Source organism: Muribaculum sp. An289, assembly GCF_002159555.1.
GTDB classification, from domain to species: Bacteria; Bacteroidota; Bacteroidia; order Bacteroidales; family UBA932; genus Merdivivens; species Merdivivens faecigallinarum.
Window position 1 is genome coordinate 57,672 of record NZ_NFIV01000008.1, and the last position, 55,505, is coordinate 113,176.

At 50.9% G+C, this 55,505-nt stretch carries 51 protein-coding genes, 2 tRNA genes, 1 rRNA gene and 2 pseudogenes (1 of these 56 only partly in view); 13 read left to right on the top strand and 43 right to left on the bottom strand.

All coding sequences use genetic code 11. From position 1 onward, the window contains the following. The 4 genes in view from B5F83_RS07630 to B5F83_RS07645 are tightly spaced (at most 40 nt apart) and all read right to left on the bottom strand, a layout consistent with a single transcriptional unit that may run on beyond the window. Positions 1–456 carry the start of an ABC transporter permease gene (locus B5F83_RS07630; RefSeq protein WP_087279152.1) on the bottom strand. Its footprint begins 1,911 nt before the window's first position, so the window shows 456 of its 2,367 coding nt (coding positions 1–456); its start codon is at positions 454–456; its stop codon lies beyond the left edge, outside the window. A 30-nt stretch (positions 457–486) separates the two neighbouring features. Then, positions 487–2,838, bottom strand: a complete 2,352-nt coding sequence (locus B5F83_RS07635) for an ABC transporter permease (protein ID WP_087279148.1) — start codon at positions 2,836–2,838, stop codon at positions 487–489. A 40-nt stretch (positions 2,839–2,878) separates the two neighbouring features. Beyond that, entirely contained in the window at positions 2,879–4,135 is a 1,257-nt protein-coding gene (locus B5F83_RS07640; RefSeq protein ID WP_087279145.1) for an HlyD family efflux transporter periplasmic adaptor subunit, read from the bottom strand. 19 nt (positions 4,136–4,154) lie between these two features. Then, a complete protein-coding gene (locus tag B5F83_RS07645; protein ID WP_087279142.1) occupies positions 4,155–5,552 on the bottom strand; it encodes a TolC family protein in 1,398 nt (465 codons plus the stop codon). A 197-nt stretch (positions 5,553–5,749) separates the two neighbouring features. Here B5F83_RS07645 and B5F83_RS07650 point away from each other — a divergent pair, with 197 nt between their 5' ends. Further along, complete coding sequence (locus B5F83_RS07650) at positions 5,750–5,992, top strand: hypothetical protein (RefSeq protein ID WP_143822499.1); 243 nt, start codon at positions 5,750–5,752, stop codon at positions 5,990–5,992. Between the two features lie 25 nt (positions 5,993–6,017). Here B5F83_RS07650 and B5F83_RS07655 read toward each other — a convergent pair whose 3' ends face one another. The 8 genes from B5F83_RS07655 to B5F83_RS07690 all read right to left on the bottom strand — a co-directional run bounded on the left by B5F83_RS07655 (position 6,018) and on the right by B5F83_RS07690 (position 13,259). Then, entirely contained in the window at positions 6,018–6,878 is an 861-nt protein-coding gene (locus B5F83_RS07655) for a hypothetical protein (protein ID WP_087279135.1), read from the bottom strand. A 114-nt stretch (positions 6,879–6,992) separates the two neighbouring features. Beyond that, on the bottom strand, positions 6,993–8,321 hold the full coding sequence (locus tag B5F83_RS07660) for an ATP-binding protein (RefSeq protein ID WP_087279132.1): 1,329 nt from the start codon (positions 8,319–8,321) through the stop codon (positions 6,993–6,995). A gap of 5 nt (positions 8,322–8,326) precedes the next feature. Continuing rightward, positions 8,327–9,694 (bottom strand): sigma-54 dependent transcriptional regulator, encoded by a 1,368-nt coding sequence (locus B5F83_RS07665; protein WP_087279128.1) that lies wholly within the window; start codon positions 9,692–9,694, stop codon positions 8,327–8,329. Continuing rightward, on the bottom strand, positions 9,694–10,485 hold the full coding sequence (locus B5F83_RS07670) for a DUF2807 domain-containing protein (RefSeq protein ID WP_143822500.1): 792 nt from the start codon (positions 10,483–10,485) through the stop codon (positions 9,694–9,696). The genes B5F83_RS07665 and B5F83_RS07670 overlap by 1 nt, the downstream gene beginning before the upstream one ends. A 68-nt stretch (positions 10,486–10,553) precedes the next feature. Further along, complete coding sequence (locus B5F83_RS07675; protein WP_087325293.1) at positions 10,554–11,153, bottom strand: hypothetical protein; 600 nt, start codon at positions 11,151–11,153, stop codon at positions 10,554–10,556. A 1-nt stretch (position 11,154) separates the two neighbouring features. Further along, positions 11,155–11,547 (bottom strand): GntR family transcriptional regulator, encoded by a 393-nt coding sequence (locus B5F83_RS07680; RefSeq protein ID WP_087279119.1) that lies wholly within the window; start codon positions 11,545–11,547, stop codon positions 11,155–11,157. 12 nt (positions 11,548–11,559) lie between these two features. After that, positions 11,560–12,417 (bottom strand): hypothetical protein, encoded by an 858-nt coding sequence (locus B5F83_RS07685; RefSeq protein ID WP_143822501.1) that lies wholly within the window; start codon positions 12,415–12,417, stop codon positions 11,560–11,562. Positions 12,418–12,422: 5 nt separating this feature from the next. Further along, entirely contained in the window at positions 12,423–13,259 is an 837-nt protein-coding gene (locus B5F83_RS07690; protein ID WP_087279113.1) for an ABC transporter ATP-binding protein, read from the bottom strand. Positions 13,260–13,700: 441 nt separating this feature from the next. Here B5F83_RS07690 and B5F83_RS07695 point away from each other — a divergent pair, with 441 nt between their 5' ends. Then, a complete protein-coding gene (locus B5F83_RS07695) occupies positions 13,701–14,552 on the top strand; it encodes a hypothetical protein (protein WP_087325295.1) in 852 nt (283 codons plus the stop codon). A 290-nt stretch (positions 14,553–14,842) separates the two neighbouring features. On the opposite strand, the gene B5F83_RS07700 is transcribed toward B5F83_RS07695, so the two are convergent. Genes B5F83_RS07700 through B5F83_RS07765 form a run of 14 tightly spaced genes read right to left on the bottom strand, consistent with a single transcriptional unit; the run spans position 14,843 to position 26,689 of the window. Next, complete coding sequence (locus tag B5F83_RS07700; protein ID WP_087279107.1) at positions 14,843–15,445, bottom strand: RnfABCDGE type electron transport complex subunit A; 603 nt, start codon at positions 15,443–15,445, stop codon at positions 14,843–14,845. Between the two features lie 11 nt (positions 15,446–15,456). Continuing rightward, complete coding sequence (locus B5F83_RS07705) at positions 15,457–16,047, bottom strand: electron transport complex subunit E (protein ID WP_087279103.1); 591 nt, start codon at positions 16,045–16,047, stop codon at positions 15,457–15,459. Between the two features lie 2 nt (positions 16,048–16,049). Continuing rightward, positions 16,050–16,595 (bottom strand): RnfABCDGE type electron transport complex subunit G, encoded by a 546-nt coding sequence (locus B5F83_RS07710; protein WP_158094188.1) that lies wholly within the window; start codon positions 16,593–16,595, stop codon positions 16,050–16,052. A 31-nt stretch (positions 16,596–16,626) separates the two neighbouring features. Beyond that, on the bottom strand, positions 16,627–17,622 hold the full coding sequence (locus B5F83_RS07715; RefSeq protein WP_087279096.1) for an RnfABCDGE type electron transport complex subunit D: 996 nt from the start codon (positions 17,620–17,622) through the stop codon (positions 16,627–16,629). A gap of 22 nt (positions 17,623–17,644) precedes the next feature. After that, positions 17,645–18,988 carry an electron transport complex subunit RsxC gene (rsxC, locus tag B5F83_RS07720; protein ID WP_204207359.1) on the bottom strand — a complete coding sequence of 448 codons (1,344 nt, stop codon included), beginning with the start codon at positions 18,986–18,988 and terminating at the stop codon, positions 17,645–17,647. A gap of 6 nt (positions 18,989–18,994) precedes the next feature. Next, the gene (locus B5F83_RS07725; protein ID WP_087279093.1) at positions 18,995–19,903 is read right to left on the bottom strand and encodes an RnfABCDGE type electron transport complex subunit B; all 909 of its coding nucleotides are present in this window, start codon (positions 19,901–19,903) and stop codon (positions 18,995–18,997) included. 45 nt (positions 19,904–19,948) lie between these two features. Further along, complete coding sequence (locus B5F83_RS07730) at positions 19,949–20,371, bottom strand: SoxR reducing system RseC family protein (RefSeq protein ID WP_087279090.1); 423 nt, start codon at positions 20,369–20,371, stop codon at positions 19,949–19,951. A 5-nt stretch (positions 20,372–20,376) separates the two neighbouring features. Further along, positions 20,377–21,351: a DUF3108 domain-containing protein gene (locus B5F83_RS07735; protein ID WP_087279087.1), complete on the bottom strand. Its 975-nt coding sequence runs from the start codon at positions 21,349–21,351 to the stop codon at positions 20,377–20,379. Then, on the bottom strand, positions 21,302–22,807 hold the full coding sequence (dnaB, locus tag B5F83_RS07740; protein ID WP_087279085.1) for a replicative DNA helicase: 1,506 nt from the start codon (positions 22,805–22,807) through the stop codon (positions 21,302–21,304). The genes B5F83_RS07735 and dnaB overlap by 50 nt, the downstream gene beginning before the upstream one ends. A gap of 15 nt (positions 22,808–22,822) precedes the next feature. Then, on the bottom strand, positions 22,823–23,644 hold the full coding sequence (locus B5F83_RS07745; RefSeq protein WP_239383844.1) for a C4-type zinc ribbon domain-containing protein: 822 nt from the start codon (positions 23,642–23,644) through the stop codon (positions 22,823–22,825). A gap of 4 nt (positions 23,645–23,648) precedes the next feature. Continuing rightward, positions 23,649–24,431: a Nif3-like dinuclear metal center hexameric protein gene (locus B5F83_RS07750; RefSeq protein ID WP_087279082.1), complete on the bottom strand. Its 783-nt coding sequence runs from the start codon at positions 24,429–24,431 to the stop codon at positions 23,649–23,651. Continuing rightward, complete coding sequence (locus tag B5F83_RS07755; protein ID WP_087279079.1) at positions 24,428–24,751, bottom strand: MerR family transcriptional regulator; 324 nt, start codon at positions 24,749–24,751, stop codon at positions 24,428–24,430. The genes B5F83_RS07750 and B5F83_RS07755 overlap by 4 nt, the downstream gene beginning before the upstream one ends. A gap of 21 nt (positions 24,752–24,772) precedes the next feature. After that, the gene (locus B5F83_RS07760) at positions 24,773–25,729 is read right to left on the bottom strand and encodes a M23 family metallopeptidase (RefSeq protein WP_087279075.1); all 957 of its coding nucleotides are present in this window, start codon (positions 25,727–25,729) and stop codon (positions 24,773–24,775) included. Between the two features lie 3 nt (positions 25,730–25,732). Continuing rightward, a complete protein-coding gene (locus B5F83_RS07765; RefSeq protein ID WP_087279072.1) occupies positions 25,733–26,689 on the bottom strand; it encodes a M23 family metallopeptidase in 957 nt (318 codons plus the stop codon). 79 nt (positions 26,690–26,768) lie between these two features. On the opposite strand from B5F83_RS07765, the gene alaS reads away from it, so the two are divergent. The 3 genes from alaS to B5F83_RS07780 all read left to right on the top strand — a co-directional run bounded on the left by alaS (position 26,769) and on the right by B5F83_RS07780 (position 32,737). After that, positions 26,769–29,387, top strand: a complete 2,619-nt coding sequence (alaS, locus tag B5F83_RS07770) for an alanine--tRNA ligase (RefSeq protein ID WP_087279069.1) — start codon at positions 26,769–26,771, stop codon at positions 29,385–29,387. 15 nt (positions 29,388–29,402) lie between these two features. Next, the gene (gene fmt, locus B5F83_RS07775) at positions 29,403–31,811 is read left to right on the top strand and encodes a methionyl-tRNA formyltransferase (RefSeq protein ID WP_087279066.1); all 2,409 of its coding nucleotides are present in this window, start codon (positions 29,403–29,405) and stop codon (positions 31,809–31,811) included. Positions 31,812–31,897: 86 nt separating this feature from the next. Next, a complete protein-coding gene (locus B5F83_RS07780; protein ID WP_087279063.1) occupies positions 31,898–32,737 on the top strand; it encodes a hypothetical protein in 840 nt (279 codons plus the stop codon). Here B5F83_RS07780 and B5F83_RS07785 read toward each other — a convergent pair. Further along, positions 32,726–34,192: an MFS transporter gene (locus B5F83_RS07785; RefSeq protein ID WP_343234017.1), complete on the bottom strand. Its 1,467-nt coding sequence runs from the start codon at positions 34,190–34,192 to the stop codon at positions 32,726–32,728. The two genes, B5F83_RS07780 and B5F83_RS07785, sit on opposite strands and share 12 nt — an antisense overlap. A 131-nt stretch (positions 34,193–34,323) precedes the next feature. Here B5F83_RS07785 and tgt point away from each other — a divergent pair, with 131 nt between their 5' ends. Continuing rightward, positions 34,324–35,454 carry a tRNA guanosine(34) transglycosylase Tgt gene (gene tgt, locus B5F83_RS07790; RefSeq protein WP_087279060.1) on the top strand — a complete coding sequence of 377 codons (1,131 nt, stop codon included), beginning with the start codon at positions 34,324–34,326 and terminating at the stop codon, positions 35,452–35,454. Between the two features lie 4 nt (positions 35,455–35,458). Then, entirely contained in the window at positions 35,459–36,556 is a 1,098-nt protein-coding gene (locus B5F83_RS07795) for an LptF/LptG family permease (RefSeq protein WP_087279057.1), read from the top strand. Between the two features lie 54 nt (positions 36,557–36,610). On the opposite strand, the gene B5F83_RS07800 is transcribed toward B5F83_RS07795, so the two are convergent. The 7 genes and pseudogenes from B5F83_RS07800 to B5F83_RS07830 form a co-directional block, all read right to left on the bottom strand. Further along, on the bottom strand, positions 36,611–37,744 hold the full coding sequence (locus B5F83_RS07800; RefSeq protein WP_087279054.1) for an ABC transporter permease: 1,134 nt from the start codon (positions 37,742–37,744) through the stop codon (positions 36,611–36,613). After that, positions 37,744–38,853, bottom strand: coding sequence for an ABC transporter permease (locus B5F83_RS07805; protein WP_087279290.1), 1,110 nt, complete (start codon positions 38,851–38,853; stop codon positions 37,744–37,746). Before B5F83_RS07805 ends, B5F83_RS07800 begins: the two co-directional genes overlap by 1 nt. Before the next feature lie 2 nt (positions 38,854–38,855). Next, positions 38,856–39,584 (bottom strand): annotated as a pseudogene (locus B5F83_RS07810) (ABC transporter ATP-binding protein); the annotation flags it as partial. Positions 39,585–39,839: 255 nt separating this feature from the next. After that, positions 39,840–40,517, bottom strand: a pseudogene (locus B5F83_RS07815) (ABC transporter ATP-binding protein); the annotation flags it as partial. 9 nt (positions 40,518–40,526) lie between these two features. Next, a complete protein-coding gene (locus tag B5F83_RS07820; RefSeq protein WP_087279286.1) occupies positions 40,527–41,435 on the bottom strand; it encodes an HlyD family efflux transporter periplasmic adaptor subunit in 909 nt (302 codons plus the stop codon). A gap of 11 nt (positions 41,436–41,446) precedes the next feature. Continuing rightward, positions 41,447–42,784, bottom strand: a complete 1,338-nt coding sequence (locus B5F83_RS07825) for a TolC family protein (RefSeq protein ID WP_087279045.1) — start codon at positions 42,782–42,784, stop codon at positions 41,447–41,449. 119 nt (positions 42,785–42,903) lie between these two features. After that, complete coding sequence (locus B5F83_RS07830) at positions 42,904–44,280, bottom strand: MATE family efflux transporter (protein ID WP_087279042.1); 1,377 nt, start codon at positions 44,278–44,280, stop codon at positions 42,904–42,906. A 164-nt stretch (positions 44,281–44,444) separates the two neighbouring features. Here B5F83_RS07830 and B5F83_RS07835 point away from each other — a divergent pair, with 164 nt between their 5' ends. Together B5F83_RS07835 and B5F83_RS07840 are read left to right on the top strand one after the other, a co-directional pair. Beyond that, positions 44,445–45,362 carry a helix-turn-helix transcriptional regulator gene (locus B5F83_RS07835; protein WP_087279039.1) on the top strand — a complete coding sequence of 306 codons (918 nt, stop codon included), beginning with the start codon at positions 44,445–44,447 and terminating at the stop codon, positions 45,360–45,362. Beyond that, positions 45,331–46,224 carry a helix-turn-helix domain-containing protein gene (locus B5F83_RS07840; RefSeq protein WP_087279036.1) on the top strand — a complete coding sequence of 298 codons (894 nt, stop codon included), beginning with the start codon at positions 45,331–45,333 and terminating at the stop codon, positions 46,222–46,224. The genes B5F83_RS07835 and B5F83_RS07840 overlap by 32 nt, the downstream gene beginning before the upstream one ends. Before the next feature lie 18 nt (positions 46,225–46,242). Here B5F83_RS07840 and B5F83_RS07845 read toward each other — a convergent pair whose 3' ends face one another. Beyond that, positions 46,243–47,493: a GTP-binding protein gene (locus tag B5F83_RS07845; protein ID WP_087279033.1), complete on the bottom strand. Its 1,251-nt coding sequence runs from the start codon at positions 47,491–47,493 to the stop codon at positions 46,243–46,245. Between the two features lie 39 nt (positions 47,494–47,532). Continuing rightward, positions 47,533–47,958, bottom strand: a complete 426-nt coding sequence (locus B5F83_RS07850) for a GNAT family N-acetyltransferase (protein WP_087279030.1) — start codon at positions 47,956–47,958, stop codon at positions 47,533–47,535. A gap of 32 nt (positions 47,959–47,990) precedes the next feature. Here B5F83_RS07850 and B5F83_RS07855 point away from each other — a divergent pair, with 32 nt between their 5' ends. The 3 genes from B5F83_RS07855 to B5F83_RS07865 all read left to right on the top strand — a co-directional run bounded on the left by B5F83_RS07855 (position 47,991) and on the right by B5F83_RS07865 (position 49,385). Continuing rightward, the gene (locus B5F83_RS07855; protein ID WP_143822566.1) at positions 47,991–48,341 is read left to right on the top strand and encodes a hypothetical protein; all 351 of its coding nucleotides are present in this window, start codon (positions 47,991–47,993) and stop codon (positions 48,339–48,341) included. 151 nt (positions 48,342–48,492) lie between these two features. Further along, entirely contained in the window at positions 48,493–49,095 is a 603-nt protein-coding gene (locus B5F83_RS07860) for a hypothetical protein (RefSeq protein ID WP_087279024.1), read from the top strand. A gap of 2 nt (positions 49,096–49,097) precedes the next feature. Continuing rightward, positions 49,098–49,385: a transcriptional regulator gene (locus B5F83_RS07865; RefSeq protein ID WP_087279021.1), complete on the top strand. Its 288-nt coding sequence runs from the start codon at positions 49,098–49,100 to the stop codon at positions 49,383–49,385. 118 nt (positions 49,386–49,503) lie between these two features. Here B5F83_RS07865 and lgt read toward each other — a convergent pair whose 3' ends face one another. Genes lgt through B5F83_RS07885 form a run of 4 tightly spaced genes read right to left on the bottom strand, consistent with a single transcriptional unit; the run spans position 49,504 to position 52,948 of the window. After that, on the bottom strand, positions 49,504–50,382 hold the full coding sequence (gene lgt / locus B5F83_RS07870) for a prolipoprotein diacylglyceryl transferase (protein WP_087279018.1): 879 nt from the start codon (positions 50,380–50,382) through the stop codon (positions 49,504–49,506). Positions 50,383–50,412: 30 nt separating this feature from the next. Continuing rightward, positions 50,413–51,351 (bottom strand): RsmD family RNA methyltransferase, encoded by a 939-nt coding sequence (locus B5F83_RS07875; RefSeq protein WP_087279016.1) that lies wholly within the window; start codon positions 51,349–51,351, stop codon positions 50,413–50,415. A 57-nt stretch (positions 51,352–51,408) separates the two neighbouring features. After that, positions 51,409–51,837 (bottom strand): radical SAM-associated putative lipoprotein, encoded by a 429-nt coding sequence (locus B5F83_RS07880; protein ID WP_087279013.1) that lies wholly within the window; start codon positions 51,835–51,837, stop codon positions 51,409–51,411. A 43-nt stretch (positions 51,838–51,880) separates the two neighbouring features. Further along, positions 51,881–52,948, bottom strand: a complete 1,068-nt coding sequence (locus B5F83_RS07885; RefSeq protein WP_087279010.1) for a TIGR04133 family radical SAM/SPASM protein — start codon at positions 52,946–52,948, stop codon at positions 51,881–51,883. A 155-nt stretch (positions 52,949–53,103) separates the two neighbouring features. On the opposite strand from B5F83_RS07885, the gene B5F83_RS07890 reads away from it, so the two are divergent. Beyond that, positions 53,104–53,634 carry a GAF domain-containing protein gene (locus B5F83_RS07890; protein ID WP_087279007.1) on the top strand — a complete coding sequence of 177 codons (531 nt, stop codon included), beginning with the start codon at positions 53,104–53,106 and terminating at the stop codon, positions 53,632–53,634. 739 nt (positions 53,635–54,373) lie between these two features. Here the strand turns inward: B5F83_RS07890 and B5F83_RS07895 are convergent. From B5F83_RS07895 to B5F83_RS10705, 3 genes are all read right to left on the bottom strand, one after another. After that, positions 54,374–54,447, bottom strand: a tRNA-Ala gene (locus B5F83_RS07895). Positions 54,448–54,468: 21 nt separating this feature from the next. Continuing rightward, positions 54,469–54,542, bottom strand: a tRNA-Ile gene (locus B5F83_RS07900). A gap of 72 nt (positions 54,543–54,614) precedes the next feature. Beyond that, a 16S ribosomal RNA gene (locus B5F83_RS10705) occupies positions 54,615–55,505 on the bottom strand; the annotation flags it as partial.

Below are 55,505 nucleotides of genomic sequence, written 5' to 3' on the forward strand. Positions count from 1 at the left end.
GAACAACAATTTTGCCGTGGACTCGGATATTATGACCGTAAACGGCTCGAATTTCGAGGTATCTCCAACGACGAAATCGAAAGGGAAAACATTCAACAGGGATTTTTCAATTATCCCGTATCCGACCTTGTATTCGCTTTGCCTCCCGTCATCCTCAAGGGCCACCGCCACATTCCATCCTTTTGTGTAATTGTAACAGCCCCCGGCCTCTATCTCCGGCGAAGCCGACTTCATTGCTTCTATCATCGGGCGGGACAACACAGTAGAGTAACCGACTCTGCTCATGAACTTGTTTTCCACCCTGAAAATCCGCTCCGCATCCTCATAATTCCTGTCGTAGCCATAATCATACACGACCTGCACCATGATTACAAGGAAGGCCGAAAAAGCCAGCGCAAGGCCGACAAAATTCAGTATCGCCGAAAACAGCCTGTGATTGAAAAACCTGAAATTCATATCCTTATTATATTTTTATTTTCCTTAAAACTATTCTTTCCTCAGGGCATCCACCGGATTGGCGGTCACCGCCCTGTAAGTCTGCAACCAGCAGACGGCAGCGACAATCAGCAAGACGGCAATCATCGGATATATCACGTGCTGCACACCGAGCCTTATAGGGTTCATCACCATGGTTAGCAACATCTTTTCCAACGGGAACACCACACAGGCCCCCACAAGCACCGCCGGCCCTGCGAGTTTCATGATTTTCACGATGAACAGCGATTGCAGGCTGCCTTCCGAAGCCCCATAAACCTTGCGTATTGCCAGTTCCCCACGGCGGCGGTTGCTCTCATCGCTCACATAGCCTATAAGCCCGGCAAGGGTTATCAGAAGCAGTATCAGCACACCGGCCAAAGCGGTATTGCGATACCTCAACACCGGCATATAAGAGTCCCGGACCGCCATCGGAAGCACATGGACGGCATTGTCCTTGTCCGGATATACCCCGTCGACAACATCCTTGATTGCGGCAAGGTTTTCAGGCGTGATTTCCGTAACCTTGATATTGATGATTTCCGTAGGGTTGGGATAATAAGTCACAATCTGCCCGCGTCTGTCCTGCCAGAGTCCGTTGCCCACGGTGATGTGCCTGAAGACCCCGGTTATCCTGCAAGTCCCGTGTTCCGAAATATTTACGGTACGGCCGAGTATGTCCTCCCATCCGGTAATCCGCCTTATCTGTTCCGCAAGGTTTTCATCCACCATCACATCTTCCGGGACGGATGCCGATGCGGAAAAATCCTCACCCTCCAATATGTCCACGCCCATTATCCCGAACCAGCCGGAAGTGGCATAATACAAATCCGAAATGTTGATTATAGCATCCTCATGTCCCGGTATGGTTATATTGTTCCCGTAGCCCATGTTCAAAGGTACAGGCCCTCCGGCTACAGCCTCCACACAGGTAAGACTGCCGAGTTCCGACATCAGGACGGCCGAACGCCCCTGTCCGTAACTGTCCCCGAAAGGCATCTGCACATATACTATGTCCTCGGTATCGTAACCTAAATCCTCTTTGTTGAGATGCCTGTATTGCAAGGTTATAACTATCAGCAGCGACATCACGGCAGCCATCAGCACGAACTCGAAGAAAAGTATCGCCTGCTTCCACACCGCCTTCTGCTCCTTCACCATGCGGAAAGCCATGTTGAGCGGCACATTGGCATACATCATCCCCGGTATCACGCTGCAAAGCAGTATCACCCCCAACACTACCGCCACCAGGACCGCGATGGTCGAAGGCTCCGCCATGGAGCTTACCGGCAGCGACATCAGTGCCTCTATCTGCGGCATGAAGGAAAACACGAGCAGGGCGCCGAGCAGCAGGGACACGATTATGTCCGCCGACACCTCTTTCATCATCAGCGATACTATGTTGCCTTTCCCGGCACCGAAACATTTGCGCATCGCCATGCCCTTGGAACGGTCTATATAGGAGGAAATCATCACGAGGATGTAGTTCAGAGTACCGACAAGCACCAAAACTATCCCCAAAAGCAATATCACGAGCCTTGTGGAACGAAGCGAACTGTCTGAAAGGTGCAGGTCCTTCAAAGGGGTCACGGCGTATGTAAAGTCGATGCCTGCATCAAGCAGTTCCTGATATTCCGGAATCCTTTTCTCCAAAGACAATATCAACTCGTTCAGCTCATCGGGAGAAGCCCCGTCACGGAGCTTCACGACACCCATGTAACGGTCATTGCCAAGAAGGTTCATGGAGCCGTCCCACATTATCAATGAAATTGACGGCAGGGAAATCATGATATCGAAACGCGCCGAAGTGGTAAGAGGAAAATCCTCATATATTCCCTTGACAGTAAATTTCAAGTCGGGCATTTCGTCCCACCAGATCTGTTTTCCCACCAAATCTCCTCCCGCCCTTTCGTTGAAGGAGCGACTGACCATCGCGCTGCCGATCTCGGTCAGAATCTGCTTCGGGTCGCCGGCCAATATGTCCGTATCGAAAACATCGAACCAGTATTCATCCGACAAGGCCGCCTCGGAAACCTCTATCGGCTCTTCCCGCCCTTCCGCAAAGACCTTGATGCCGCTTCCCCAGCCTGTCAGGGTCAGGCGCGAAGCCACCTCCACATCGGGAGAATAGGACTTGAGCATCGGGGCGACACCTCCGGACACATTTGAGACAAGGCTCGGTTCCTCGCCCTCGCCTTCCGTGTATTTGGATACGATGGCATATACCCTGTCCGAATCGGTCATCCATCTGTCGTACCGACCGTCCAGCCAGAACTTTGCAAGCAGTACCAGCCCGGCAGTGAGCCCGATTGTCAGGGATACGATTTTGACGGTCTTTTTGAATATTTTATTGCCTGTAATCATAGGTTTTCAGTCAATTTTTCAATTTGGAAAATTTTCATTCTTAAAAAATCAGCCTCTCGGCATCGCCGAAGGAGTCATAACCCGAAACCACCACCTTTTCACCAGGTTCAAGCCCTTCGAGCACCTCATAATACTGAGGGTTCTGACGGCCTATCCTGATTTCGCGGCGTACCGCCTGGGTGCCGTCCTCGGTCAGGACATAAATCCACGCACCGCCGGTTTTCTGGAAAAACGTGCCTTTGGAAATGATTATGGCCTCCTCGGGCTGGCCGAGTTCGAGATTGAGATAATAGGTCTGGCCTGTACGGATGTTGTCGGGCCGCTCGCCAACCAATTTGAAGTCCGCCTGGAATTTTCCTTCACGTACCTCGGGATATACCTTGCGCACCTGCGCGTTATAAGTCACTCCCTGACGCTCGAATGTAGCGCTCAGGCCGTTTATCACGCGGTCGATATAGTGTTCGTCTATCTGGGCGACTATCTTGTAATTCGAAAGGTCGTTTATCTGGCCTATCTTCTCGCCCGTGCCCACTGACTGGCCGAGCACAAGGTCGAGAAGCCCGAGTTCGCCGTCGATGTTGGCCTTGATGTTGAGGTTGTCTATCCTCTGGCGGATGAGTTCCATGTTACGCCGCATGCTTTCAAGGGAGTTTTCCAACTGTTCTATTTCGACAGAACGGTAAAGCGAATCCTGCACCTGCCTTTCCTCTATAAGGGTCTTCTGTGAAAGCGAGAGTTCGTAGTCCTCTTTGGATTTAAGCCATTCTTCATGGGATATCAGACCTTCCTTGTAAAGTTTGTCGTTCTGCTCGAAAAGCCTCCTGTTGCGGTTCACCTGCATAGAGAACTCGTTGCGCTCGCGCTGGAGTTCGAGTTTCTGCTGTTCCATGGAAATCATGGTGTTGCGGAGTATGTTTTCTTTCTCGGCCAACTGTGCTTCGCTGTCAAGTATCGAAAGCGTGAGGTTGTTGTTGCTCAGGACTGCTATCACATCCCCGCGTTTCACTTGACTGCCTTCCTCAAGCCTTATTTCCTCCACTATGCCACCTTCGAGCGGTGTAACCTGGATAGTAGTAATAGGCTGGACCTGCCCGTTCAGGCGGATATAGTCGTGGAACTGGTCCTGCCTGACCTCGACTATGTTAAGCATGTCCTTGTCCGCCCTGTACGCTGAACTGTTGTCCCTGAATATCAGCCACAGTACGAATACAAGGAACAGTGCCCCTGCGAAGTAAGGTATGTTTTTCTTCCTGAAAACGGCCTTCAGGCCTTTCTTTTTCTCTAACTCGCGATCCATATTATTTTTTACTTTAATATTATTCCTGATTCAACTGGTCGGCATAAGGGATGCCGCTGTAATATTTCACCACCATGCTTTTTATGTTGTATTGGTAAAGCGCATTCAGAAGCGTGGCCTGAGCTTCAAGAAGCAGATTGGTGTTTGTTTGCAGCTCTATGGCGGAAATCATCCCGTTGGCAAAACGTTTTTCGCTCTGACGGTGTGAAATCTCCCGCGCGTCCAGACGTTTCTGCGCCGACAGCCATTCTTCCGCGGCACCTTCCATGTCCGCAATCGCCCTCGTCACCTCGGATTCGATTTCGAGCATCTTTGACTCGTACTCCCACTTGGCCTTGCGGTAGGCATTGCGCTTGCGCCCTATCTCGGACTGCTGGTAAAGTCCGTTGAACACCGGAATCGAGATGGAAAGCCCTACATACTGTCCCTGAAGGTTTTTCATCTGTGTCCAGAACGGGGAGTTGGCCGAGCCGGCCCCTGCCAAGGCGTTATAACCGGTAGAATACCCGCCGCTAAGGCTTATGGACGGAAGCAACGACCATTTTGCCGAATTGAACGATGCCTTGGCCGTCCTGATATTGTACTCGGCTATCCTCGCCGCCGGAAGCCTGTCCTTTGCCGTCGAAACTATGCTTTCCTTGTCGGCGATGAGTTTCAGAGAGGCATCGTCTTCCGTTTCCGTATCGATTGCCAAAGGCTCGGAATACGGGTACTGCATCGATTCGCGGAGGGTTATATAACTGCTTTCAAGGGCATTGCGCTGTCTGATAAGATTGAAGGAATATTCGGCCACCTCGGCTTCAATGTCCGACTTGTCAGCAAGGCTTTTGCGGCCGAGTTCGTATTCCCTCGTCACGAGTTCCAGATTGGCCTGCGAGGCTTCGAGCTGCGACCGGGTAAGGGCAAGCATCTTCTCGTTGTAAAGCACATTGTAGTATGCCTGGATTACCGCCAGGGCTATCTCGTCCTTGAGTTGCTGCGTTTCCTCGTAACCGAGGGCCCGCGCGGTCTTGGCTATCTTGTAGTTGTTCACTGTCTTGAATCCGTTGAAGACATACATGCCGCCGCTTACGCCATACGAATTGCTGAAACTCGTGGTAGTAGTATAGATGTTTGTTTCAGGGTCGATGTTTCGTCCGAAACTTGCCTGCCCTCCTATGGAAGCGGAAATCGACGGCAGAAAACTAAGGTATGCATCCCTTTCGTCGAGCCGCCTGTCATCGTTGGCAAGCTGCTGTATCATCATCTTATAGGAATGCTCCATCGCATAATCCACGCATTCCTTCAAATCCATCTTCACCGTCATTTCCGGCTGGCCGGCACAAGATACGGAATCGGCGCCCTTCCCTGCTACGGAAAAGGCACCGCCCAATATCATTATCAACAGTATGAAAAAAGTTTTCTTAACAGTATCCATAATATTCAAATCTCCGGCCAAAAAAGAAACACAGTACGTGCCAAACTATATAATGCTCTGATTCTGTGAGAAATGAATGGGGGGGGCAGATTTTATGTAAAAAAATTTGACAGTAGTGTAAAGAAAATTGACGGTTCGGGAGGCCGTTATTCCAAAATTTATTGCGAATATTGCAATCCGATTCAAAAATGACGAAAATGCACGCAACAATAATAAAGGCACAGGATTTATTCGATGCCGGCACAGCAAAGCGCGCCGGGCAGATGTGGGGGGAAGCCATCAACCTGTACATGGACTGCATCCACACCCTTGACGGCTTCATCTCCGAGATTGAAGAAGAACAGGACGAAGCATTCAGGCTTAGGGAGAAAGCCTCTGCGGCCATCGAGTTCATCGATGACATCAGGAGCTTCGTAAACACCGACCTGATGAATCCGTAACAACCACCGCGCACATGAACCCTTGTCAGAGGCACTTCTGAGGGCGATGTGTGTGCTCGGTGGTACCGACAACACGTAACAACTGCTTCACGTTAGAAATATTATAACGATATTTCAACTCATTTATCACATTTTCCCTCCGACCGGCAGGCAACTCCATGAAATCCTTGACACCTTCTTTGGCCAAAATAGCCGACAGACCTTCTGCTATGATATGGTCAGGCAATACTGGCTTGGGAACAAGTGTTTCACCACCTTCCACCACATTTTCAACCCTACGCATAAGATAATGGTAATAACTGCCCTCATTGCAGTAAAGCCGTTCCACATCGATTTTTGAGATATAATTAGCTGGAATAATTATCCCATCCTTATCAAACAAATATCCTGGAGGCAACTTTTGCCTTGTCTTGAATAATTCCCTATACTGTCTTGTCCCCAATTCACCGACATTGCGTAAATCGCACGGAAGACTGCTAAAATAGCACCCTGAAGAACTCCATGGATATTTCATCGGATGTGGGACAATTCCTGCCATGAAAGGATTGCGCAGACAATAGGCAATCGTTACTTTAAGATGATAATAATCACCGATTTCCTTAAAACCGGATTTGGCATAATGCAATGGCTTGGCTTTCTTATACTTGTTAGCCAGATGGATTGAAACCAATTTTTTAAAACATATTGCAAAATCCTCCACATCACCAAGAATCCCCTTCAAGACGAAATGCACATGATTGTCCATCAGACAGAACGCCATAATTGAAACCGACCGACATGCCTGAGCGGAAAAGGCGATGGCGTTCATCCCCCTCATAAAATCTTCGGCATCCCTGAAAATCAACGATTGATACCGCCCGTCAGTAAAAAAATGATAATAACCCATAAATTTCCTCCTCGACCGTCCCTGCACTGCAAAGGTATTGAAAAAATCGATACCACCGCGCACATGAACCCTTGTCAGAGGCACTTCTAAGGGCGATGTGTGTGCTCGGTGGTCCTACCCGAACACCAAGGCAAATACCGTCGACGAGGCATTCGACCTGACGAGCCTGATGGAGCCGTTGTGGCGGAGCATTATCTGGCGGGCAAGGCTGAGACCGATGCCCGTTCCTTTCTTCTTGGTGGTAAAGAACGGGACGAATATCTGCTCGACACTTTCAGGGGGTATGGGTTTGCCGTTGTCGGCTATCTCGATGATGACATTTTCGGATTTGTCCATACGGCAACGGATATCAATCTTCTTGTCAGCAGGCGGCTCCTCCATGTCGAAAGACTGTACGGCATTGCGTAGCAGATTGACAATCACCTGTGAAATCATATTCTCATCGGCATGGATCAATATGTCCCTGTCCTCACTGACGAATGAACATTTCACTCCGGCGGCCGAAATTTCCGGGGAGACGAGGGTAATATCCCTCTCAATCAATTCCGTGACATTGCAGATTTTCTTTACGGGCTCCGGAATCCTCGTAACCTTGCGGTAGGCCTCGACAAAGGACATGAGGCCCTTCGATGTCGCATTGATTGTACGCAGGCCGTCCGATATCTCCTTGTCATGGTTTCCGGGCTCGGAAGACAGGGCGTAAAGGGTCTCGCTAATCGACGAAATCGGACTGAGATTGTTCATTATTTCATGGGTGAGCACCCTGATAAGCCTGTCCCAGGATTCTGTTTCGCGCACCTCCATCTCCCGCTCTATATCATTGAAGGTAAATATGCGCAGCCTTTCCTGCCGCCCGGAATGAGTTCCGGTCACCGTCGTCTCGCTTTCCATGACACGGAGCACGACTTCGCGGCTCTCGTTGAAAAACGAAATTCTCGCACTGTCATCCCTGCCTATCGACAGGAATTCGCCGCACAGGCCGGGCCTGATATTGTCCAGCTGCCTGAGGTTCATCACTTCCTTGCCGAAAAGCGAAGTAGCTTCCGGATTTGAAAACACGACCGTCCCGTACTCGTCGACGGCAATCACTCCTGATGTGACATTGTCGAGCATCTTCCCGTAAAACATCTCCTTTTCGCGGATACTTGCCTTTTCGCTGTCGAGCTTGTGCTTTATCCTGTTGAGAAGCCTGATGAAAAGTTTGTCCCTGCCGCTCCCGGTTTCCTGCAACCTTACCATGAAATCGTTGGCCTCGAAAGCGTCCAGCATAAAGATAAGCTTGCGCAGATTGCGGAAATACTCGGCATAACAGACGGCCGAAATGACGGCGAGAAATACGACCGCGACACCGCCGAGGGTATAATGGCCGTTGCAGAACAGCAGGACCGATATGGCGGAAAAAGCTATTACAAGGATTATCAACAGGACGGTACGCAGCCTCATCGCACTTACAGATTATAGCGTTTCATTTTGTTGTAAAGTGTCTGGCGCGTGATTCCGAGGGACTTCGCAACCAATGACATATTGCCCTCATACTCTTTCAGGGCATGGGTTATCATTTTGATTTCCATATCCTCCAGAGTCCCCGCAGTAAAATCCTCCCCCTCTTTCACGCCGGTGTTGCGCGGAGCATATTTTTCCGAAAGCTGGAGGTCGTCCGGTGAAATACAGTTGCCGGAAGTGAGTATCACCGCTTTTTCTATGCAGTTCTGCAACTCCCTGATATTGCCGCTCCAATCATGCCGGACAAGGGCTTCGCGGGATTCGGTGCTCAAAAAGAGGCCGTCCCTGGAATATTTTTCCGAAAAGATTTTCACGAACATTTCGGAAAGCGGGAGAATCTCGTCACGCCTCTCCCTTAACGGAGGGAGGTGGAGGTGTATGGTATTGATACGGTAATACAGGTCTTCGCGGAACCGTCCTCCGGCCACAAGCGCGGGGATGTCGCTGTTGGTAGCGCAAATCAGCCTTATGTCTATCGGGATTGGCTTGTTGCTGCCGACCCTCACGACTGCCCTCTCCTGCAATGCCCTGAGCAGCTTTGCCTGAAGATGCAGCGGGATATTTCCTATCTCGTCAAGAAACAGGGTTCCTCCGCCGGCTTCCTCGAATTTGCCGGTCCTGTCGGAGCGTGCATCGGTAAAGGCCCCCTTTACATGCCCGAACAGCTCGCTTTCAAAAAGGGTTTCGGGGATGGCCCCCATATCGACGGACACCATAGGCCTGTCCCTCCGGCCCGAAAGCCTGTGTATCTCCTTGGCCAGCATATCCTTCCCAGTACCGTTCTCCCCGGTAATCAGCACGGAGGCATCCGTCGCCGCTATGCGTGAAACCTGTTCCTTCAGCAGCCGCATTTTTTCGGAATCCCCCCAATACATTGCCTCGTTTTTCCCTGCGTGCGAAGACTGCCGCTTCTCAGTTTTCCCGGAAGACAGCATACATGCCGCCTGCAAGGTTGCCGTCAGCTTTTCATTGTCCCAGGGCTTGACAATGAAATCAAAGGCCCCGCGCTTCATCCCTTCGATTGCAAGGTCGATGTCGGCGTACGCGGTAAAAAGCACGACTTCGGTTTTAGGATAATGTTTCTTTATCTCCGAAAGCCAGAAAAGCCCTTCGTTCCCGTTATTGACTTCGGAAGTAAAATTCATGTCGAGCAGGACCACGTTGAACGCATCCTCTCCCAAAGAGGACATAATCCCTTTGGGAGAGCCGATGCATTTTACCTTGGAAAAATATTGCGGCAACAACAGCCTGAGGGCGCTTATTATACCCTCATTGTCATCAACGACAAGTATGGAACCGGATGATTTTTTCATTATTTCTTTGAAATGCTTGATGCTCCGGATACGGACTGTTTGGCTATCACTCCCGGCCCGTAGATATCGATTTTCGAAGCCCCGGAACAGTCGAGGACGATTTCCTTGCCGCACCATACGGATATCTTGGAAGCGCCGCTGCACTCTACGTCGCAATAATCCGCCTTCAACGACTGAGCATCCGTCTTGCTCGCCCCGGAAACCTTGATACCGAGCTCTTTGCAACTGCCTTCAAGCACGGCACCGGATGCTCCGGAAGTCCTTATATACAGTTTGTCCGCCATCAGGGCCAGTTCAATGCCGCTTGCCCCGGAAACTTCTATTTCAAGGTCCTCCAGCCTCAGCGTATCCTCCGACGATACCTTTGTCGCACCGGTCATGTCGATACTGCTGAATTTTTCTGCCGAAGAAAGCCTCAGAACCGGATTGGCGATTCCCGAGCCCAATCTTACATTGCGGATGTATTCGACATTGAGACAGCCGTCATCGTCGACTTCACTGCCTATGCAGTCGAAAAGGTTCACCGGTGCAGTCAGCTCGGCCGTCCCCTCGGCCACTTGCGGAGAGAAAACTATTTCGAAAGCATGGGAAACATCCATGGACTCGAAATCCCCTATTTCCAAAACCTTCGTAGCGGAAGAATCCGAAGCCCTGACATACGTACTGTCGGCAGGTTCGACCGTGACGAGCCTGTCCCCGTTCAGACTGAAAGACATGTTAAAGCATGAAGTCAGCGAAAAAAACAGCGGGGACAATACCAGCAAAATGATTGTTATCCTGTTACGTATCATAATAAAATAATATTTCAAAATCCTTTTAATACACTGTCTGCAAAATTAATGAAAATACCGTAAAGTAACTAAAAACGGATGCCGAAGACAAAACCGCTCATGAATTCGAACATGCCGCTTTTGCCATATTCGATCACTACTCCCATGAGTTTGCTCTGGAAGCCGAAATAACACCGGTTTATTTCATATTTCAACATAAGTCCGGCTTCCGCTGCCAACCGGTAAGACCTTTGGGGTGTACCGAAGCCGCCCGTGGCGAATCCGACACCCAGCCTCGGTTCCATGCTGAAACTGGAATTCTTGAATCTCTGTATGTCATAACCCAATGCCACCATTCCTGTATGCATCTCTGGATATCCCGAGATGGTTTCCTTGTTCGTAAAACCCCATTCGAGGTAAATCACCGAAAATGATTTCGGAATCCTGTAGCCTATGGAAACATTTTCGAAGACTCCGTTCCCGGTATGGCTGCCCATCGAATAGAACATGCCGGCTTCCACGTAAATATTCCCCCAATCCTTTCCGTCCTTGAACTCGTTCTCAATTTCAGAATAGGTCAGAATCCTTTTGTCCTCGGGAGCGGCACACCCGACCGTATCCTGTCCCATGGCGGTTTTTCCGCCGAAGGCGAGCATGAGCAATGTAAAAAATGTAATTATCCGTTTCATATCAATTACTTTTAACAAGTTCTTCTTCCTGTACTTCATCGAATCCTTTTTCAACGGCTTCTATCGCATTTTCTCGGGTAAAGCCGAGAAGGAACATTTTCTTAATCAACTGCGGGAGGTCATTGTCGATAAGTTTTTTCTTCTGATTCTCGAGTATCAGCGAGATGCTTCCCGAAGATACGAAATAACCTATTCCGCGCTTGTTGTAGATAATGTTTTTCTGTTGCAGATAATCGTAGCTGCGCATCATCGTATTCGGGTTTACCTGATACTCGGCGCCCATCTCCCTGACAGAGGGGATACGGCAGTCCGGGCCCCATTTTCCCGACAGTATGTTTTCACAGATACGGTCGGCTATCTGAAGATATATCGGCATATTGTCATCGAATTGCATGGTAAAACCTCCTTACGATTTGACGGTCCTGAGTCTGTAATATATGGCTATGCTCAGTGCGATGAAGGCCACGATGCTGAAAATCAGACCGTATTGCAAAAGCTTATCTGCCGTATCAAATATCTGCATCGGAATATATTCGGCCTGCTCTGCCGATTGGGTTTCGATTCCCTCCATAAGAAACAGGACCTTCTTCCCGAAAAAAATAGTCTGCAAATTCCCGAGCACGAGGCTCAAACCAAGATAAACGGCTATGGTTTTCAACACTTTGTAAGACTTGAACAGAATTGCGCAGAGAAGAACGAATGCCGCAACCATGAAATAGCCGGCTATCCAGCTCCACAATGCATGATTGAGCACAGACGCCATTCCGGGCACGAATACTTCGCCGTAAAATTTATCGATGCTGTGAGCCATATCCGCCGGATTCATGTATCCGGTAAAACCTCCGAGCCCCGTAAGGGCAATCAGGGTATCGCCAGCCCATCCGGCAAGGAAAATTACTATCGGAGTGAAAATATAATATATGATGGTAATGCTCAGGAATTTTTCCAATGTCGAGGCCGGCAGCATCAATTGCGTGATATTGTTACGCCTGTCGGTCAGATGTCCGAAACTCGATGTTGCCATGAAAAGCATAAGTATGATATGCGTTATGCAAAGTATGACAAACCTCGCCACAGGATATACGGGAATCTCCTCCCCGAAACGGTACATGAATATCAGATCATACAGCTGCATGACCAGCGCAACCGCCAAAAGCACTATCGCCGGAGTGAGGAGCATCGAAAGCCCCGCCCTGTTTGCCGTCCCTATGATATCGTGCCGGAGTGTACGGCCGAATCTTTTAAAACTGAATATGTCGTTCATGGCTGTCATTGTTTTTCAAAAAATGATTGTATTGTTTCCTTGTTTCTGTAAACCGCGTTGAAGAGCGCCTCGATGTTGACCTTGCTGTCCGCCCCGGTCACATTCGGGAGCACCTGGATCATGCCGGCGGCATTGGCCTCACGGTAAAGGGCCGTTTCGTCCACCGTTCCGCTGTAGTCAAAATACAGCCTGTCGGTAATCTGCTGTATGGTAGCGTTCAGCAGCACCCTCTCCTTGTCGAGGATGATTATCGGATCTATCACGTTCTCGACGTCCTTTACCTGATGCGTTGAAATGATGATTATCCTGTTTTCCGTGCTGAGACGGACAATCAGGGAACGGAACGTGGCCTTGGACGGTATGTCGAGACCGTTGGTAGGCTCGTCCATAAGAAGATACTTGGTCCCGAGCGACAGTGCAAAGGCAAGGTGGGCCTTTTTCTGCTGCCCGAAAGACATTTTACGGAAAGACATCCGCGGGTCTATTTCCAATTCCTTTGCAAAGTCCAGGAAAACGTCCATGCTGAAATTTGGATAAAACCTTCCATTTTCCTTAACGAAAGTCATTACCGTCCCTTTCGGAACAGGTATTTCATCCGGCACGTAAAAAATATTTTCAAGGAAAGACGGCTTCCTGCTTTCCGGTTTCATACCGTCTACCTTGATTGTACCGTTGGAGTGGCGGCTTTGCTGCAAAGAGCAAATCAGCTTCAACAGGGTGGTCTTTCCCACCCCGTTTTCACCGAGCAGTCCGTAAATCGAACCTTCCTTGAAGTTTACGGACAGGTTCCGGAACACGGGCCTTTGCCCGTAACCGAAAGTAAGATTGCTGATTTCGATCATATCGTAGTAGTATTATTGTTTTGGTGTATTAGAAAACTAATACACTGCAAATGTAATGGGATTTTTTTAATCTGCAAAAATTTTTTTCAGGATTTTTTCACTTTTTGCCGTTTCGGGCACGACTTTTTGCTGCTTCGAGCCAAACCTATGCAGCTTCGAGCCAAACCTATGCAGCTTCGAGCACACCCCGACTTAACCCTTATTCATGTAACATATTGACAATCAATAAAATAGCCATTAGGTATAAAAAATCGCTGTGGATTTCAAGGGGTTCGGAACACCTCAGAATCCACAGTGAAAAATTTTTCATCTTAGTACTAACGTGCTGTATATCAGCACGCAACCACACTCTTTAATTAAGTCGGGGCGTGCTTCAGAGCGAGTAAAAATTGACCGGCTTGAAGGATTTTGCTACATTTGCTCCAAACAAGAGGGGACGATATGGAGAGTGAGGAATATTTTCATGTATGTACTGACGGATTGTCCCGCAGTATGATTTTCAGGACAGACGAGGATTTTATCAACGGAATGAACGATGTGGCCGTATGCGCATTGCTACGTCCGGTAAAGCTGTACTGCTTCTGCCTGATGAGCAACCATGTACATTTTGTCATGAAGGGGCATTACGAAACATGCAATGGCTTCATCCGCCTGCTTAAAAGGAAGATAAGCTCAAGGATTACCGCCTTCAGCGGGGACACAGCAATTATCAGGATAGATTCGCAAGACTATATGAAAAAGGTAATCGCATACGTGTTGAGAAACCCGATGGCCGCCCAGGCAAATCTCACGCCATGGAATTACAGGTGGAGTTCCATCGGGTCGTACTTTTCCCAGACAAAGGAGTATGCTTACGGCTGCATACAGGCATCCGGAATGTCCGTCAGGCAAAAGCGTGCCCTCTTTGGGACGAGGGTGGCACTTCCGGATGAATATGAACTGTCTACCGACGGGATGATATATCCGCACAATTATATAGAGTATGAATTTGTTGAACGACTCTACCGCACTCCGGAAGAATTCATCTACCATCTGTCGGTAAACAATGACCGGATACTGGAAATGGAGACAGGAATTCTCAGGCATGGGCGATACAATGACCAGGAACTGTACAATTCTGCCATGGAGATTTGCCGAAAAAAATTCGACAAGCCCGGCATCGATTATCTTGCCATAGAAGAAAAACTACATCTCGCGGAGATGTTGCGGAAACACTATGGTGCAGGCACGAAGCAGATTTCACGGGTAACTGGCATCGACCCGACACTACTTGCCGGACACCGCATACAATAACGGCTTACGCCAATGCACTTTTTGCCGCTTTGGGCACGCCCCGACTTAACCTCCACCTATACAATACATTAATAATCAACAAGATAAACATTAGACGTAAAAAATCACTGTGGATTTCAAGGGGTTCGGAACCCCTCAGAATCCACAGTGAGAAATTTTTATTACAACACTAACATGCTGTATATCAATACATAACTACGCTTCTTAATTAAGTCGGGGCGTGCTTCAAGCCCCAAATCACGGCATCACTACCAGCAGGAGCCAGAAGGCACTGAGCCAACCAGGAGGCATTAAACCAGCCCGGCGAAGCCCATGAAGGCCATCGCAAGGATACCCGCGGTCAAAAGCGCTACAGGAATGCCCTTGAACGACTTCGGAACGGACGCAAGTTCGAGCTGCTCCCTGATTCCCGAGAAAATTATCATGGCGACACCGTATCCCAAAGCGCTTGCGAAAGCGTAGAATACGGATTCCCCGAGATTGAGCATGGCAGGTTCGCCTCCTCCGAAAGCGAATTCCTTTGTCACTACGACCAAAGCGATACCAAGCACCGTACAGTTCGTGGTAATCAACGGCAGGAAAATTCCAAGGGCAGAGTACAGCGAAGGGGAAATCTTCTTCAGTATGATTTCGACCATCTGCACAAGGGCGGCAATGACGAGTATGAAACTTATCGTCTGCAAGAACTCCAGGCCAAGTGGAACCAGCACGTATATCTGCAACAGGTAAGTGACAAGGGTCGCAAGAGTCATGACGAAACATACCGCGCCAGACATTCCCACAGCCGTGGAAACCTTATTGGATACGCCAAGGAAAGGACAGACCCCGAGGAACTGTGCAAGCAGGATATTGTTTACAAAAACCGCGGAAATTATTATTATCAGAAATTCCATAACCAGTTCTCCTACAATTTAATCTTGGCCGTAAGCCTTCTAAAAACGACTATAAGGTAACCGAGCACGATGAACGCTCCCGGAGCAAGTATGAAAGCAAGCATGCCGTCGCCCGAAATGAATTTCATTCCGAAAACGGAACCGCTTCCGAGTATTTCCCTGACGAGCCCGAGGATGGTAAGGGCGAAAGTGAAACCGAGTCCGATGCCTATGCCGTCGCAGGCCGAATCAATCACCCCGTGTTTGTTTGCGTATGCCTCCGCCCTGCCGAGCACTATGCAGTTCACCACGATAAGAGGGATGAACAGTCCGAGGGTCTCGTACAGCGAAGGCAGGAAAGCCTGCATCAGAAGCTGGACAATCGTCACGAAAGTGGCAATCACCACTATATAACAAGGTATCCTGACTTTGTCGGGAATGAACCGCGCTATTGCCGAAATGGCCATATTGGAAAGAATCAGCACGCACATCGTGGCGAGCCCCATGCCCATTCCGTTTATTGCCGAAGTCGTGGTACCGAGAGTAGGGCACATTCCGAGCAGAAGCACGAAAGTAGGGTTCTCCTTTATAAGCCCGTTGAGTATTACCTTCATTTTTCCCATGACTACATCTCCTTTATCTTGTTAAACACCTTCCAGGCCGTTTCCACGGCAGCCGTGTAGGCCCTCGAAGTTATCGTCGAAGCAGTGATTGCATCGATATCGCCTCCGTCCTTCTTTACCTTAAGCACTACGGAGGAAGGGTCCAGCCCGCGGAATTGCTCTACGAAGGCATTGCCCTCTTCCGAAATCTTGGCTCCGAGCCCGGGGGTTTCAGCATGCGAAACCGGGACGGTATTGAAAATCATCCCATCGGCCGTAATGCCTACCATGATTACTACGGAACCGCTGAAACCGGTTGCCGAAGTATTGATGGCATAACCTACTGTCTCGCCGGAAAGCGAAGCCGGATATACCGTATAGTTCTTGCCGTCGAGTTCCACTTCGAACATTTCCTGCGAAGGGACATTGTCGAATTCCGGCACTACGCGGGCGATGGCCTCGTTCTGCTTATTCACATCGGCCTGGGCTATGGCATCCTTCGTAATGGCGTATGCACCTCCGAGCAGCGCCGAGCACACCAGGCAAATGACAGTCAAGCTGACAAACATATTTTTAACTGTGGATTCCAAAGCCATTTTGCTACCTCCCGAATTTTCTTGGTTTTACATATTTGTTCAACAAAGGAACTACCGAATTCATTATGAGTATCGCGAATGAAATTCCTTCCGGATATGAACCGAAATATCTGATAATTACAGTGATGAGACCTATTCCCACGCCATAAATAACCATTGCGGTCTTGCCCATCGGGGACGTCGCATAATCCGTTGCCATGAAAAACGAGCCCAGGAGCACACCGCCGGTAAGGATATTGAAAACAGGGTCGGTATAATACTGAGGGTCTATCAGCCAGAAAATCCCGCTGAAAATGAAAATCGTACAGATGATGGCGAGCGGTATGTGCGGCTTTACGACCTTGCGCGCGAGCAGGTATATGAAGCCTATGATGAGGGCCACGGCCGATACCTCGCCTACGGAACCACCTATCCTCGCAAACAGCATCTCGGAATAAGTAAAACCGTTTGCGGCGAAAATCTCGTCCATTGTCATCCCGCCAGCAAGCCCTTCCTTGACTATGGCCAAAGGAGTGGCCCCTGAAACCGCATCCACTCCTGCCCCGGAAGCGCGGAGCCAGAAATCCGGAAGGGACCAGTCGGTCATCAGCGTAGGGAAGGATATCAGAAGGAAAACGCGGCCCGCTATGGCCGGATTGAAAATATTCTGACCGAGGCCTCCGAAAGACATCTTGACGACACCTATCGAAAATACCGCGCCAACGGCTATGAGCCACCATGGGGAGTTCGGCGGAAGGTTCAACGCCAACAGCACGCCGGTCACGGCAGCCGACAAATCAGAAACCGTACTTTTGCGTTTCATCAGAAACTTCGTGATAAGCCACTCGGTCAAAACGCAGGCAAGCACTCCCACAAGTGCAAGCATTATTACAGACATTCCGAAAAACCACACGGAAACCAGGAATGCGGGAGCCATCGCTATGAGCACGTCCCTCATAATCTTCCGTGTCGAGTCCGCCGAATGTATGTGCGGTGATGGTGAAACTATTAACTTTTTCATTTAAATACTTTTTCTTAACGGTTTATTTGGCCGCGGCCGCACGGCTCTTCATTATGCCGAGCACTTCGCGTTTATATACTCTTATGGTATCCAGAAGCGGGATATGGGCAGGACAGCTGTAAAGGCAGCATCCGCATTCGATGCAGTCGTAAACCGCATTCTGCTCCAGCTCGTCCAGCTTCCTTGCACGGGCGAGCCTGTTGAGAAGATAAGGCTCCAGACCCATCGGACAGGCATCAACGCATTTGCCGCAACGTATGCAGTTGCCTTCCTCCTTCCTCATTGTCTGCTCTGCCGTCAGACAAAGCAGGGAAGAAGTGCTCTTTACCGTCGTAGCTTCGATATTTGAAACGGCCCACCCCATCATAGGGCCTCCGCTTATGATTTTTACCGCATTCTCGGGAATCCCGCCGGACTGCTCAAGGATGAAAGACAACGGGGTTCCGACCCTCACGCGGAGGTTCCTCTGTCTCGGGCAGCATTCTCCGGTAACAGTCAGCACATTGTCTATCAACGGCTTGTTTTTCTGCACGGCCTCATATACGGCAAGGGAAGTACCCACATTCTGCACTACGGCTCCGGCATCTATCGGAAGCGCCATGGAAGGCACCTGACGGCCCGTAACCGCATTGATGAGCTGCTTCTCCCCGCCCTGCGGATAACGCTTTTTCAATGCCATGACCTCGATTCCCTCATGGGAACGGACGATTTTTCCGAGATTTTCAATTGCCTCCGGCTTGTTTTCTTCAATGCCTATCACTACGCGCGGGACACCGAGAACAAGCTTCATTATCTCAGCACCTATAACTATCTCCTCCCCGCGTTCGAGCATTATCCTGTAATCCGAAGTAAGGTACGGTTCGCATTCGGCCCCGTTGAGAATCAGTATGTCGGCTTTCTTTCCCGGAGGAGGGGAAAGCTTGACATGGGTCGGGAACGTAGCGCCTCCGAGTCCCACGACACCGCATTTCCTGATGCGTTCAAGTATCTGTTCCCTGTCAAGGGTTATCTCCCTAACGATATCGCCGGTCCTGTCGATGTCCTCCATCCATTCGTCCCCCTCGACTTCTATATCGACATGTACCACCATGTTTCCGAGCAGGTTGGCTTTCGGAGCCACCGCCTTTACGGTACCGGAAACGGGAGAATGCACATACGCCGAAATGAAACCGGACGGTTCACCTATGACCTGCCCTACCTTCACCTTGTCACCGACAGCTACTGCCGGAGTGGCCGGAGCACCGAGATGCTGCGCCATGGAAACGCTGAAAAGCGGTGCGAGAGGCAAGTCTTCAATCGCGCAATCCCGGGCTATCTTATGGTCATCGGGATGGACACCGCCTATTGAAAATGTTCTCTTTCTCATATCGAATCAATTTAAGGATTGGGCCGGCCTGTCTTCGTTTGCCGGAACCGCAACCGCGGACGGTTGGCCGGCTTCAGGAGCGACAGGCGGTTTTACAGGAAAATTAACCGCATGTATGGCACCAGTCGGACATTCCGCAACGCATTTGCGGCACAGTTTGCACTTGTTGAAATCTATGTAAGCCAGATTGTTCTCTACGGTAATGGCACCGAAAGGACAGGCTTTTGCGCATTTTCCGCAACCGATGCAGGCAACCTTGCAGGCCTTCTTCGCCACTCCGCCCTTGTCCTGGTTGGCGCAGGCGACATAAACCCTGCGGCCCTCCTTAGGACCTTTGAGACGAAGCTCAAGTATGTGCTTGGGACATTCGCGGACACAGGCGCCGCAGGCGGTACACAATTCCTGGTCCACCTCCGGAAGACCTGTTTCGGGATTCATTCTGATGGCCCCGAACTGGCAGACCCTTTCGCAATCGCCGCCGCCGAGACAGCCGAAACGGCATGCCGTCTCCCCGGCATAAAGGGTGCTGATAACCTTGCACGAAACATAACCGTCATAAGAAGTGGTCTTTTCGCGGTTGCCGCAACTGCCGTTGCATCTGAGCACGGCAACCATCGGAGCCTGTTCGCCGGCCTCGAAACCAAGTACTCCGGCCACGGCCTTCATTACCTTGTTCCCGCCTACAGGACAGAAATGACCGTCCAGGCTCGAAGCCCCTACGCAGGCCTGCGCAAACGCATGGCAGCCGGCATGCCCGCAACCTCCGCAGTTCGCTCCCGGAAGAAGCGCCTCTACCTCATCCACGCGAGGGTCTTCCTCAACCTTGAACTTGGAAGCCACGAGATACAGGACCAAAGCCAAAACGGCTCCTAATACAGTCAAGACTGCTACAGTCCAAATGATTATTGTAAGCATAATAAAAATACAAATATTTCCTGTCAACCAATATGTCCGGCCCCGTCAGGAGGCTTTGCGCAAGCTGAAACAGAACTGTCGGGCCAACTTGCCCCTCAACAAGTATATTACGAGATAATACAACCCCACCCCCGCTATGGAAATGGCCCCTACATACAGTTCCTTCATCCCCGCCGAGGACAAAGATAATATTAATATCATTAAAATCGCCAACGGAATCACATACGAAATCCAGACAGCCTTCAGCCCCATCGAACTTTTAAGCTCGACAAAAACCTTTTCCCCTGGCTCGAAAAGCCCGAAAGGAGGGACAGGCACGGTTATCAGCCTGACCGATTCGTCAGAAACCCCGCAGGCGCCTTTCGCATGGCAGCCCGCACAGGCGGTCTTGCATACCATTTCGACTGTCACGCTGTCCTTATGCACCTCGCGCACGATTCCGTCATGAATTATTTTCCCTTTACCCATAACAATCAGTCTATCTTGGAGTCCAACGGATGTTTCAGCCCGGAAAAACCGGTTATCCTTCCCGACACCGAACCTACCTTTATAGGACTTTCGAAATATACCGGAACCTTGTTCTTGTCATCGGTGACCCAGATATACATGTCCGTATCCCCGTTGAACACCTCGCCGGCCACCATCCTTGCGGCGAATTTGATGGTCCGGAATTTTCCCACGCCCCTTATTCTTATCGTTTCCCGACCCAAAATTATAAAATAAAGATTATAAATGCCATCATCTATCGCGAACGATATCGGATATTTTACATTTTCTTCATAATTTGAAAAATCCAGGTTCCTCGCGAAATAAAACAGCGATACAAGATCGAAGGTGCATTCGGTCCCCGGAAGTACCATGGAAGTATCCCCGAGCCTCGTCGTATAGACGTCCGCCTCTATTTGCTCCCCGGGGCGTATCCATCTATAATTGTTCCGCGCCTCGTATCCGCCCTCGTAAGTATCCCTCGATGAAGCGAGGGGCCTCATGTCGCTTTGCCGGAACCAGGACTCGAAACGCTCGCGCACCTTGAAAAACATGTCGAAAAATCTGGAAGTGCGTCCTTCGGCAATACAATGGTACAAAGGGACACCGCTTCCTCCCTCGGCTTCTGCCACCGTAGCGGAAGCCTTGCCGACTTCAGAATCCAAAATGCCCCATACATACCTGACAGAAAATTCAAGCCTTTCCCCTTCGTCGAAGGCACAGTCCTCAGGGGGTATCTCCCTTACGGGAAGGCACTCCCGGGGAGGTTCCTGCAAAAGCTCCTCCAATGATTTCTGCCGTTCTTGCGGCAAAACATCCTGTGCATGTATGGAAAACATGGGGAAAAACAGGCAACACGAACATGCGAGCGCAAAAAGGAACGCCCTGCATGCATCCTGACGGGATCCGGCATCAGAAACCTGCTCCGGCAGGCATATCATCGTATGACTGTCTGTCCTCATTCATTCTGGAATTTGTACGGGAAACCGTGTAACTGCTTCCGCCGAGAAGGGCGCTTTGCGAAATATCGTCCACGAAACGGAGCTCCGAAGACCTGAAACGCATCGGGATGTCGCAGGTCTCTCCGTTACGGTGCTTTGCTATGATAATGTCTGTACGTCCTTCATCATTAGGGTCTTCAGGTGTGATTCCATAGTCGTAACGGTGGACGAACATAACGATATCGGCATCCTGCTCTATGGAACCGGATTCGCGCAAGTCGCTCAGCTGCGGACGGCTGTTGGCGCCAGGACGGGTAACCACACTGCGGTTCAGCTGGGAGAGTGCAATTATAGGGATATTCAGCTCCTTTGCCGTGGCCTTAAGGGACCTCGAAATCGCAGCCACCTCCTGTTCCCTCATCCCTCGCAATTCGGCAGGGCCGTTCATAAGTTGCAGATAATCTATGATTATAAGCCTGACCCCATGCTTCTGCACCAGTCTCCGCGCCTTGGTCCTGAATTCCCCTATAGGCAGTGAAGACGTATCGTCGATATACAGCGGAGCCTTGGCAAGCCCCTTTATCCTTTCATTCAGCTGCACCCATTCATAATCCTCCAACGGGGAGCCTCCCTTGATTTTATCGGCGGAAAGCCCCGTTTCAGAAATCATCAGCCTCTTGACAAGCTGTATGGAAGGCATTTCCAACGAGAAAAACGCTACCGGGATATTGTAATCTACAGTCATGTTCCTCGCGATGTTGAGCACGAATGCCGTCTTACCCATCGAAGGGCGGGCCGCCACTATGATGAGGTCGGAAGGCTGCCAGCCGAGGGTCTTCCGGTCGAGCCCCTCCATTCCTGACGGAAGCCCGCTGAGGCCGTCGCCCCTTTCCTGGCTCTTTTCTATGTCCTCTATCGCATCGTTGATGATGGACTGTATGGTCCTCGTGTCCCTCTTGATATTGCTTTCGACTATGGAAAATATGGATTGCTGGGCGCCGTCGAGCAAATCGTCCACGTTCACGCTGTCGTCGAAGGCGTCCTTCAGAATCTTGTACGAACTCGTTATCAGGGACCTCTGGATATATTTCTGCCTCAGGATACGGCAATGCTGCTCTATATGGGCCGCCGCCCCTATCTTCAGACTGAGCTGTGTAAGGAAATAGACACCTCCGGCAGACTCAAGGGTGCCGGATTTCTGCATCTGCTGGGATACGGTATAGATATCTATCGGGGAATGCTCCGCCGCAAGGGAACTGATGGCCTCGAACACCTTTCTGTCGGACTCCTTGTAAAAACATTCGGAATCCAAATCGTCCAGCACTCCGGAAACCACTTCAGGCTCGACAAGCAAGGCGCCCAGCACAGCCTCCTCGACATCTATCGCCTGCGGAGGCTTTACCCCCATCTCAAGGCTTATGCCGTCCAGATTGACCGTGCCGCGCTTGTTGTTGTCGTTTTTACGCCTGACAGCCATTTTCCCTGATTGCAACTATTCTATTTCCTCATCGAAGCTCGGGCTCACTATGATACGTCCGCAATATTCGCAGACAATCAGCTTTTTGTTGGAATTGATATCCAACTGTCTTTGAGGAGGTATCTTGTTGAAGCAACCGCCGCATGCATCCCTTTGGATGGTAACAACGGCCAGGTGGTTGCGCGCATTGGAACGCACCTTGTCGTATGCCGAAAGTGTCCTCTTGTCTATCTTGGCAGCCAGCGCCTCGCGTTTCTCGCGGAGAACGGCTTCCTCCTTAGTCGTCTCCTCGACTATGCTTTCAAGCTCGGCCTTTTTGCATTTCAGGTCCTCCTGCCTGCCGGCAAGAAGTTTTTTCGTCTCTTCTATTTCGTTCTTCACGCCTGTTATCTGGGCGGTAAGCATGGAAATCTTCTTTTCCTGCGCCTGACGTTCGAGATCCTGGTATTCTATCTGCTTGTTAAGCGATTCGTACTCACGGTTATTGGTAAAATTGTCGAGCTGGCCTTTGTATTTTTCCATAAGGGCCTGGGCCTCGACGATGAGGTGCTTGTGCTCGGATATCTCCTGCTTGGCAGCATCGACTTCGGCATTGAAACGTGAAATCCTCGTCTTCAGGCCTTCTATCTCGCTTTCCAGCTGCTCGACTTCAAGAGGCAGCTCCCCGCGCAGAAGTATTATACGGTCTATTTTGGAATCCGTCTTCTGAAGTGCATAAAGGGTACGGAGCTTTTCCTCCATGCTTATGTCCGAATCGGCCATGTTCGCCTGCACCGAAACGAAAGTCTCCCTGTCGCTTATCGGGGGAATTATTTTTTTTGTCTTCTTAACAACCATAACGTTATAGATAATATACAGGATTATGTTTTGTTTTCGCAATATGGATTGCAAAGGTAGGAAAATTTTTCTTTAATACGGAAAATAATATCTCCGTTATGGCTTCTTCGCCTTCATAATGCCCTATGTCCGCAACCATGAAACCTTCGGGCGTATAAAAATCGTGATAGGACAGATCGCCGGTGACATATATCTGCGCACCCGAAGCCATGGCCGCACCTATCAGGGAAGAGCCCGAGCCGCCGCAAAGCGCGATGCGCGAAACCGGCGACGGGAGTTTTTTCGAACAGCGCAATACCTTGCATCCGAAGGCAGTTTTCAGAAGCGGAATGAGCGAATCGACAGGAAGAGGTTCCGGCAAATTCCCGACAACCCCGAGGCCCGAAACTCCGTCCCCTTCGAGGAAAGTCATGTTTTCCAGGCCGATCGCCCTCCCCATGGCCCCGCTTACTCCCGCCATCACCTTGTCGGCGCTCGTATGAGCCGCATATACGGCAACGTCGTTTTTTATAGCGGCCACCAAAGCATCCGAAACGGGATCCCCGGAAACCACTTTCCTTATACCTTTAAATATTAGCGGGTGATGGGTTATCACAAGATTGGCTCCCATTGAAACGGCTTCCCTTATCAGTTCTTCCGTACAGTCGAAACCTATCAGGACTCCCTTTATTTCCATTTCCGGATTCCCGTAAAGCAGCCCCGAATTGTCCCAGTCCTCCTGATAGGAAAGCGGGGCGAAACCATTCAGCGCATCCAGTATCAAAGACAGTTCCATTGCATCGTTCATAAAGATTTGTATACTTCGACAAGCTGTTCCCTTATGCTTGCCAGCTTTTCCTTGACCATGACATCCGAGCCGAGCCCGCCGCCCTGCTTGTCAGCAAGAAGCCTTTTATAGGCCCCGTCGAGAGTCATTCCCTTGGTTTTGACGAGATAATGTATCTTCTTGAACATCACGAAGTCATCTTCGGTAAACACACGGTCTCCCTTGCCGTCCCTCGAAGGTTTCAGCAGTTTGGGGAACTTGTTCGCCCAGAACCTGACAAGCGAAGGGCTTTCCCCCAACCCGTCGGCTATGTCCCCGACCTTATAAAACAATCTTCCCATAATACAGAACCGGAATAAAAATCAATCCAACGACTGGCCGGTACCGGCCGAAAGCCTTATCATCCCTATATAGTCGGACGGGGATTCCGAAGCGAAAAAATAATGCACCGGATTCATCGTCTTGCCGTCCTTGTGTACCTCATAATGAAGATGGGCCGCGAAAGTCAGCCCGCTGACCCCGACTACACCTACCTGCTCCCCACGGGCGATACGCCTGCCCTTCCTGACATTTATTTCGGAAAGATGGGCATATATGCTTTCGTACCCGTGCCCGTGGTCTATTACCACATAGTTGCCCATGCCCGTCTTGGACCTGACTACCTGTTTTACCGTCCCCGGGGCCGAAGCGACTACCTTGTCTCCTGCATAAGCAAGTATGTCGAGCCCTGTATGGTTATAGACTATCTTATAGAAAGGATTCATTTTCCTGCCTATCGAAGCGCCGGTCTGCGTTATCGTAAAATCCGGAACAGGCGAAGACAGTGGAATCAAGAATATGCTGTCCGCCGCCTTGTCCGAAACGATCCGGGCTATCTCCGACAGCCGCCCGCCGATGGACGACGACATGGCCACCGAGGCTTCTACGGCTTCGTTGGTCCTGTGGACAATCTCGCTTTCGGGAAGCGAATCCAGGGCATTGAGGAATATGAAACGTTTTTCCCAGTCGGAAAAAATCGGTTCCGAATCGAAGATTTTCGAATAAATGTCCCTGTCGCGCACTTCCAGACCGGCAACTATATCGTCCAAAAGCGCCACCTTCTCTTCAATCGTACCGTATTTTTCCTCTATCAGACGGTTTTCGGCACGCAGCCTCCTCTCCTCCGACGTACTGAAAAAAACGGCTATTATTATATAGTACAGGGCTGCCAGGGCGATACTGGCGAGAAAATATTTCATCACCGTCCGGAAAATATGTCCGGCCGAACGCTTCTGCCGCTCGAATCTGAGCCCGTCCTTATTGTAAACGTATTTTTCCATACGCTAATCGCCGACCATGGCTGCATAATCCTCAGGCGGCATGTCCAAATCGAAGTAACTCATCGGATTCACGCAACGGTCCCTGTAAATGACCTCGTAATGCACATGGCTGCCGAAAGACCTGCCTGTATTGCCTACATCACCGATGTACTGCCCGCGCTTGATTTCCTGGCCGTTGGTGACAATGATTTTGCTCATGTGGCCGTAACGGGTCTTGTATCCGAAACCGTGGTCTATCATCACATAATGGCCGTAGCCGTAATAGTCGAAGCCTATCCGGCACACGGTCCCGTCCCCGGTAGCATGTATCGGAGTACCCGTAGGGGCCGCAAGGTCTACGCCGCTATGCATCCTTATCTGTTTGTTCCCCGGATCGGAACGGTAACCGAAGCTGCTCGAATAACGCGTAATTTCAGGGTCGGTCGTAATCGGGGGTATGGCAGGAATGCAGGAGGCCATGTCGCCGGCCCGGCGGGACACCTTGTAGACATCGTCGAACGACAGGGACTGCACATACGCCTTTTTGTTGAGCCTGTCAATCCGCGACATCGTCCTTTCCAGAATCCCCGGACGGCCGCCCATCGCCCTTAACGAGGAATACCTGTCCACGCCGCCGTAGCCCGCCTCCCTTATGTCGGAAGATATCTCCTCCATTCCGAAAATGGAGCGGTAGACGATATTGTCCCTCTCTTCGAGCACGCCCAACCTCTCCTCGTAGATGTCGAGACGGCTGTTCATGACATCGAGCTTCGACGAAAGCACCACATTCGAATGCCTCAGCACCGCCTGTTTGGGAGTTTCGCCCACGACAGAGACATACGCATAAAAATACACAGCCGCAGCCGCAAGACTTGCGACGAACAGGGAGGCTCCCTTCACGAACTTGCGAAAAGAGGAAACCCTGGCGGCCTCGAAAGAAAGCGTTTTGTAATTGAAAAAATATCTTTTGTCTTTCCCCATAACAATATAATCTTGCAAATATAGGGATTTTTTTCCGGAAAAATATTAATTTTGCAACCTATTTTGAAAACTGATAGCTATGACATCTAAAGAGATACGCAGGACTTTCCTCGATTTTTTCAAGTCCAAGGGACATACAATCGTACCGTCGGCAAGCATGGTCGTGAAAAACGACCCCACACTCATGTTCACCAATGCCGGAATGAACCAGTTCAAGGAATGGTTCCTCGGGAATACCCCGGCGAAGTACAAAAGGGTGGCCGACACACAGAAATGCCTCCGCGTAAGCGGCAAGCACAACGACCTTGAAGAAGTCGGCAGGGATTCATACCACCACACCATGTTCGAAATGCTGGGGAACTGGAGTTTCGGGGACTATTTCAAGAACGAGGCGATAGACTGGGCATGGGAACTCCTCACCGAAGTCTACGGCATAGACAAGGAAAGGCTTTACGCCACCGTATTCGAAGGCGACACCTCCGACGGGACGGAGATGGACAGGGAAGCGTACGAGAGATGGAAGAAGCACCTTCCGGAAGACAGGATACTGACCGGAAACAAAAAGGACAATTTCTGGGAAATGGGCGATACCGGCCCATGCGGCCCGTGCAGCGAGATACACATAGACCTCAGAAGCGACGAAGAACGCGCCGCGGTTCCCGGCCGCGAACTCGTAAACAAGGGGAACCACCTCGTCATTGAAATCTGGAATCTCGTTTTCATGCAGTACAACCGCAAGGCGGACGGGCATCTCGAACCTCTTCCGAACACGAACGTGGATACGGGAATGGGATTCGAAAGGCTCTGCATGGTACTCCAGGGAAAACAGAGCAGCTACGATACCGACGTTTTTTCCGGAATGATAGCCAAGATATCGGAACTCTGCGGGCTCCCTTATTCCGAAAATGAAAAAAGCGGAATGGCAATGAGGGTGATTGCCGACCATATAAGGGCGATAAGCTTCTCGATAGCGGACGGACAGCTGCCTTCCAACAACAAGGCAGGCTATGTCATCAGAAGGATACTCCGCAGGGCGGTACGCTACGGATACACCTTCCTCGGATTCAACGCACCGTTCCTTTGCAGGCTCGTGGCACAGCTCGTAGCCGACATGGGAGAGCAGTTCCCGGAAATAGCCTCGCAGCAGGCCCTCATTGAAAAGGTAATCAAGGAGGAGGAGGAAGCCTTCCTCAGAACCCTCGACAGGGGAATAAAGCTGATGGACAGCCTGATAGAGAAACATGCCGGCACCAAGGTCATTTCGGGGACGGATGCCTTCACCCTGTACGACACCTTCGGCTTCCCTATAGACCTGAGCGAACTCATCGCGGCAGAACACGGCTACACCATAGACCTGTCAGGCTTTGAAAAAGAACTCGGGAAACAGAAGGAACGCGCCAGGAACGCCACCGCAATCGAATCGGGAGACTGGGTTGAGATACACGGCTTCGACGGAGTGGAATTCGTCGGGTACGATACCCTTGAAGTCCCGGAGGCCAGACTTGTCAAATACAGACAGGTAAAGGCAAAGAACAAAGTCCTGTACCAGATAGTTTTCGACCGCACCCCTTTCTATGCCGAAAGTGGCGGACAGGCGGGAGATACGGGAGAATGCATCTCTGAAAAAGGCAACATCATCAGAATCACGAATACCATCAAGGAGAATAACCTTACCGTACACATATCGGAAACGGAACCCGTGGACTGTACCGGGACGTTCGTCCTGAAAGTGGACGCAAGGCGCAGGCAGGAGACCGCCAACAACCATTCGGCAACCCACCTTCTGCACAAGGCCCTCAGGAACATCCTCGGCACGCACGTGGAGCAGAAAGGCTCATACGTTACCGCGGAATATTTCCGTTTCGACTTCTCGCATTTCGAAAAACTCACGCCGGAGCAGATTACGCAGGTCGAAAAGGCCGTCAATTCATACATAAGGGAGAATTCGCCGCTCGAAGAGAGTAGGAACGTGCCTATCGATGAAGCCCGCGCCATGGGGGCGATGGCCCTGTTCGGCGAAAAATACGGCGACACCGTAAGGGTAATCAGATTCGGGGATTCGGTAGAACTTTGCGGAGGCACCCACACAAGCTCCACAGGAAACATCGGTTTCTTCAAAATCGTGTCCGAATCGGCGATAGCGGCCGGCATAAGACGAATCGAAGCGGTAACCGGAGCCTACGCCGAAAATGCCGTATACCTGATGCAGGACATAATAAAGACCATCCGCGAAATCATGTCCAACACCCCTAACCTCACCGCCGCCGTCAAAAAACTCGTGGAAGACAATTCCGCCCTTAAAAAAGAACTTGAAGAGGCTGCGAAGAAAAGGGCCGAGGCAAAGACCAGGGAACTCATGGACAATGCCGAGGAATACAACGGCATAAAAATAATGACACTCAAGGGAAGCTACAACGCCAATGTCGTCAAGAACATCGGCTTCGCCCTGCTGAAAGAGGCTTCCGACAGCGCACTGATTGCCGCCTACGAGCATGAAGGGAAACCACAGCTCCTACTCATGTACTCTCCTCAACTCGTTGAGAGAGGGGCAAATGCGGTCAATGACATAAGGAATGCCGCCAAAGCCATCCAGGGAGGCGGAGGAGGACAGGCCACGCTTGCGACTGCGGGCGGCAAGAAAATTGAAGGGCTCAACGAAGCTTTCGAAACGATGCTTGCAGCGGTGAAAAGCCTTTAAAGACTACTGCCCCGGATGAAAATATTAGACAGGTTCATAATAAAATCTTTCATAGGCCCCTTCATAATGGTGCTGCTCATCGTCGTATTCATACTGATGATGCAGTTCCTCTGGCTGTATATAGACGAACTTGTCGGCAAAGGGCTTTCATTGGGGGTAATACTCGAATTTCTCGGCTGGGGAGGCGCAACGATGCTGCCGCTGGCACTTCCGCTCGCCACCCTGCTTGCCTCCATGATGACTCTCGGCACCATGGGGGAAAACAATGAGCTGCTGGCCATAAAGGCTGCCGGAATCTCGCTGCAAAGGGTGCTCGTCCCCCTCACCTGCGTTTCCCTGCTCATAAGCATCGGGGCTTTTTTCGCATCCAACAACCTTACCCCGGTAGCATACAACAAGATTTTCACGTTGCGCGACGACATCGGACGGAAAAAGGACGAAATAAAAATCCCGATAGGTGTGTTTTACGACGGGGTCGAGGGCTACACGCTCAGGATTGACGGCCGCGACGACAAGTCCGGAATGATGTACGGCGTAATGGTCTACAACCATTCGGGAAGCCGCGGAAACCTGAGCCTTACCATAGCGGATTCAGGCTCCATGAAAATGTCCCCGCAAAAGGATTACCTGATTTTCAATCTCTACAGCGGGATAAGCTACGATGAAACCAACACGAGAAAGTACCGGGACACGACTTACCAGCTCCAGCAGATAGACTTCACCGAACAGGAACTCGTCATCCCGCTGGAAAACTATACTTTCCAGAAATCCTCCGAAGGAAAATACTCCGACCAGGTAAAGGCGATGAACCTCAAAGGCCTTACGCAGGACCGGGATTCAATCGGAAGGCATTTCGACAGCACGGTAGTCAGCCAGAGGGGCCGGCTGCTGACAAACAGCAACCTGCGCTATCTGAAGCAATACGATACCGCATTCGGGAAAAACATATCCGTCCCGTTGCCTTACGACTCGCTGAAAGTCTGCCAATGGGATGAACTTTCCAAAGAAAGGGACGCCCTCAAGGAAGCGATATCGGCGAGCAACAAATACATCTCCACAATGGAGTCATACTCAAGGGAAACGTTCAGCGACATATACCTGCTGCGGAGAATAGACATCGAGATATTGAAAAAATATTCGCAGGCGCTCGCATGTTTCGTGCTCTTCTTCATAGGAGCCCCTCTCGGCGCCATTATCCGCAAGGGAGGCCTCGGCACCCCTGCAATAATATCCATACTGTTTTTCGTCCTGTATTGGGTCGTGGACATTTCGAGCACCAAGTTACAGAACGACGGAGCCGTAAACGCATGGATAGGAGCCTTCCTCTCCACATTCGTCCTCGCACCGATAGGCGGTTTCATAACGTGGAAAGCCATAAACGATTCGGACATCCTCGATACCGATGCATTCAAGATATGGTTCAAGCGCATAAAGAACAAGATTACAGGAAAACTCAGAAAAGTGAAGATAGTATATATGGGAACTCCCGAATTCGCCGTACAGCCTCTGGACGAATTAAGGAAAACGGGATACAGGATAGCCGCCGTGGTCACAGCCACCGACAAGGCGAGCGGAAGGGGGCTTAAGATAAATGAAAGCGCGGTAAAAAAATATGCCGTGGAGCACAAGATACCGGTGTTGCAGCCGCAATCCCTGAAAGGCCCGGAATTCATCAGCGAACTCGAAAAGATAAAGGCGGACATTTTCATCGTGGTCGCTTTCAGAATGCTGCCTGAGGCCGTATGGAAAATGCCTTCCCTCGGCACCGTGAACCTGCACGCCTCCCTCCTGCCGCAATACCGCGGGGCAGCCCCGATCAACTGGGCAATCATCAACGGGGAGAAAGTCACCGGAGTCACCACCTTCCTCATCGACAAGGAGATAGACACCGGAAAGGTCATTCTTCAGGAACAGATAAAAATCCAGCCTGAAGACAATGCCGGCACAATGCACGACAAGTTGAAGGAAGTCGGGTCGAAACTGCTTCTGCGCACCGTGGAGGCCATGATTGACGGAAAGACCGAGCTCCGCAGGCAGGACATGCTGATGTCCCCGGACGAAGTGCTCAAACCGGCCCCTAAGCTCACCAAGGAGCTTTGCCATATAGATTTCAGGAATTCCGACGGAAAGAAGGCGGTGAACCTCATACGCGGCCTTAGTCCGTATCCGGGAGCATTTTTCGAAATAAGGAAAAACGGTGAAGACAAGGCCGTCACCGTAAAGGTATTCAGTGCCGAATTCATCCCGCAGGATAATGGGAAACCGGCCGGCAGCATCGTTTCGGACGGAAAGCATTATCTCGGAATAACCGTCACGGACGGGACCGTACTTCTCAAGGACATCCAGATGTCCGGCAAGAAGCGCATGGATATCGAAGCCTTCCTTCTCGGGTTCAGGGAGCCTGAAAATCATGTCATAGTGTAAGTTAGGGCTGTCATAACGTAAGTCAGAGCTGCCATAGTGCAAGTCAAGGCTGTCATAACACAAATCAAGGCATAGTTGTAATCTCAATGGACCGCACTGCCAACATAGGCGACATTGCCATCATAGGAAACGGAGGATTCCCCCGCAAGAAAGCCATTTACGGATTCATCTGCAAATGCCGTCTTGTCATATTCTGCGACGGTGCCTTCTCGCGTTTCACCGCCGCCAAAGACACTTACGGTCTGAAAGACCGGATACTCTCACTGCCTTGCATCGTAACCGGAGACATGGATTCCATAAAGCCCGAAATGAAAGGCTTTCTTTCCGCGAAAGGGGTCCTGAAACCGAATCCCGACCAGGAGACCAACGACCAGACCAAGGCTTTCGAAACGGCAATGGACTGGATTTCCGAGGACATCCGCCGCAGGCCGCACACCGCCGCAGCATCGGCTCCGGACAACGCACAGGACATTCCGGACAACGCGCCAGACGTTCCTAATAACGCACTGGGCGTTCCCGACAACGCGCCGGCTTCATACCGCTACAGGATAAATTTTATCGGCGCCACAGGACTGAGGGAAGACCACACGATAGGGAACATGGGCCTGCTCATGGAATACGCCGGACACAAGGCGGTAAAGGACGGACAGGTGTCACTCCGCATGATTTCCGACTACTGCATCGCCTTCCCGATGACCGGAAGCGGGAGTTTCGAATGCGGTACAGGCAGGGCCGTATCGGTTTTCTCTCCGGACTCCTCGCTCAGGCTCGTCTCCGACGGGTTGCAATGGCAGACAGAAAACGTAAGGTTCACGAACTGGTGGCAGGCGACACTGAACCGTTCCTCAAAAGAACGGGTGGCCCTTGAATTCAGCCACCCGTCAAAAGTCCTTGTCACCCTCGACTTCCGTCCTTCAGACCTTTGAAGGATGTTTTTTCTCCCTGAACACCAAAGCGAAAGTAACGGCAACCACCAATGCGTAGGCAGCAAATATGTACCAGGCGGCCGACCAGTCCGGCACCTCCGCCCTGTACACAAAATGGTTTACCACGGCCTGTGCTCCGAGCGTGCCAATAGTGGCACCGAAACCGTTAGTCATCAGCATGAACAGTCCTTGGGCCGATGAACGGATTTCCGGCTCGGTCTCCTTGTCCACGAACAACGAACCGGATATATTGTAAAAATCGAAGGCCACTCCGTAGACAATCATCGAAAGGATGAACATCCAGACCCCACTGCCAGGATTTCCTGCTCCGAAAAGGGCGAACCTGAGCACCCACGCGAACATGGCTATAAGCATCACTGTCTTGATACCGAATTTTTTCAAAAAGAACGGTATCATCAGTATGCACAGGGTCTCTGAAAGCTGCGACAACGAAATAAGCGCATTGGCATTGCGGGCCCCCCACGAACCTGCAATCACCGGGTCTGCACTTCCCTGAAAACTCGAAATGAATGCATTCCCGTAACCGTTGGTTATCTGCAAGGAGACTCCGAGCAGCATCGAGAACACGAAGAATATCGCCATCCGGCGTTCTTTGAAAAGAGTGAAGGCCTTAAGCCCGAACACATCGACAAAAGACAGCGACCCCTTGTTTTTCGAAACCGGACAGGCCGGCATCGTAAAGGCATAGATAGCGAGCACCAGTCCGAAAGCCGCGGAAACGAAGAACTGCATATAACTGTCCTGGAATGAAATCCCTTCCGATTTTGAAAAATTGACAAGGAGCATCGCACAGATGAAACCTATGGTTCCGAAAGTCCTTATCGGAGGAAAATCCTTCACGGTATCATAACCGTATTTCGTCAGTGCCGAGTAGGATACCGAGTTGGACAGGGCAATCGTCGGCATGTAGAATGCCACTGATACGGAATAAAATGCGAACATCACTCCGAATTCCGGGACACCTCCTGCCTGCGCGGCAGCCAGCCCGGTATAACCCGTAAGGAACATCGCGACGGCCGCTATGAAATGCGATATGCCCAAAAGCCTCTCGGCCCTGACATACCTGTCGGCAATGACACCCATTATCGCCGGCATGAATATGGACACTATGCCCTGCATGGCATAAAAGATACCTATTTTCTCTCCGAGGCCTATCCTGCTCAGATAGCTCCCCATGGAAGTCAGATACGCCCCCCACACGGCGAACTGAAGAAAACTCATCACAATGAGTCTTGGCTTAATCGTCTTCATATATTTTGTCTTATCATTTTCGATTTTCCTAACGCCTTTAATTGTCCCGTCGCTGCAAACCGGTATCGGGTTGTAAAGATAAGAAAAAAATAAATTCATTTGCTCTGCTCTCAGCTTCTGCGATATTCGGCTACGCCGGAAATACGGTTCACGCCTCGGCAATGCAAGCCCGACGGCTTGCATTACATGTTCCGCCCGTTGTATCCGTGAGTCCAAGGCCTCCCGTCTCCTCCGGACGAAACATGCCAATGCAAATGAATTTGCATTGCTCTCGGCTTCTGCGTATATTTGCCAAATATTTAATTCACATTGGAATGAGATTCGAGAAAATAGCCTGCTGCAAGGATTCGGCGGCAAGGGCCGGAAAGATATACACTGCGCACGGAGAGATAGAGACACCCATTTTCATGCCTGTAGGTACTGTAGGGTCCGTAAAAGGCATTTATCACCGGGATCTCAAAGATGACATAGGCGCGCAAATCATACTCGGAAACACATACCACCTGTATCTGAGACCCGGCCTGGACATTCTGAAGGCGGCAGGAGGACTCCATAAATTCATTTCATGGGACAGGCCAATACTTACGGACAGCGGTGGCTTCCAGATATTCTCGCTTTCCCCAATAAGGAAACTTACACCGGAGGGCTGCACGTTTTCGTCCCACATAGACGGGTCGAGGCATGTTTTCACACCTGAAAACAACATGGATACCCAAAGGATTATCGGGGCCGACATAGTGATGGCCCTCGACGAATGCACTCCGGGCAACGCCGATTTCAAGTATGCAAAAAACTCCCTCGCCCTCACAAAGGCGTGGCTGGAAAGATGCATAAAAAGATTCGACGGGACCGAACCGCTTTATGAATATCCTCAGGCGCTGTTCCCGATAGTGCAGGGATGCGTGTATCCCGAATTGCGCCGCGAGGCCGCGGAACATGCCGCCTCTTTGGACAGGGAGGGATACGCCATCGGAGGCCTTTCCGTCGGCGAGCCCACGGAGGTGATGTACGAAATGCTCGAAACCGTATGCCCCATATTGCCGGACGACCGCCCGAGATACCTTATGGGAGTAGGAACACCGGCAAACATACTCGAAGGGATAGACAGGGGCGTGGACATGTTCGATTGCGTGATGCCTACCCGCAACGGAAGGAATGGCATGCTTTTTACATGGAACGGCATCATGAACATGCGCAACCAGAAATGGGCGGACGATTTTTCCCCGATAGACCCGGACGGAGACTCTTTCGTAGACAGATATTACAGCAAAGCATACCTGAGGCACCTGTTCATTGCCAAAGAGATTTTTGCCGGACAAATCGCATCCGAGCACAACCTGGCGTTCTACCTCGCCCTTGTACGGGAGGCCCGCAGGCACATAATGGCCGGAGACTTCAAAACGTGGAAGGAAGAAACCGTAAAACGGATATCAACAAGACTGTAACCGAATGAGACTGAAACCGAAAATACTCGACATCTATATTTCAAAGAAATTCATCGGGACTTTCTTTGTGGCCCTGTTATTAATAATAGGTATCGTCATAATCTTCGATATCAGCGAGAAGATAGACGACTTCGTGGAAAACGAAGCGCCGCTGAAGGCCATCATATTCGATTATTACTGCAATTTCATCCCGTACTTCATGAATATGTTCAGCCCGCTGTTCGTATTCCTGACAGTGATTTTCTTCACCTCGAAACTCGCCGGCAATTCGGAAATCATAGCCATACTGGCAGGAGGCATCAGTTTCAACCGCCTCATGGTGCCGTACATGTTTTCCGCCGCCATAATAGCCCTGTTTTCACTCGGGCTCAATCTGTTTATCATACCGCACGCAAACGAGGAAAGGATTGCCTTCGAGACACAGTATATCAAAGGGAAAAAATACCACAACAGCGGAAGGGATATCCACTACCAGATAGCTCCGGGAGAGTTCGCATACGTCGAATCCTTCAGCACCTGGAACAATACGGCCTTCCGGTTCACCCTCGAAAAAATAAAGGACAACAGACTGGTTTCCAAGGTTTCCGCAGAATCGGCCACCTGGGATTCGACAAAGGGATGCTGGACCTTGAAAAAATATTTCATCCGCGAGTATGACGAGACCAAAAACGACAGGATTGTCAGAAGCGGCAAGCAGATGGACACGACGATAGCACTTACGATAGAGGATTTCTACCGGAGGGAAAATACCGTGGAGACCCTCTCGTACCGGGAACTCAACGACCTGATACGCACACAGAAAATGCGCGGGGACAAGAATGTCCAATACGCCCAGATCGAAAAACACGAAAGACTGTCCCTCCCGTTCTCCGCCTTCATCCTTACGGTAATGGGGGTTTCGCTTTCTTCAAAGAAACGGCGCGGGGGAATAGGGCTGAACCTCGGAGTGGGAATAGCCCTGAGTTTTTCCTACATACTGTTTATGAAATTCAGCGAAATGTTCGTATACACCGGGACATTGCCGCCAGGACTCGCAATGTGGGTGCCTAACATACTCTATGCATTCGTCGCGGCCTTCCTTTACAGGATAGCGCCGAAATAGGATAGCATCGAAATAAAGCCCGATAGCGCCGAAATAAAGCCCGCAGTACGAAGCCTACGACTGTTTCTTGTAACTTGCCACGGCCCACGCGCCGAGGGCTGCCGCGAAGGCCAGCAAAGCCCAGAACTGAGGCAAAAGGTCCCCGAATGCCGCGCCTTTCAGGTATACTCCGCGCATCATCTCGATATAGTACCTCAACGGATTGACGTATGTAATCACCTGGGTCCATTCCGGCATGGACTCTATAGGGGTAAGCAGCCCGCTCATCAGCAGGAAGACGAGGATGAAGAAAAACATCACGAACATCGCCTGCTGCGTAGTATTGGAATAATTCGACACCACAAGGCCGAAAGAGGATACGGAAAATACGAAAATGACGGAAAACGCGGCTATCACCCAGATGCTGCCCTGAGGGGCGAGACCGTAGATAACGTATGCAAGAACCATCGCCACCGAAAGCACGCCTACGCCCATTATCCAATACGGAATCATCTTGGAAAGGATGAACACAGGTTTGGTGACAGGGGTTATGTTGATTTGCTCGATTGTACCTTTCTCCTTCTCGCCGACTATGTTCAAAGCCGGAAGGAAGCCGCACAGCATCACGAGGATGATGACGAAAAGCCCCGGAATCATGAACCATTTGTAATCCATCATCGGATTGTAACGGTTCTGTACGGAAACCTCGATATTCGGAACCGGCCCGGCAGCCTGCATGGAAGGATTACCGGCGACAAAGGCATGGGAAGCAAAAAAATCAGCGGAAAAACCGGCGCAAACTGCACCGAGATAGCTCGCACCGAGGGTACCGCGGGTTTCGTTGACAGCATTAATGGAAACCTGTACCGGCGCCCCACCCTCAAAAAGCAGGTCACGCTCAAACCCGTCCGGAATCACTATGACCGCATCCGTCTCCGAGAGTTCCACATGTTGCAGCGCCTCATCATAATCGGCGGCAAGCCCCTCCATTATGAAATAGCCCGAGGCCCCTATCGCACCTATGAAATCCGCAGAGGCCCCGCTCCGGTCGTTATCCACCACCATTACGCTGATATTCTTGATATCCATGCTGACTATCCACGGAATCACCAGCATTATGGCAGCAGGAAAGACAAGGGTCAGCCCGATGAAAATCGGGGTGCGGATGAACTGTTTGAATTCCTTAGCCAATAAAAATCCGAGAGCCATCACATCCTGTTTTTATATCTCATTAAACTTACCCCCAATATCACGGCCGCCATTACCGAAAGTATTATGAATTCCCTTGCGGCATAGAACATAGGCAGGCCCTCTATCATTATCTTCTTCACCCCTATCACATACCACCTTGCAGGAATCAGGTCGGAAAACCACCTGAAAACGAGAGGCATGCTGTCCACTGGGAAGAGAAGCTCGGAGAAAAACAGCACAGGCACCAGCAGCATGAAGCCGGACATCAGCATGGCCGACACCTGGGTCTTCGCAATGGTCGAAATCAGCTGTCCCAATGCAAGGGAAAGAACGATATAGATTACGGACAACAATGTCAGCGCCCAGAAACTTCCCGATATCGGAATATGCAGCAGCCACACCGACAAAGCGAGTATGGTAAGATAATTCACCATGGAGACTACGAAATAAGGCACCATCTTGGCCATAATCACCACTATCGGTTTGGTCGGGGAAACAAGAAGCAGCTCCATGGTACCTGTCTCCTTTTCACGGACAATCGAAACGGAGGTCATCATCGCACATATTAGGATGATTATCAGCCCCATCACACCCGGAACAAAGGTATAGGCGCTCCGCATCTGCGGATTGTAAAGCATCCTGATGTTGGGTTGTACGCCGGAAACCCCGTACATTCCCGAAGAAGCCGCGATGCCGGAGACATAATCCCCGATGATGTTCGAAGCGTACATGGTCATGGCCGAAGCCGCATTCGTATTGGTCGCGTCCGCAATCAGACGGATGGAACTTCCTTCGGAGGTATACATGTTTTCGTCGAAATCAGGGGAAAACGCTATCACCAGATCGGCATCCCCCCTTTGGAAAAGCCCGTCTATGTCCGCTTCGTCGGATATGACGGTAACGATTGAAAAATAATCGCTGGCATCGAATTTTTCAGACAGTTTCCTGACATTCTCCCCCATATCAGGGACGAGCAAAGCCGTATCGATGTTCCTTATTTCGGTAGAAATGGCGAAACCGAAGAGGATGATTTGCGCGACGGGCATTCCGAGCAGTATCAGCATCGTCCTCTTGTCACGCAGCACATGGCGGAACTCCTTTCTTACGAATGCGAAAAACTGTTTCATCGTCATTCACTCCGTTTTGCCCCGCGGGCGAGTTGATAAAATACCGAATCCATCGAATCTGTCCCGAATTTCCTTTTCAGGGCGGCAGGTGTGTCCAATGCCTCTATCCTCCCGTCCACCATTATGGAAATCCTGTTGCAGTATTCGGCTTCATCCATGTAGTGCGTGGTGACGAAAACCGTTATGCCCCTCTCCGCGGCCTCGTATATCATGAACCAGAACTGCCGCCTCGCAACCGGGTCCACTCCCCCCGTAGGTTCATCGAGGAAAACTACCTTCGGTCCGTGGAAAATCGCGACCGAAAATGCAAGTTTCTGCTTCCACCCGAGCGGAAGCGACTTCACGAGGGTCTTCCTTTCCGAATAAAAACCGAGTTTTTTCAGAATCGTCACGGCCTTACGGGAAATGTCCTTGCGCTTCATGCCGTATATGCCGGCAAAAAGTTCGATGTTTTCATAAACGGTAAGGTCTTCGTAAAGGGAAAATTTCTGGCTCATATAGCCGATGTTCCGCTTTACTTCCTCGGCTTCCGTATTTATGTCATAACCCGCAACCGTCGCATGGCCCGATGTAGGACGGCTGAGCCCGCAAAGCATCTTCATGGCAGTGGTCTTCCCCGCCCCGTTCGCCCCGAGGAAACCGAATATCTCCCCCTTGGCCACGGAAAACGAGATGTGGTCCACCGCGGTAAAATCCCCGAATACCTTTGTCAGCCCTTCGACCTCTATGACATTTCCGCCCATGACTCTTTCTGCGTGTTATTTTTATTTTTCCGCCAATTCCAAAAAACAATCCTCGACCGTAGGCCTGATTCTTTCGATATGGACCTCGCTCTCCGACACCAGCCTCGACCGAAGGGAGGATATGTCAAAATCCTTTCCCGCCACCGCATGCAACGACTCGCCGAACGGATAACAGCCCTTGATATCGGGCATGCCGCGCAACTGCCTGAGCAGGGAGGCATTGTCGCCGGAGCGCACCGAAAACAGGGTGTTGTCGTATTGCCTTATCATGTTTTCAGGTGTCTCTATCTTCAGGAAACGCCCGTTCATCATAAGGGCTATGCGGTCGCACATGCCTGCCTCGTCCATATACGGAGTGCTCACTATTATCGTGACTCCCTGGCGCCTGAGATTGTCGAGCATCTGCCAGAACTCCTTTCTGCTTACGGGGTCCACTCCCGTAGTCGGCTCGTCGAGGAAGAGCACCCGGGGCTTGTGTATCAGCGCACAACAAAGGGCGAGCTTCTGCTTCATCCCTCCCGACAAGGCATCCGCACGGCGTTTCCTGAAAGGTTCGAGCTGCCGGTAAATGCCTTCCACCAAATGATAGTTCTCCTCTACCGTAGTTCCGAAAACTGAAGCGAAAAACGAAAGGTTTTCCTCAACCGAAAGGTCTTTGTAAAGGGAAAAACGCCCCGGCATGTAGCCTATGATACGGCGTATCTCCGCAAAATCCTTCACAACATCGTAACCGGCCACTGTGACAGTGCCGGAATCGGCAAGGACCAAAGTAGTCATAATCCTGAAAAGGGTCGTCTTGCCGGCCCCGTCAGGCCCGATTATACCGAAAATCTCACCTCTTTCCGTCTCGAAGGAGATGCTGTCGAGTGCCTTCGTCCTGCCGTATGATTTACTGACACCGTATGCGGCCAACTCTGCCATAAACCGGAACTACCGTGATATAACCTTTCCGAACATGCCTATCTTGATGTAGCCGTCATTCTCGACCGCCACCTTTACCGCATAGACGAGGTTTTCCCTGTCGTCATCGGTCTGTATGCTCTTTGGAGTAAATTCGCTTTTTGCCGAAATCCACACTATTTTCCCGGGATATTCCCTGACCTTGCCGCCACCGAAATCGGCGGTGACTTTCACGTCCTGCCCCAACGAGATGTCTTTCAGCTGCCCCGAAGTAAAATAGGCCCTCAGGAACACATGCTCCAGGTCGGCGACCTTGAAAAGCGGCTTTCCGGCAGAAGCCAGTTCCCCTTCATGGGCATATTTCGAAAGCACCGTACCGTCCACAGGCGAGACTATCCTGCACTTGGACAGCATGTCTTCCGCCTGCGCTATCTGTATCTTCAGACCTGCTATCTGCGCATCTATGCTTGCAATGTTGCTGTTGAGCGATGACTCGGTGGCCTCGATCTGCTTTTCCAGAACACTGACGGAAGCCTCCGCATCGTCATACTGCTTGCGGGTAGCGGCATCCGACTCCAAAAGACGGGAAAGCCTGTCCAGCTCATGCCTGCCGTTTTCCAGCCGGGCCTTCATCACCCCGATCTGCGCCTCCACATCAGGCTTGCCGGTTTCCAGAGCGGCTATGTTCTGCTCCAGAAGTTCCTTGTTAAGGTAAAGGCTGAGCGAATCAATCTGCCCGAGCACCTGCCCTTCCGAGACCTCCTGCCCTTCACGCACCGTGAAGGAGACAAGTTTTCCTGAAGCCTCGGCAGAAACCGTTATCTCCTCGGCCTCGAAAGTACCGGAGGCCGTCGCCGCACCGTTCCCGTCCTTGCACGAAGCCGCCATCACGGCAAGGCCGGCATAAAGCAGATATTTTGTTAAAACATTTATTTTCATGACCATTTTATCTAATCGTTCACTATATATTTCATTTCATATATTTTTTGCAGGTATTCCAGTTCATGGAGAGACCTGTCAAGCCGCGCCTTGGTTTCCGCAGCAATGTCCCTTACAAGGTCGTTGGCAGTAATCGTCCCGTTGGCAAGCCTGGCCTCTGAAGCCTCCCGGACGGAACGGCGCAACCCGATAATCCTCTCGTCCTGCTCCATTATGGAACGCATCTGCTCTATCTCCGCACTCTTCCCGGCCTGTTCCAGGCGGTTGTTGAAAAGGAAGGTCTCACGCTGCAATTCAATCGTCCGGAGGGACTGATCCAGCTGCCCCAGATGGTTCTTCTTAGTGAAGAAGCCGGAAATGTTCCATCTGAACCTGATGCCTACCACGCCGTTGAACCCCCATTTGTAATTCAGCATGTCGTCGAACATATTCATTCCGGGATAACCGTAATATCCCTGCGCGAAAAGGCTGAAGGACGGCATGACCGACGAATTGACCATCTTCCTGCGTGCCGCCACGGAGGCCTCCTGAGCATCGAAAAGCGCAAGCTCATAACGTTTTACCTCGTTTTCCCCGTATTCCTGCCGGTAAAGGGCTTCCTCGGGGACGAGAAACTCCGTATCGGTATCCATCGGCCTGCCCGTAATCAGGGACATAAGGCGTATGTAGGTATCCCTTGAACCGACGAGCCGGATACGGTTCTGCCCATTGGCCAGGATTTCCGCATCGATGGCATCAAGGTCGCTTTCCATCGCCACCCCGTTCTCCACGCAGGCTTGCAGTATGTTTCTGTTGTCTTTCAGAATCCCGGCGGCTACATCGTTCTGCTCGATCATCGCCCCGGTGGCAAGTATGCCGAAATACACCTCGGTCACACGGCTTTTAAGCCCGTACAGCTCGGTGGCCGTCTTCATCGCCGAAACCTCCGCCTCGGCAATGGCAGCTGCTTTCTTCGCTCCGGAATAGCCTCCGTCCCAAAGGTTCTGGTTGATATCCAGCAGCACCTTGTACTGGTCATTCCTCAGCCCTTCGAAGTCCATTCCCGCAAACTGGCTGAACAGGGCTTCTATTTTTTCGGGAAAAGCCACCACGTCGCTGTAATAGGCGGCCTCCCCGCCGAGAGTAATCTGCGGAATATAGGAGGAGAGCGCATCCCTGACCGACAATTCCCCGAGTTTCTGTATGATGCCATACTGCTTCATCATAGGATAATTGTCCCTTGCAAGCACATAGCAGCTGTCCAGGGTATATTGTCTCGATGCAGTCTGCGCGGAAACCGGAAACGCCCCGACAAGGGAAGCGGAAAGACATATAGAAGTCAGAAAAAATATTTTCAGAACAAATTTCATAACAGGCAACAATATTTTACAAATTTACGGAAAAATTCAAAAGCCGCCATCCATATAGTCCGAAAAAATATGATAATGACATTTTAGAATAAAAATAACGACAAAAAGGACAGGACCGCTCAGGCAGCAGCCCCGCCATTCATGGAACCGGCCTTTTCATGCCTCCCGCACACACGGTAATATACGATGCCCACAATGTCGGCCAGGGCCCAGCCTATAGGGATGGACCACCAGATTCCGGTCTCGGCGATTGACGGAATAGAAGCGAGCCAGTATGAAAGTCCGACCCGCGTACCGAGGGAGAGGACCGTAAGCACTACCGACATGCCCGGCTTCCTTATTGCGCGATAATAACCGTAAAGAAGGAAAAGAATCCCTATGCCGACATAAAACGCCCCCTCGATGCGGAGGTATTCCATGCCGGTACGGATGATTTCCGTCTCTTCGGGCCTTACGAAAATCAGCATCAGGGCACGGGCGAAGATGAACACCGCCACCGACACCAATACGGAAAAAACAGCCACGGTCGCCACTGCGCTGCGCACGCCGCGCCGGATACGGTCTTTCCTGCCGGCGCCGAAATTCTGCGCAATGAAGGTCGAAAAGGCGTTCCCGAATTCCTGCACCGGAGTATAGGCGAATGAATCTATTTTCACGGCGGCGGCAAAAGCGGCCATCACCACGGTACCGAAACTGTTCACGAGCCCCTGGACGAGCAGGATGCCGAAATTCATCACCGACTGCTGGATACAGGTGAGGGAGGAAAACGAAAGTATTTCCATGAAACCCGTCCTGTCGAAACGCATGTCCTCCTTCCTCGGGCGCAACTCGGGACGTTTCCTGTACGTATGCCGGACTATCAGCGCCGCACCTGTGCCCTGCGAAATCACCGTCGCAAGCGCCGCGCCCTCTATGCCCATGTCCAGGACAAGGATGCAGAACAGGTCGAGACCGATATTCAGAACCGCCGATACGGCGAAAAATATCAAAGGTGTCATGGAATCCCCTACGGCACGGAGCAGGGAAGAGTAAAAATTACTCAGAAAAGTGAACACAATGCCGGCGAAAATGATTACAAGGTAGCTGCGCATCATCCCGTAAACGTCTTCGGGCACGCTCAGCCACCCCAATATGGGGTCTATCCACACGAATACGGCTATGTTCAAAACAACGGTGATGGCGCCCGTCAGCACGAAAGACATGAAAATGCTCCGCCTCATGCCGGAAAAATTCCCGGCCCCGAACTGCTGCGAAAACACCGTGCCGCTTCCCATCGAAAGCCCCAGCAATATCGACGTCAGAAACACCATAAGTGTATAGGCCGAACCTACCGCCGCAAGGGCCCGGGAACCGACGAACTGCCCGACAATGAGGGTGTCCGTTATATTGTAGCACTGCTGCAACAGGGACCCGGCCATCATCGGAAGCGTGAAGGCCAGAAGGGTCCTTGTTATCCCTCCCTGTGTCAGGTCGCCCTTGTTTTTCGTCAGCCGCATTTACCCGTAATTTTTGAAAACGGGGCAAATTTAATACACGTTTTACTGATATCAGTACACAATTTACGGTTTGCGCATCCGAAGGGATACTCTTTTTATGGAAAACAGGTATTTTTGTACCGGAAACATCGGAGCCACGGCAGGTTCCGGAAAAATTCAGGAATATGGAAGAAATAATAAGACTCGACAACGTGGATACCTACAACCGGCTCTTCGGACTGGAAACCCAGCATCCGCTCGTAGCTGTCATAGACCTCGCGAAAGCGACGAAATTCCCGAAACACTTCACCATGAATTACGGAGTTTACGCCCTCTACCTGAAACAGGTAAAGTGCGGCGACCTCAGATACGGAAGGCAGACCTACGACTATCAGGAAGGGACGGTGACAAGCTTCGCCCCGGGGCAGGTTGTCGAAGTCACGATGGATGAAAACGTAAAACCGCTCGCCCGCGGAATCATCTTCCATCCGGACCTGATAAGGGGGACCTCGCTCGGGCGGGAAATCAGGCATTACTCGTTTTTCTCCTATTCCTCGAACGAAGCCCTGCACCTTTCGGATGACGAGAAAATGATTTTCAACGACTGCCTTGACAAGATTTCGATGGAACTCGCCCACCCAATAGACAAGCACAGCAAACTGCTTATCTCCAAAAACATAGAACTGCTATTGGACTATTGCATGCGGTTCTATGAACGGCAGTTCATAACGAGGTCCGCCGTCAACAAGAGTGTCGTTATAAAATTCGACGAACTGCTCGACGATTATTTTCATTCCGGGAAAACGCAGTCCGAGGGATTGCCGACGGTAAAATATTTTGCTGACAGAATCTGCCTCTCCCCCAACTATTTCGGAGACCTCATAAAGAAAGAGACGGGACGTACCGCCCAGGAATACATACAGGGCAGGATAATGGATGCGGCCAAGGACATGATCATCGGGACGGACAAGAGCGTGAGCGAAATAGCCTACAGTCTCGGCTTCCAGTACCCTCAGCATTTCAGCCGGGTCTTCAAGAAACACACCGGCAATACACCTAACGAGTACAGACATGCTGGATATAAAGACAGTGCATCAATGTAACTGCCGCCTCGGAGGCAGGACCGTCTATCCGCAGGCCTGCATCATCCGGCTCGGCGAAAACCGCGGGCTGCCCTGCACCGGCAAAGTACGCTTCGGATTCTACGCCGTACTGCTGATCGAGCATGAAAACGGGAAAGGGAAGTGCTGCGGGTGCGGGAACTGCGATTTTTCGGATGCCACGATGATATTCCTTTCCCCCGAAAGGCCATTCGGCATGGAGGAGGGATGCACGCTTCAGGAAAAGGGATGGATGCTGGCCTTCCACCCGGAACTGTTCTGCGACACCAGCACTTCCGGGGATTTGGAAAAATATTCGTTCTTCAATTACAGCCGCGAAGAGGCGCTGCACCTTTCCCTGCGCGAGAAAAACAAGATAACCGAATGTCTGGCTCTGATGGACGAGGAGCTGCATTATCCGGAAGACACCCACAGCAAAATCCTGCTGGCAAGGCATATCGAGCTTATTCTGGACTATTGCACACGGTTTTACGAACGGCAGTTCATAACACGCGAAGAAACAAACAAGGGCCTGCTCGCAAAGATGGATTCTTTTCTGGACAGCTTCATCTGTTCAGGAAAACTGGAAAGGCGCATCTTTCCATCGGCCGCGACATGTGCGGCCGAACTCGGGCTTTCGGAAGATTATTTTGCCGACATGCTTAAATTCCAGACAGGGAAAACCCTTCGGGAATATTTTGACTTGAAACTGATAGCCCTTTCCAGAAAAATGCTCCTCGAACCTACCGCATCCCCGGCATACGTCGCACGCCGTCTCGGCTTCCGCAACCTCGACTGTTTCAACCTCGTCTTTAAAAAAATCACCGGGGTGGCCCCCGGCGAATATCTCCTGTCGCGGAATTAACGGAGGTCCGGCCCCGTATCAATAATTTTCAAGGCACTTGTCGAGTTCTTCCTTTATCTTCGCCTCGTCCATGTCCCTGCCTATAAACACTATCTTCTGCATACGGTCGCCGTACTGTTCATCCCAGTCCCGCATGAATCCCGGATCCTGCTGCATGAGCCGTATCAGGTCTTCGGCCGGCGCCGTTGCATACCATTGGCCCGCCTCCCTCAACTGTTTCTGCCTTCCGGCCTGCTCGAACATATAGGACATGTCCCTGTTATCCGTAAAATAGCATATCCCTTTCGTCCGTATCACGCCGGCCGGCCAATGCTTTGCGATGAAATTGTCGAACTTGTTGATATCGAATGCCGGCCGGCGGTAATAGACAAAAGTGCCTATCCCGTATTCTTCCGCCTCGCCCTCGTCGTGATGGTGGTGATGCCCGTGCCCGCCATGGGCGTGCTCGTGGCCATGTTCATGCTCGTGCGTGTCATGCACGTGGCCATCACTGCCATGATGGCCTCTGCGCGCCTCAGCCTCTTCTTCTTCCGAAACCTCGCTCTCTATGCCCCTTATCCAGCCGGCAGAGATTGCTGCCCTGTCGAAATCGAAAAGCCCGGTATCCAAAAGCCTTTCAATATCCACACCGGCATAATCGCATTCCATGATTTCCGCCCCTGGCTGAAGTGTCCTCAGGATTTGTTTCATTACCGCAAGCTCCTGCTCCGAAACCTCAGAAACCTTGTTCAGAAGTATGATGTTGCAGAATTCTATCTGGCTGATTATCAGATTTTCTATATCCTCCTCTCCATAATCCTTGCGTATCAGGGCATTTCCGCCCGAAAACTCGTCCCGCATCCTCAGCGCATCCACTACCGTGACTATGCAATCGAGACGGCAGGTGCCGTTTTCGGTATAAATCCCGCCAAGCGTGGGAATCGTACAAATAGTCTGGGCAATCGGTTCCGGCTCGCAGATTCCGCTCGCCTCTATTACTATATAATCGAATCTGTCCATCCTCACAAGCTCGGTAATCTGCTCGATAAGGTCGGTCCGGAGTGTACAGCAGATGCAGCCGTTCTGCAACGCCACAAGGCTGTCGTCCTTTGAACCTACCACACCGCCCTGCTGGATAAGCTCCGCATCTATGTTCACCTCTCCTATATCATTGACTATGACAGCAAACCTGATTCCCTTCGCATTGGAAAGTATCCTGTTTACCAAAGTAGTCTTACCGCTTCCGAGATAACCCGTCAGAAGCAGAACCGGGATTTCTTTTCCATTCATAATATATCTCCCAAATAATTTTACTTCAAACTAAAAATTTTACTTCAGGCCCAGGTGCAGGATTGGATACGGCTTCCCATCCGGGTCCGTCTCCGACCGGCCGACAATGGAAAAACCCAAATGCATGTAAAAGCCGACAGCCTGTGTATTCTGTTCATTTACATCGACTTTACAAGCCCAGAGCCCGGACACGGCGTATTGCAGCAAAGACTTCCCTATCCCCCTGCCTCTGAAATCGTCATGTACAAACAGCATTTCGACATTGCCTTCCGCCACACCAACAAAACCGGCAAGGACACCGTCTTGTTCAAAGCCATACAGGGACACGCATTCAAAATATCCCGGAAGATGCTCCCTGTAATAGAGAAAATCTTTCCTGTCCAGAAAATCATGCGTAGCCGACACTGCACTTTCCCAGATGTCGATGAGACAAGGATAATCCGATTCCGTAATTTTCCTGATCATGACACAGCACCTATTAACATCGATGCAAAATTATGATTTTTTTGTCTTTGCTTTCCCGGAAAGTGAACCAATTTGCCGGTTTTCTTGGGCACTTTCCCCTCGATAATATTGATTCCACCCCCATTCTCGCCGTTTTTCCCCGGGAAAGTGAACCATATTCCCACGAATTCACGGCACTTTCCCCTATGGCCCACGCACTACCCCGGCTACATTCCAGTACAATGCACTTTCCGGAACAGCTTAAGAAGCTGTTTGAAATTTTTTCAAAAGTTCTTTATGACACCATTCCGGCATCTTTCCGCCATTTTTATCGTAAAATAGCGCTGCTATTCTCCTCAAAAAACGGCAAAAAACCTGCACGGAAGCATGTCTCAAATTTCTGAGAAAAATTTTTAAACTGCTTCTAAAAAATTATTTTGTTTATAGAATAAACTTGTTTATATTTGCACCATCAAAGACAGACAAGCGCGCACAAGTCCTGTTTTTTCAAAATTATTTGGTTTGTTTTTTAAAGTAATTAAAATTGTAAGCATTATGGAAGACAAGAAAATCAACGAAAAAGAAAGTCTCGAACTCATTTCGGAAATGATTCGCAAGACCAAGGAAGGAGCCGCAATGAAACAGGACTACAACGCATTCCTGTTCTACGGCTACACGGCCGCCGCCGTCTCACTGATTGCATGGCTGCTGATACATTTTACCGGGAAAATGGAATTCATGTTCGTATGGTTCGCGATGTTCCTGCCGTACCTGTGGACTACATTTTCGGGAAAACGCAAAAAACCTGAAGTCACGACCTACATCGACGGAATGCTTGGCAATATATGGAAGGTGATAGGCAGCATGTTTGGCCTGACACTGATAGCGATGCTCCTGATAGGCATAGTAGCGACAAAAGAAATAAACTTCTCGTTAATGATGCCGCTCGCGATTATCTACGGAGGAATCGGGACCTCGATGACAGGACTCGTCATTAAGGAAAAATGGTTTGTATGGCCGCCGCTTACCGGTCTTGTTGCAGCAGTTTACATGCTGATGGACGGCAGTTGCGACAATCTGTGGAATTTCCTCTTCGGCCTGTCGTTCCTGACATTCATGGCAATCCCGGCCCACATAGTAAGAAGTAAAATAAAATAACCATGAAAGAACTCGACCCCCTGCTGCATTCGCAACTGCGGCTCGCGATAATCTCCCTGCTGCTTTCTGTCGAAGAAGCCGACTTCAATTATCTGAAGGAAAATACACAGGCCACTTCCGGCAACCTGAGCGTACAGATAGACAAACTGTCCGAAGCCGGCTACATCGAAGTACGCAAGGAAATAGTCGGAAAGAAACCGCGTACCTCCTGCCGCCTTACGGAAACAGGGCGTGAGGCCCTGGAAAAATATGTTTCCGCCCTGAAGGAATATCTCGGGAAAATGTTCTGAGCATACCCCCTCTGACGCTTCAAGGGGATGGACCGCACTTCAAGAAGATGCCCCACCCTTCAAGGGGATGAACCCCAAAGGTGCTTTCTGCATTACGCTTGAAATTACTCCTTTGGGGTCATTTTTTCACCGCATGGGCATAATGCGTAGGCTCCTTTGGCTTGCGCGGAGTCTCGACTTTATCGACCGTAGCCGGCTTGCCGTATATGAGGCTCCACACGAGCAGTCCTATGCCTATGATAATGAACGGAATGCTCAACTGCTGGCCATAATTCAGCGAAAGCCCTACTTCGGACTCGACCTGAGGCTCTTTTATGAATTCTATAAGGAACCTCACGCCGAAGAGCACGATGAAGAATATCCCGAGAATGGTTCCGCGTTTCAGTTTCGGCAGCATGTACCTGTACATTGCAAGCAAAGCGAAGCCGAGTAACGTATACGCCAGAGCCTCGTATATCTGGGTAGGATGCTGCGGTACGGTGCCGCCCGCCCTCTCGAAAATGAAGCCCCACGGAAGGTCCGTAGGATTGCCGCAAATCTCCGAGTTCATGAGGTTGCCTATCCTTATCAGGGCGCCGACGAAGCAGACCGCTATGCAAAGCCTGTCTAAAATCCACAACGTATCGAAGCCGTTTTTCCTGCCGTATTTATGCGCATACCACCACATCGCGAGGACAATGGCAATCGCCCCTCCATGGCTCGCCAGCCCGCCTTTCCATATCATCAGTATTTCCAGCGGATGCGCAAGATAGTAGGCCCGGTCATAGAAAAGGCAGTGCCCCAGGCGCGCCCCGATTATCGAAGCCACAATCAGAGTTATCAGCAAAGGGTCCAAAAGGGACAGCGGCAGCCCTTCCCTCTTGAAATACCATTTGAAAATATACCAGCCGAGAACGAAACCGACCACCCACAAAAGGGAATACCACCTTACGGCAAAAGAGCCTATGTGGAAAATCTCAGGACTCACATTCCAGTGAATGGCAAGAAAATCTATCATAATTATTGTCTAAGTTTTTTTAAAATTCCATCAAATCACGACTCTTGAAAATACGCTAAGCGGCAGATTCTTACCGAAATCGTCCGTCAGGACAAGTTCTCCGTAATCAACCGCCGCACTCCCGTTTCCGAGATGCAGGGCCTCCCTCACTATGGTATCCGCAAGCACGGCGGAATAACCGTTCGAATACAGGTTAAGCAGCAGGAAAGACCGATCCCTGTCCAGAATCGAGGAAACATTTTCCATCATTTCGAAAAGGAGGTCGTCCAACTTCCATTTTTCACCGTCGGGACCGTGGCCGTAAGCCGGGGGATCGAGGATTATACCCTGATATTTATTCCCCCTTTTCGCCTCCCGCCTGGCAAATTTCAGCGCGTCCTCAATCACCCAGCGGATATTGTCGAGGCCGCTGCGGTACATATTGTCCTTGGCCCATGTAACCACCTGCCGCACGGAATCGAGGTGGGTAACATCGGCTCCCGCGCATTTGGCGGCAAGCGATGCTGCACCCGTATAGGCAAACAGGTTCAAAACCTTGACAGGAGAACTGTCTCCCGCATTTCTGTGTCCTGCAACAATATCGGAAGTCTGCCGGAAAATGAATTCCCAATTCGGAGCCTGTTCAGGGAAAACCCCGACATGCTTGAAAGAGGTCAGGCCGAGCCGCAACGAGAACCTAAGTTTTTCGGAATCCGGGGAAGAATACGATATCTCCCACTGCTCGGGCATCCTGCCCTTGTTGTGCCATGTACCGCTATCCTCTTTCCCTGCCTTTCCGAATCCGGCCCCTGTCTCGAAGCGCGTATCCTGGAGACGTGTCCATTCCTGCTCGGACATACTCCTGTTCCACAAGGCTTTAGGCTCGGGACGCCTTACAACGTACTTCCCGAACCTTTCCAATTTTTCAAAATTACCGGAATCAATCAGACGGTAATCTTTCCACTGGGATGAAACGGATTCAAGTATCATAACCTCGCTCTTTGCTCCGGCAAAGATACGTTTTTCTCCGCAATTGGAAAGCCCCGCCTACTCCTTTTTCTTCAGGCGGATTTCCACATCATCGGATTTGAACGCCCCTTTATACCAGTGGCTGCCATCTTCTATCTGATAAACGTCCAGTTCAAGACTGTCAAGGGCGAATTCCCCTCCGTTTTCAGGCCCGTCCTCATCCTGGAAAAACACTTTCATCTTGTCACCAGGAGGGAAAATGACCACCCTGTTGAATTCAAATTCTCCCGAAACATCGGTCGTATCCGCCTCATAAATAGAACTCGGGTGCTCCAAAGACACTTTGATGCCCGGTATAGGATTCGAATCCTCGTCCGTCACCCTGCCCTTCAGTTCATATTCGGCATACGGGCTTCCGTATTCCACCGCACCTATGCACGATGACAGGCCGAAAACGGAGACAAGCAGAAACTTCGAGACCGTAGAGAAAATTTTCCTTAATGTCATAATATGCTGTTTTATGGTTAATACCTATTCTATTAATCGCCTGCTACCGGCCAAGTCTGTCCATGTGGCAGAAAAGCAGTTTTCCGTCATCCGTCCGAAGATGCATCCCGCCTCCGAGGCAATATTTGAAAAACCGGCAGTCGCCGCACTTGTCTTTCCGCATCCACGACCTGTCGCGGTACGGCTGGAAACGGTTTTCCCACACGTCCACGAAATCGTCCTTGTAGATATTGCCCTGATGATAATCGCTCCTGATGCTCGCACACGCCGAAATAGAGCCGTCGGCAAGTACCGAAGCGACTGAAATCCCGGCATTGCAGGAATAGAGATTGTCCCTGACCCTGCCCTCATACGGGCCGAGAAAGCCCTCACACGCATAGTTTGCCTTTATCCTGCCTTCCTTGCGGGTTTCCACTATGAAATCCAGCAGCTGCCTGAACTCGTCGTTGTCCAGCTGAAGCTCCGGGTCGTCGGCCGCGCGGCCTACAGGGAAAACGGTAAAGAGCCGCCACCGCCTCAGCCCTACCGATATAAGATAATCGCGGAATTCGCGGAGTGTATGAAAATTGCGTTTGTTGACACAGGTCACGACATCGAATACGACAGACGGTTCGTTTGCAAGCATTTTCACGGCCTGCGAAGCATAGGCGAAGCTCCCTTTGACCCCGCGCATCCAATCGTGCTCTTCCTGAAAACCGTCAAGGCTTATCGTCGCCGAATGGAGCCCGGCCGCCAGCAGGGCATCGAATCTTTTGGGGGACATGAGCCTTCCGTTCGAAACCAGTCCCCATGAAAATCCCAGCTTGTATATCTCAAGCCCGCATTTTTCCAAATCCTTCCTCATAAGAGGCTCGCCGCCGGTTATCACTACCATGATTTTATGAGGGTCGTATGCGCCGGCCACCCTTTCCAGAACCTTCCTGAAATCCGCGAAAGGCATGTCGGGTACTGTCGATGAAACCTTGCAGTCGCTTCCGCAATGACGGCACTGCATATTGCATTTCAGGGTACACTCCCAAAACAGCTGCCTCAGGACATGTGTCCTGGCATCTTCCGCAACTACAGGACGGTAAAGGTCCAGCATCAGTTTGTTTTTCAGTCCGAGCCTCATATATTTTTCTTTCTGAGATTGATTTCCACATCATCCGACCGGAAGCCGCCCTTGTACCATCCGTCGGCTTTCCGTCAAATAAAACATCCTATAGATGCATCGGGAAATCCAAATGTTGCAAAATAATAGTATTTTTACGGGAAAATTCGGAAGAAATGGCTGAAAATCTTTTTATTGCCTCCGGAGGCAAACAAGAAAAATACGAAGCCCTGCTGCCACAGCTTAGGGCACTGTTCGATGGGGAAAACGACATCGTAGCCAACACCGCCAACTGTGCGGCGGCCCTGCACGCCACATTCGGGCATCTGTGGACAGGGTTCTACTTCGTGAAAAATGCAACGGCTGCCGAAGACGGCAACGCGGACAAACATGAGAAGACCCTCGTGCTGGGTCCATTCCAAGGCCCCATAGCCTGCACAAGGATAGCCTGCGGCCGCGGAGTCTGCGGAACGGCATGGAAAGAAAGACGCACCCTGGTTGTACCGGATGTAGATGAATTTCCGGGGCATATCGCATGCAGCAGCCGGTCCCGCTCGGAAATAGTAGTTCCGGTTTTCAGGAAAACGGCCGGCGACAGTGAAATAATAGGGGTACTGGACATCGACAGCGCCTTTATCGGGGCATTCGACGACACAGACCGGAAATATCTGGAAGAAATCTGCCTGCTGCTGTCACGAACGATATAGGACAAGCGGCCAAAATTTCGGACCAGCGGATAATATCGGTAAAACCGGAAACAGGTCAATTTTGACCATATCTACGCAATCCATTAATTTGTAGCATTTTATAAAACCGCAACAAATTATCCTTGTTCCGAGCGACATCCACGTGGACTTCGCTGGGAATAAGGATTTTTGGATTTTTGATAATATATTGACATACAGTTATTTACAAGCGATATAGTTAAGTCGGGGCGTTCTCGGTTTGACACTATTCTTGCACGCCACGGTTTCGTTTACGGTGGGCTGGGAAACAACATCTCCGCTGAAAGAATGACGGGAAAAGGAATGGAAAAGTAGTTGAAGTGGAATGAGGAGGAAAAATAGGAATTTGTCGTATCATTTTCCACCCCACAGCCATCCGGCCGCTTACGGAATAATTGATAATCAATAACTTACAAAAAATCCAGGCTGTCTTTGGGTGCCTCAGAAAGTACCCAAGCGCAGAGGTTATTTTTATAAATTGCTTATTATCAACCTTTTACAAAAACAATAGCTGGCTATGGGGTGGAAAAAGTTGATTTTGTTCGGGTCACGGGCGAGAAATGAAGCCACGGAAGATTCCGACCGGTATTATCCGCTGGTCCAAAATTTCTGCTGTAACAAACGATATAGCGGGGCCGGTTAAGCAGCGTATGACAACGAAGCAGCGTATTAAACCGAAAACAGGCAGCTACGCTTCCGCGCAACCGCCTGAAATCATCTGTGGAGATAGTCGGAGTCGAACCGACGACCCTCTGCTTGCAAGGCAGATGCTCTAGCCAACTGAGCTATACCCCCGAAAAAAACTTATCAAACCTGTAGTCCCGAGCAGACTTGAACTGCTGACCCCTACATTATCAGTGTAGTGCTCTAACCAACTGAGCTACGGGACTGTTATTGCATCCACAGGGATGCATGATATAAATTAAAGACTATTTCGAGTGAGCTTGTATCCAAAGCTCCAAAAAGGAGGTGTTCCAGCCACACCTTCCGGTACGGCTACCTTGTTACGACTTAGCCCCAGTCACCGGTTTCGCCCTTGGCCGCTCCTCGCGGGCACGGGCTTCAGGCGCCCCCGGCTCCCATGGCTTGACGGGCGGTGTGTACAAGGCCCGGGAACGTATTCACCGCGCCATGGCTGATGCGCGATTACTAGCGAATCCAGCTTCACGGAGTCGGGTTGCAGACTCCGATCCGAACTGGGACGGCTTTTCGGGATCCGCTCCGCGTCGCCGCGTCGCTCCCCGCTGTGGCCGCCATTGTAACACGTGTGTCGCCCCGGACGTAAGGGCCGTGCTGATTTGACGTCGTCCCCACCTTCCTCGCACCTTGCGGCGGCAGTCCCGCCAGAGTGCCCGCCACTACGCGATGGCAACTGGCGGCAGGGGTTGCGCTCGTTATGGCACTTGAGCCGACACCTCACGGCACGAGCTGACGACAACCATGCAGCACCTCGGCGGCCGTCCGTAGACTGGGACGTCTCCGTCCCATCCGGCCGCCGTTCGAGCCCGGGTAAGGTTCCTCGCGTATCATCGAATTAAACCACATGTTCCTCCGCTTGTGCGGGCCCCCGTCAATTCCTTTGAGTTTCAGCCTTGCGGCCGTACTCCCCAGGTGGATGGCTTAACGCTTTCGCTTCGCCACCGAAGCCTCCGCCCCGGCGGCTGGCCATCATCGTTTACGGCGTGGACTACCAGGGTATCTAATCCTGTTCGATCCCCACGCTTTCGTGCATCAGCGTCGATCACGGCGTCGCGACGTGCCTCCGCAATCGGCGTTCTGCGTGATATCTATGCATTTCACCGCTACACCACGCATTCCCGCCGCGGCCACCGTATCCCAGAACCGCAGTCCGG

Excerpts from the sequence above, each read along its gene's own strand:
- B5F83_RS07635 (WP_087279148.1), bottom strand. The coding sequence starts at position 2,838 with ATGATTACAGGCAATAAAATATTCAAAAAGACCGTCAAAATCGTATCC.
- B5F83_RS07640 (WP_087279145.1), bottom strand. The coding sequence starts at position 4,135 with ATGGATCGCGAGTTAGAGAAAAAGAAAGGCCTGAAGGCCGTTTTCAGG.
- B5F83_RS07645 (WP_087279142.1), bottom strand. The coding sequence starts at position 5,552 with ATGGATACTGTTAAGAAAACTTTTTTCATACTGTTGATAATGATATTG.
- B5F83_RS07650 (WP_143822499.1), top strand. The coding sequence starts at position 5,750 with ATGCACGCAACAATAATAAAGGCACAGGATTTATTCGATGCCGGCACA.
- B5F83_RS07655 (WP_087279135.1), bottom strand. The coding sequence starts at position 6,878 with ATGGGTTATTATCATTTTTTTACTGACGGGCGGTATCAATCGTTGATT.
- B5F83_RS07660 (WP_087279132.1), bottom strand. The coding sequence starts at position 8,321 with ATGAGGCTGCGTACCGTCCTGTTGATAATCCTTGTAATAGCTTTTTCC.
- B5F83_RS07665 (WP_087279128.1), bottom strand. The coding sequence starts at position 9,694 with ATGAAAAAATCATCCGGTTCCATACTTGTCGTTGATGACAATGAGGGT.
- B5F83_RS07670 (WP_143822500.1), bottom strand. The coding sequence starts at position 10,485 with ATGATACGTAACAGGATAACAATCATTTTGCTGGTATTGTCCCCGCTG.
- B5F83_RS07675 (WP_087325293.1), bottom strand. The coding sequence starts at position 11,153 with ATGAAACGGATAATTACATTTTTTACATTGCTCATGCTCGCCTTCGGC.
- B5F83_RS07680 (WP_087279119.1), bottom strand. The coding sequence starts at position 11,547 with ATGCAATTCGATGACAATATGCCGATATATCTTCAGATAGCCGACCGT.
- B5F83_RS07685 (WP_143822501.1), bottom strand. The coding sequence starts at position 12,417 with ATGAACGACATATTCAGTTTTAAAAGATTCGGCCGTACACTCCGGCAC.
- B5F83_RS07690 (WP_087279113.1), bottom strand. The coding sequence starts at position 13,259 with ATGATCGAAATCAGCAATCTTACTTTCGGTTACGGGCAAAGGCCCGTG.
- B5F83_RS07695 (WP_087325295.1), top strand. The coding sequence starts at position 13,701 with ATGGAGAGTGAGGAATATTTTCATGTATGTACTGACGGATTGTCCCGC.
- B5F83_RS07700 (WP_087279107.1), bottom strand. The coding sequence starts at position 15,445 with ATGGAATTTCTGATAATAATAATTTCCGCGGTTTTTGTAAACAATATC.
- B5F83_RS07705 (WP_087279103.1), bottom strand. The coding sequence starts at position 16,047 with ATGGGAAAAATGAAGGTAATACTCAACGGGCTTATAAAGGAGAACCCT.
- B5F83_RS07710 (WP_158094188.1), bottom strand. The coding sequence starts at position 16,595 with ATGTTTGTCAGCTTGACTGTCATTTGCCTGGTGTGCTCGGCGCTGCTC.
- B5F83_RS07715 (WP_087279096.1), bottom strand. The coding sequence starts at position 17,622 with ATGAAAAAGTTAATAGTTTCACCATCACCGCACATACATTCGGCGGAC.
- rsxC (WP_204207359.1), bottom strand. The coding sequence starts at position 18,988 with ATGAGAAAGAGAACATTTTCAATAGGCGGTGTCCATCCCGATGACCAT.
- B5F83_RS07725 (WP_087279093.1), bottom strand. The coding sequence starts at position 19,903 with ATGCTTACAATAATCATTTGGACTGTAGCAGTCTTGACTGTATTAGGA.
- B5F83_RS07730 (WP_087279090.1), bottom strand. The coding sequence starts at position 20,371 with ATGGGTAAAGGGAAAATAATTCATGACGGAATCGTGCGCGAGGTGCAT.
- B5F83_RS07735 (WP_087279087.1), bottom strand. The coding sequence starts at position 21,351 with ATGAGGACAGACAGTCATACGATGATATGCCTGCCGGAGCAGGTTTCT.
- dnaB (WP_087279085.1), bottom strand. The coding sequence starts at position 22,807 with ATGGCTGTCAGGCGTAAAAACGACAACAACAAGCGCGGCACGGTCAAT.
- B5F83_RS07745 (WP_239383844.1), bottom strand. The coding sequence starts at position 23,644 with ATGGTTGTTAAGAAGACAAAAAAAATAATTCCCCCGATAAGCGACAGG.
- B5F83_RS07750 (WP_087279082.1), bottom strand. The coding sequence starts at position 24,431 with ATGAACGATGCAATGGAACTGTCTTTGATACTGGATGCGCTGAATGGT.
- B5F83_RS07755 (WP_087279079.1), bottom strand. The coding sequence starts at position 24,751 with ATGGGAAGATTGTTTTATAAGGTCGGGGACATAGCCGACGGGTTGGGG.
- B5F83_RS07760 (WP_087279075.1), bottom strand. The coding sequence starts at position 25,729 with ATGGAAAAATACGTTTACAATAAGGACGGGCTCAGATTCGAGCGGCAG.
- B5F83_RS07765 (WP_087279072.1), bottom strand. The coding sequence starts at position 26,689 with ATGGGGAAAGACAAAAGATATTTTTTCAATTACAAAACGCTTTCTTTC.
- alaS (WP_087279069.1), top strand. The coding sequence starts at position 26,769 with ATGACATCTAAAGAGATACGCAGGACTTTCCTCGATTTTTTCAAGTCC.
- fmt (WP_087279066.1), top strand. The coding sequence starts at position 29,403 with ATGAAAATATTAGACAGGTTCATAATAAAATCTTTCATAGGCCCCTTC.
- B5F83_RS07780 (WP_087279063.1), top strand. The coding sequence starts at position 31,898 with ATGGACCGCACTGCCAACATAGGCGACATTGCCATCATAGGAAACGGA.
- B5F83_RS07785 (WP_343234017.1), bottom strand. The coding sequence starts at position 34,192 with ATGCAAGCCGTCGGGCTTGCATTGCCGAGGCGTGAACCGTATTTCCGG.
- tgt (WP_087279060.1), top strand. The coding sequence starts at position 34,324 with ATGAGATTCGAGAAAATAGCCTGCTGCAAGGATTCGGCGGCAAGGGCC.
- B5F83_RS07795 (WP_087279057.1), top strand. The coding sequence starts at position 35,459 with ATGAGACTGAAACCGAAAATACTCGACATCTATATTTCAAAGAAATTC.
- B5F83_RS07800 (WP_087279054.1), bottom strand. The coding sequence starts at position 37,744 with ATGGCTCTCGGATTTTTATTGGCTAAGGAATTCAAACAGTTCATCCGC.
- B5F83_RS07805 (WP_087279290.1), bottom strand. The coding sequence starts at position 38,853 with ATGAAACAGTTTTTCGCATTCGTAAGAAAGGAGTTCCGCCATGTGCTG.
- B5F83_RS07820 (WP_087279286.1), bottom strand. The coding sequence starts at position 41,435 with ATGAAAATAAATGTTTTAACAAAATATCTGCTTTATGCCGGCCTTGCC.
- B5F83_RS07825 (WP_087279045.1), bottom strand. The coding sequence starts at position 42,784 with ATGAAATTTGTTCTGAAAATATTTTTTCTGACTTCTATATGTCTTTCC.
- B5F83_RS07830 (WP_087279042.1), bottom strand. The coding sequence starts at position 44,280 with ATGCGGCTGACGAAAAACAAGGGCGACCTGACACAGGGAGGGATAACA.
- B5F83_RS07835 (WP_087279039.1), top strand. The coding sequence starts at position 44,445 with ATGGAAGAAATAATAAGACTCGACAACGTGGATACCTACAACCGGCTC.
- B5F83_RS07840 (WP_087279036.1), top strand. The coding sequence starts at position 45,331 with ATGCTGGATATAAAGACAGTGCATCAATGTAACTGCCGCCTCGGAGGC.
- B5F83_RS07845 (WP_087279033.1), bottom strand. The coding sequence starts at position 47,493 with ATGAATGGAAAAGAAATCCCGGTTCTGCTTCTGACGGGTTATCTCGGA.
- B5F83_RS07850 (WP_087279030.1), bottom strand. The coding sequence starts at position 47,958 with ATGATCAGGAAAATTACGGAATCGGATTATCCTTGTCTCATCGACATC.
- B5F83_RS07855 (WP_143822566.1), top strand. The coding sequence starts at position 47,991 with ATGATTTTTTTGTCTTTGCTTTCCCGGAAAGTGAACCAATTTGCCGGT.
- B5F83_RS07860 (WP_087279024.1), top strand. The coding sequence starts at position 48,493 with ATGGAAGACAAGAAAATCAACGAAAAAGAAAGTCTCGAACTCATTTCG.
- B5F83_RS07865 (WP_087279021.1), top strand. The coding sequence starts at position 49,098 with ATGAAAGAACTCGACCCCCTGCTGCATTCGCAACTGCGGCTCGCGATA.
- lgt (WP_087279018.1), bottom strand. The coding sequence starts at position 50,382 with ATGATAGATTTTCTTGCCATTCACTGGAATGTGAGTCCTGAGATTTTC.
- B5F83_RS07875 (WP_087279016.1), bottom strand. The coding sequence starts at position 51,351 with ATGATACTTGAATCCGTTTCATCCCAGTGGAAAGATTACCGTCTGATT.
- B5F83_RS07880 (WP_087279013.1), bottom strand. The coding sequence starts at position 51,837 with ATGACATTAAGGAAAATTTTCTCTACGGTCTCGAAGTTTCTGCTTGTC.
- B5F83_RS07885 (WP_087279010.1), bottom strand. The coding sequence starts at position 52,948 with ATGAGGCTCGGACTGAAAAACAAACTGATGCTGGACCTTTACCGTCCT.
- B5F83_RS07890 (WP_087279007.1), top strand. The coding sequence starts at position 53,104 with ATGGCTGAAAATCTTTTTATTGCCTCCGGAGGCAAACAAGAAAAATAC.